The organism is Xanthomonas bonasiae, from assembly GCF_014836395.1.
Taxonomy (GTDB): Bacteria; Pseudomonadota; Gammaproteobacteria; order Xanthomonadales; family Xanthomonadaceae; genus Xanthomonas_A; species Xanthomonas_A bonasiae.
On sequence record NZ_JACSQX010000007.1, the window covers coordinates 189,499 to 247,169 of the forward strand.

Consider the following 57,671-nt stretch of genomic DNA (forward strand, 5'->3'; position numbering starts at 1 on the left):
GGCTTAAGCCGCTCCTACAACACCTGCCGATCGAGCGTAACCTAGCGCCTACGGATCCAACCAGCCGCGTTCCACCGCGGCCTGCACGTCCTGCGGCGTGTCCAGGTCCAGCGCCAACGCCGGGGCGACGATGCAGCCGAGGCTGTCCGGCGCCATCGCGTCGAACAACCCGCGCAGGCCCTGGTCGCCGCCCAACGGCAGCGCGTGCCAGCATGCCTGCGCCACCACCGCCGGCATGCCGCGCACGCCGGCGTAGGCGCTGACCGCGCAACCGGAGGCGGCGCGCCGCGACGCGGCCAGCAGATCCTGCAAATGCGCCGCCTCCAGCGCCGGCTGATCGCAGCCGAGCACGAGGCTGTGGGTGATCGACGCATCCCCGTGCAGCGCCGCGCGCAGGCAGGCCAGGCTGCCGCCCATGCCGGTCGACCAATCGCGATTGACCACGATCTCCACCGGCAAGTCGGCCAGCGCCGGGCGCAGCGCCTCGGCCTGCGCACCCAGCACCACCACGCAGCGGGCCGGCGACGAGGCCAGCGCCAGCCGCGCCGCGCGCCGCAGCAGGGGTTCGCCGTCGCGGGTCAAGGCCTGCTTGGCGTGGCCGAGGCGGCGGCTGGCGCCGGCGGCGAGAATCAGCGCGGCATGCGCGTTGCTCATCGCGCCGCGCCCCGCGCGCCGCTGTCGGCACGCAACGGCGCGAGCGCGGCCGCCGCGACATCGCCGCCGTGCAAGCGGGTCACGCTGCAACGGTTCGGCTCCGGGATGGCGCTCGCCTGCTGCACGTCGCGGATGCCTTGCAATTGCGCGGCGATGCTCAACGCGATCGCCTCCGCGCCGCTGCCGCCGAGCCGCAACCCGATCGGCGAATGCAGCCGCGGCAGCAGTTGCGCGTGCTGCTGCGGGCGCAACAGCCGGAACAGGTCCTCGCGCCGGCGCGCGGGTCCCAGCAGGCCCAGGAACGGGATCGCGCTCGCCGCCAGCGCCGCCAGCGCCTCGCGGTCGAGTTCGAAATGATGGTGCATCACCAAGGCCGCGTCGCTGTCGGCGCAAGCGTCCAGCGCGCGGGTCGGCGTGCACGCCAGGGTCTGGTCGGCCAGCATCGCCTGCGCCGCCCAGCGCGGACGCTGTTCCACCAGCGTGGTCATCCAGCCCAGTTGCCGCAGCAGCGGCAACAGCACCGCGGTTTCCGGGCCGGCACCGAACACGCTGACCCGCGGCGGCGGCGGCACCTGCACCTGGCCGCCGCAAGCGGCCGCGCCAGCCCAGGACTGGCACCGCAAACGCCACTGCAAGGTCTCGCCGGCCACCGCCGCGACGATGCCGCCGTCGGCGTCCAGCGCCAGGCGCAACGCACCGCGCCGCTGCAGCCATGCCTGCGCCAGGCGTTCGAACCCAGGCAGGGCGCGCAACGGCAGCAAAGCCAGATGCAGGCGGCCGCGGCAGCCCACCGCCGAACCGGACAGCAGGTCCTCGTCGTCGCGCGTGTCGATGTCCATCCAGGCCAGTTCGCCCGTCACCGCCACGGCCGCCGCGCAACGCGCGATCTCCGGCTCCAGGCAACCGCCGCTGAGCCAGCCCTGCTGCGCGCCGTCGGCGCCGAACAGCGCCACCGCGCCGGCATGCGCGTAGGTGGAGCCTTCGGTCGCCATCGCCACCGCCAGCACCGCGGGCGCGCGCTGGCGGCAGGCGACGATGGCAGCGTGGAAACAGTGTCTGGCAGCGGACATGCGGCGGCACAGGCTGGGGGGAACCACAGCCTAAGCAGCGGCCTGTGGTGACGAGGTGACCTGGCGGCGACGAAAGCGCGATGGCTCGACCGCGCATGCGCGCGGCGTGGCGCGGCAAACCAGCAGGATTATGCAATCGGCAGCGCGCCGCGCCGCGCATCATCTGCATCGCTGCCTTCGACGCGGGACCTGCAATGGACGCTCACACGACGCACACCGACATCGCCGATCCTGTCAGGCGGCGCCTGCTGCTCGGCGCCGCCGCATTGACCGCCCTGCCCCTGGCAGGCATCGCCGCACCGGGCCGCACCGGCCTTTCCCCCACGCCTGCGGCCAGCCCGCACGCCCATCAGGACACCACCATGCCCAGCATCACCACGCAAGACGGAACCGACATCTTCTACAAGGACTGGGGCACCGGCCAACCCATCGTGTTCCATCACGGCTGGCCGCTCAGCGCCGACGACTGGGACGCGCAGATGCTGTTCTTCGTCGCCCAGGGCTACCGCGTCATCGCCCACGACCGCCGCGGCCATGGCCGTTCCACGCAGACCGCGACCGGCAACGACATGGACACCTATGCCGCCGACGTGGCCGCGCTGGCCAAGCATCTGGACCTGAAGAACGCCATCCACGTCGGCCATTCCACCGGCGGCGGCGAAGTGGCGCGCTATGTCGCCAGGCACGGCGCCGGCCGCGTGGCCAAGGCGGTGCTGATCGGCGCGGTGCCGCCGATCATGCTCAAGACCGAGCACAACCCGGGCGGCCTGCCGATGGACGTGTTCGACGGCTTCCGCACCCAGCTCGCGGCCAACCGCGCGCAGTTCTACCAGGAGGTGCCGGTTCCGTTCTACGGCTACAACCGCGATGGCGCCAAGGTGTCGCAAGGGATCAAGGACAACTGGTGGCGGCAGGGCATGATGGGCGGCGCCAAGGCCCACTACGACTGCATCAAGGCGTTCTCGGAAACCGACTTCACCGAGGACCTGAAGCAGATCGAGGTGCCGGTGCTGATCCTGCACGGCGACGACGACCAGATCGTGCCGATCGCCGACTCGGCGCTGCTGTCGGCCAAGCTGGTCAAGCACGCCACGCTGAAGGTCTACAAGGGCTACCCGCACGGCATGTGCACCACCCACCCGGACGAGATCAACAAGGATCTGCTGGCCTTCTTCAAGGCCTGATCCGCTGCGTCGACCGCCGCCGCGCGCAAGCGCGGGCCGGCCCGGCACGGCATGGCGGCAGGTCCAGACGCATGCCGCGCCGGGCGCCTGGCCCTGGGCGTGTCATCGATTCCCAAGTAGGTCGCGTTGGGTCGGTCAGGCCGCCAGCCGGTGCTGCGTGGCGCAGCGCCTGACTGGCGGTCAGGTCAAGCCGCGCGGCGCCGGCTGGCGGCCTGACAGGCCCAACCCGCAGGGCGGCTCGTGTGCGCTCTCGGCGCTACCTCATCGCCCGGGTACAAGCATCTTCCACACCTTCCAGTGCTTGTCCCGTGCACGCACAGGAGCGGCGCGATCTGCTTGGGGATCGATGACGCGCCCTAATGCTGCGCCGTGCTGGAAAACACGTTGATGACGATCACTCCGGCAACGATGAGCGCCATGCCGGCCAGCGCGGGGGCGTCCAGTTTCTGGCCGAACTGCAGCCAGGCCACCAGCGAGACCAGCACGATGCCGATGCCGGACCACAGCGCGTAGGCGACGCCCACCGGAATGCTGCGCAAGGTCAGCGACAGGAAGTAGAACGCGACGCCGTAGCCGAGCACCGCCAGCAGCGAAGGCCACGGTCGGACGAAGCCTTCGCTCGCCTTCAGCGCCGAGGTCGCGACCACTTCGGCGACGATCGCAATCAGCAGGAACATCCAGTTCTTCACCGCGGCACTCTCTCCGGAACGGCAACCGCACCCTAGCGCCTGCGCTCGTCTTGCAGGGGATTTTTGTTTGTGCGCCGACACTGCGCGGCAGCGCCCCGATACGCCCGTGGCAACGACGCACTGCGATCTCGCGCGCCTGCGCCTAGCCCGGCGACACGCTCCCGCTACTGCAGATGAAACCGCTCGAAGCGCTGCAGCGCCGCGTCGATCGCCCGCTTCAGCGCCGGCCGCTGCGGCACCAACCAGGTCCATTTCTGGATCAGCAGCCTGCCCGCCTGGCGATCCATCTTCAGATCGAGTGCGGCGACGATACGGTCGCCGACCAGCACCGGCAGCGCGAAGTAGCCGAGCACCCGCTGCGGCGCCGGCACGTAGGCCTCGAAGCGATGTTCGTAGCCGAAGAACTGCTGCAGCCGCTTGCGCTGGATCAGCAACGGATCGAACGGCGACAGCAGCTGCGCGAGGGACTCGTCCGGCAGCGGCGGCGCATGCTCCAGCAGCGCCGGTTCGGCCCATAGCGCGGCCTGCTCCTGGCCCTGCAGATGCACCGGCAACAGACGCCTGGCGGCGACCGCGGCGGCGATCAGCGCGCGCACCGCAGGCTTGGCGCCGGCATCGCCGTAGCAGATCGAGTCCACGCCGACCAGGCCCTGCGCGCGCAGCGCGCGCTCCAGCAGATAGCGCGCGTACTGCGTGTCGCTGGCCGGGCGCGGGCGCCGGCTCCAGCCGAAATGGCGCGCGGCCAGCTCGTAGGTCTTGAGCATGCCGCTGCGCTGGCTGACCACCAGATCGCCGCTGAAGAAGCCATAGCGCAACGCCGCGCGCGACGGCTTGCGGCTGCCCCACGGATGGGTCTTCTCGACCAGCACGTCGTCGTCGATATCGCGGATCGACAACGGCCCATCGTTGCGGATGCGCCGCAGCAGCCTGGCGTAGTCGGCCGGATCGATCTTGCCGGCCGCGTCCGCCTGGGCGCGGTAGCGCGCCATCTGCGCCACGTACATGCGGTAGTCGGCGATCGGCACATAGGCCAGCGCATGCGTCCAGTATTCGAACACCGACTTGTCCTGCGCCTGCGCCTGTTCCAGATCCTGCTTGCGATAGGCGGGAATGCGGCTGTACAGCACGTGGTGGTGGCTGCGTTCGATCACGTGGATGGTGTCGATCTGCACGTACCCCAGGTGCGCGGCGGCCTGCCGCACCGCCTCGGCCCCGGCGCCGAACGGCGCCGGAGTGGTCAGCCGCTGCGCATCCAGCCACAGCGCGCGCGCCCGCGCGGCGGCGATCGGCACAGAGACGGTGCGTGTGTTCGGCATCGGGACGGCACTCCGGCAAGCGCAAGGCGCCGCAGAGCATAGCAATGCCGGCGATCCGCGAGCGTGCGCGCAAGCGTCCACGTGCGTCGCTACGCCTGGCGAAGCGTTGCATCGCTGCAGCTGCGCGCGAGCCGCGCCATGCGCCTGCATGGCGTCGACCGGCCAGGACATGTCCTGCCCGCGCCGCCCGCGAACGGCGGCAGCACGCCGCCCTGCCGGTCCGTCCGGCGCTTGCCAATTGCATGCATATGCACGTACTTTGCCGGACATGGACGACACCGCACCCTGCCGCTGCACCTGTTTCCTGCTGCGCCGCGCCGCGCGGCGTACCTCGCAGGTCTACGACCGCGAACTGAGCGCGGTGGGGCTGAGCCTGAACGAGTATTCGATCCTGCGCCGCGCCGGCACCGCGCAGCAGCTGGGCGCGCTGGCCGAGCGGCTGGGCATGGACCGCAGCACGCTGTCGCGCAATCTCAAGCCGATGCAGGCGGCCGGCTGGATCGAGCAACGCCGCGGCGACGATGCACGGCAGAAGCTGGTGGTGGTCAGCGCCGCCGGCCGGCGCCTGCTCAAGCGTGCACTGCCGCATTGGGAACGCGCGCAGGCGCGGATCGATGCACTGGCCGGCAATGCCGCCATCGACGCCCTGCACCGCCAGCTGCGGCAGCTGGAACGCGCGCTGTGCGCGGACCGCGAGGACGCCGCCGCATGAGCGCCGCGGCGCCGCACGCGCAGGCCAGCCGTCACTGGGGCCTGCTGATCATCGCCTCGGCGACGCTGATGCTGACCATGGGCGCGCGCCAGACCACCGGCCTGTTCGTCGAGCCGATCCACCGCAGCAGCGGCGTCGGCATCGCCGCGATCAGCTTCGCGCTGGCGGTCGGCCAGTTCGTATGGGGCGCGGTCCAGCCTGTGTTCGGCGCCATCGCCGACCAGCGCGGCCCGCTGCCGGTGCTGTGGCTGGGCGGGATGCTGCTGGCGCTGGGCCTGGCCCTGGCGCCGTGGCTGCCGACCGAGTGGGGCCTGATCGTCAGCCTGGGCCTGCTCGCCGCGGCGGGCGCCGGCGCCGGCAGCTTCTCGGTGCTGATCGGCGCCACCGCGCATCGCCTCGCGCCGGAACAGCGTTCGTTCGCCGCCGGGCTGATCAACGCCGGCGGCTCGCTCGGCCAGTTCCTGTTCGCGCCGCTGGTGCAATGGATGATCGGCGCCGCCGGCTGGGCGATGGCCATGACCGGCATGGCCGCGTTGTCGCTGTTGACCCTGCCGCTGGCCTGGCCGCTGCGCCGCAAGGGCCAGGCGCAGGTCGCGACCACGACCGCGACGGCGGCCGCGCCCGACGGCGGCTTGCGCGCGCAGCTGCGCATCGCCCTGCGCGACCGCAGCTATTGGTGCCTGCACCTGGGCTTTTTCACCTGCGGCGTGCACATCGCCTTCCTGGTCACCCACCTGCCCGGGGAAATCGCGTTGTGCGGGCTGGCGCCCAGCGTGTCGGCCATCGCCATCGCGCTGATCGGCCTGTGCAACGTCGCCGGCAGCCTGATCGCCGGCAAGCTCGGCGAGCGCGTGCGCATGAAGTGGCTGCTGCTGGCGATGTACGCCAGCCGCGCGGTGCTGATCGCGCTGTACCTGCTGGCGCCGCCGACGCCGCTGACCTTCTACCTGTTCGCGGCCGCGCTCGGCTTCACCTGGCTGGCGACGGTCCCGCCCACCGCCGGGCTGATCGGCAAGCTGTTCGGGCCGCGCTACCTGGGCACGCTGTTCGGCCTGACCCTGCTGTCGCACCAGATCGGCGGCTTCTTCGGCGCCTGGCTCGGCGGCGTGGCGCTGGAGCGCTTCGGCAACTACCAGTGGATGTGGTACGCGGACATGGCCCTGGCCGTGGCCGCAGCGCTGGTCAATCTGCCGATCCGGGAACAGCGCCCTAGACGGGCCGCGCGGCCCGTCTAGGGCCTGGCGGCGATGCGCCGGCGCGTTGCCGGCGCAGGCTTGGCCGCCGCGCGATAGCCGCGCACGAACAGCGCGACCGCGCTTTCCACGCAACGCGCGCCCGGCCGCGGCGGCGCCACCGGCTCGCCGGTCAGCAATCCGCGCAACGCCGACGCGCTGGCGATCAACGCGAAGAACTGCGCGGACGCCTGCGCCACGTCGGCGATCGCCAGCGTGCCCTGCCGGATCTGCGCGCGCAGGAACCGCTGCATGGCGCGATCGTAGCGCGCGAAACACAGGTCCCAGTACGTATCGGCCTGCTGCAGCGACACCTGCGTGGACAGCGCGAGCATGCGATGGATGGCCTGCAGCATCGGCGCGGCCGTCATCGCCATGAGGTCGTGCGCCACCGCCGTCAACCGCAGCTGCAGCGGCCCGCCGCTGGCGAGCAGCGCATCCCAGCGATCCGGCATCTCGCCCACCATCGCGTCCACGACCGCCTGGAACAGCGCGTCCTTGCTGGCGAAATGCGCATAGACGGTGGCCTTGGACACGTCCGCGCAGGCAGCGACGGCGTCCATGGTGGTGGTGTCGAAGCCGTTGCGGGAGAACAGCCGCCGCGCCGCATCCAGGATCGCGGCGTGCTTTTCGCGCGTCGCGCCCCGCTCGCCACGCCGCTGCGCCCGCGCCGGCGTGGGCACCTGGCGCGGCACCGCTAGCGTCCCGTCGAGGCCGTCGCGTCCGCGGACGCGGCCATCTCCACCCAGCCGCCACCCAGCGCCTTGTAGAAGGTCACCAGGTTGGTGAAGCGCGACAGCCGCGTGCTGATCAGGGTCTGCTCGGCGCCGTACAGCGTGCGCTGCGCATCCAGCGCGCCGAGGTAGCTGTCCACGCCGCGCTCGAAACGCGCCTGCGACAGCCGGTAGCTGTCGGCGGACGCGTCCACCAGCGCCTGTTGCGCCTGCAGCTGGCGGCCCAGCGTGTTGCGCTCGGCGAGCGCGTCGGAGACCTCGCGGAACGCGGTCTGGATCGCCTTCTCGTAGTTGGCCACGTCGATGTCGCGCTGCACCTTGGCGACGTCGAGATTGGCGCGGTTGCGGCCGCCGTCGAAGATCGGCAGCGAGATGCTGGGCGCGAAACTCCAACTGCCCGAGCCGCCCTTGAACAGGCCGGACAGGCCGGCGCTGGCGCTGCCGGCCGAGGCGGTCAGGCTGATGCTCGGATAGAACGCGGCGCGCGCCGCGCCGATGTTGGCGTTGGCGGCCTGCAGGGTGCGCTCGGCCTCCAGGATGTCCGGGCGGCGCTGCAGCAGTTCCGACGGCAATCCGGCCGGGATGCTGGCCAACACGTTGGCGTCGGCGCTGGCGCTGTCCGGCAGCGCGGTAGGCAGCAGTTCGCTCGGCACCTCGGTGCCGGCCAGCAGGCGTAGCGCATTGCGATCCTGCGCCACCTGCGCGGTGTAGCGCTCCACGTCCACCCGCGCGCTTTCCACCGTGGTCTGCGCCTGGCGCAGGGTCAGCGCCGAGGCCGCGCCGAGGTCGAAACTGCGCTGCTGCAGCCGGTAGCTCTCGCTCTGGCTGGTCAGCGTGTCCTGCGCCAAGCGCAGCAGATCCTGGTCGGCGGCCAGGGTGAGATAGGCCGTGGCCACCTGCGCGACCAGGCTGATGTGGGTGCTGCGTTGCGCCTCGGTGGTGGACAGGAACTGCTGCAGCGCCTGTTCCTTGAGGCTGCGCACGCGGCCGAACAGGTCCAGTTCGTAGGCGCTGATGCCGAGCGTGGCGCTGTAGCTGTGCGCCACCAGCGGTTGCCCGGTGCCGGACAGATCGCCCGGGGTGCGCGAGCCGTTGCCGCTGCCGCCCAGGTCCACGCCCGGCGCCAGGTCGGCGCGCTGCACGCGGTACTGCGCCCAGGCCTGGTCGATATTGAGCGCGGCCACGCGCAGGTCGCGGTTGTTGTCCAGCGCCAGCTCGATCACCTGCTGCAACTTGGGATCGGTGAACACCGCGCGCCAGCCGATGTCGGCGACGGGGACGGCGCCGGCCTGCGCGCCGGCATCGGCGGCGGCGCCGTCGAATTGCGCCGGCACCGGCGCCGCCGGGCGCTCGTAGGCCGGCATCAGGCTGCAGCCGGCGAGCAACGTGGATACCGCCAGCGCCAGCGGGGTCAGGATCGAACGGGACATGTCAGGCTCCTTCCGCGACGCGCGCGGCGGACGGATCGTCGGGGGTATCGGCGCGGCGCTTGAACAGGCCGCACACCAGCACGAAGAACAGCGGCACGAAGAAGATCGCCAGGACCGTGCCCGACAGCATGCCGCCGATCACCGCGGTGCCCAGCGCATGCTGCGCGCCGGCACCGGCGCCGCTGCCCAAGACCAGCGGCACCACGCCGAGGATGAACGCCAGCGAGGTCATCAGGATCGGCCGCAGGCGCATGCGCGCCGCCTCCAGCGCCGCCTCCAGCAGGCTCTTGCCGCCCTCGTGCAGCTCGCGGGCGAATTCCACGATCAGGATCGCGTTCTTGCAGGCCAGGCCGATCGTGGTCAGCAGACCGACCTGGAAGTAGACATCGTTCATCTTCCAGGTCAGCACCGCGCCGAGCAGCGCGCCGAACACACCCAGCGGCACCACCAGGATCACCGCGAACGGAATCGCCCAGCTTTCGTACAGCGCGGCAAGACACAGGAACACGATCAGGATCGACAGCCCATACAGCATGCCGGTCTGGCCGCTGGACGCCTTCTCCTGACGCGACAGCCCGGTCCACTCGAAGCCAATGCCCGGCGGCAGCTTGGCCGCCGCCGCCTCGACGATGGCCAGGGCTTCGCCGCTGGACGCCGCGCCGGGCAGCGCCATGCCCAGGATCTCCACCGACGGCACGCTGTTGTAGCGTTCCAGCCGCGGCGAACCGGTGGTCCAGCTGGCCTTGGCGAAGGAATTGAACGCGACCATGGTGCCGGCGCTGTTGCGCACGTACCAGCGGTCGATGTCCTCCGGCAGCATGCGATACGGCGCATCGGCCTGCAGCATCACCTTCTTGACCCGGCCCTTGTCGATGAAGTCGTTGACGTAGGTGCTGCCCCAGGCGCTGGAGAACGTGCCGTTGATGTCGGAGATCGACAGGCCCAGCGTCTCCGCCTTGTGCGGATCGATCTCCAGCTTGAACTCGGGCGTGTCCTCCTGCCCGTTCGGGCGCACCGCGACCAGCCGCTTGTCCTGCGACAGCTCGGCCAGCAACTGGTTGCGCGCCTGCATCAGCGCGTCGTGGCCGAGGTTGGCGCGGTCCTGCAGCATCAGGTCGAAGCCAGTCGCATTGCCCAGTTCCGACACCGCCGGCGGCGCGAACGCGAACACCTTGGCGTCGCGGATGCCGGCGAAGTACTTGCCGGCCTTGGCCGCCACCTCGGTCACGCTCTGGCCCTTGCCGGTGCGCTCGTCCCAGGGCCGCAGCTTGACGAAGGCCAGGCCCAGGTTCTGCCCGCTACCGGCGAAGCTGAAGCCCGACACCGTGAACAGGCCGGCGACCGAGTCCTTCTGATCGACCAGGAAATGCTGCTCGACCTGGCGCAGCACCGTGTCGGTGCGCGCCGCGGTGGCGCCTGGCGGCAACTGCACCAGCACGAACAGCGTGCCCTGGTCCTCGTCCGGCAGGAACCCGACCGGCAGCTTCATGAAGCCGACCACCACCAGCGCCAGCACCACCGCGTAGGCGATCATGTAGCGCCAGCCCTTGCCCAGCATGTGCCGCACCGCGCCCTGATAGCGGCCGTTGCCGCGATCGAACACGCGGTTGAACCAGCCGAAGAAACCGGTGGTGGCCATGCCGTGCTGCTTGGCCGGCTTGAGCAGGGTCGCGCACAGCGCCGGGGTCAGCACCATCGCCACCAGCACCGACAGCGTCATCGCCGCGACGATGGTGATCGAGAACTGCCGGTAGATCACGCCGGTGGAGCCGCCGAAGAACGCCATCGGCACGAACACCGCGGCCAGCACCAGGGCCACGCCGACCAGCGCGCCGGTGATCTGCCCCATCGACTTGCGCGTGGCTTCCTTCGGCGGCAAGTGCTCCTCGCTCATCACCCGCTCGACGTTCTCCACCACCACGATGGCGTCGTCCACCAGCAGGCCGATCGCCAGCACCATCGCGAACATGGTCAGCGTGTTGATGGTGTAGCCGAACACGGCCAGTACGCCGAAGGTGCCCAGCAGCACCACCGGCACGGCGATGGTCGGGATCAGCGTGGCGCGGAAGTTCTGCAGGAACAGGTACATCACCAGGAACACCAGTACCACCGCCTCGATCAGCGTGCGCACCACCTCTTCGATCGAGATGCGCACGAACGGCGTGGTGTCGTAGGGCTTCTGCACCTTCATGCCGGGCGGGAAGAACTTCTCCTGCTCGGCCATGCTGGCGTCGATCGCCTTGACCGTGTCCAGCGCGTTGGCGCCGGTGGCGAGCTTGATCGCCAGGCCGGCGGCCGGCTTGCCGTTGTAACGACCGACGCTGTTGTAGCTCTCGCTGCCCAGTTCGATCCGGGCCACGTCGCGCAACCGCACCTGCGAACCGTCGGACTGGGTGCGCAGCAGGATGTCCTCGAACTCGGCGGCGGTCTTCAGCCGCGTCTGCGCGGTGATGGTGGCGTTGAGCTGCTGGTTGGGCGCCGCCGGCAGCGCGCCGAGCTGACCGGCCGAGACCTGCGCGTTCTGCGCCTGCACCGCGGTCTTCACGTCCAGCGGGGTCAGGCTGAAGTTGCTCAGCTTGTTGGGGTCCAGCCAGATCCGCATCGAATACTGCGAACCGAACAGGGTGGTGTCGCCGACGCCTTCGACGCGGCTGATCGCTTCCTGCACGTTGGCGGCCACGTAATCGGACAGGTCCGAATCGCTCATGCTGCCGTCTTCGGAAGTGAAGGCCAGCACGTTGAGGAAGTTGGTCGCCGACTTGGTCACGGTCACGCCCTGCTGCTGCACTTCCTGCGGCAGCAACGGCGTGGCCAGCGACAGCTTGTTCTGCACCTGCACCTGCGCGGTGTCCGGGTCGGTGCCGTTGTCGAAGGTCAGGGTGATGGTAACCTGGCCGCTGGACTCGCTGGTGGAGGCCATGTAGCTCAGGTGGTCCAGGCCCTTCATCTTCTGCTCGATGACCTGGGTGACGGTGTCCTCGAGGGTCTTGGCCGAAGCGCCGGGATAGTTGGCGGTGATCGCCACGGCGGGCGGCGCGATGCTGGGGTATTGCGCGATGGGCAGGGTGACGACGGAGAGGATGCCGGCCAGCATCACGATGATGGCCAGCACCCAGGCGAAGATCGGACGGTCGATGAAGAAGCGTGCCATGACGGTCTAGCGCCTCAGTTCGCCGCGCGCGGCGCGGCCGCGGCGGATGCGGCTGCAGGGGCCGCGCCGGAGGCGGCCGTGGCGGCCTTCGGCTGCCACGGCACGGTCTTGACCGTCACCCCCGGGCGCGCCCGCGACTGGCCATCGACCACCAGCTGCTCGCCGGGCTTGAGCCCGCTGCGCACCAGCCATTGGTCGCCGACCGCACGATCGGTCTCCAGCACGCGCAGCTGCAGCTTGTGGTCGCTGCCGACCACGTACGCGGTCGGCTTGCCCGCGCCGTTGCGCGAGACCGCCTGCTGCGGCACCAGCACTGCATCGTCCTTCACGCCTTCCTGCAGCACCGCGCGCACGTACATGCCGGGCAACAGATCCGCGTTCGGATTGGGGAACACCGCGCGCACGGTGATCGAGCCGGTGTTCTGGTCGACGGTGACGTCGGAGAACTCCAGCCGCCCCTGCAGCGGATACGGGCTGCCGTCTTCCAGCAGCAGGTTCACCTTGGCCGCCGTGGCGTCGGCCTTCTCCAGTTCGCCGCTGGCCAGCGCCCGCTTGAGCCGCAGCAGCGAGGCGCTGGGCTGGGTGACGTCGACGTAGATCGGATCCAGCTGCTGGATGGTGGCCAGCGCGGTCGACTGGCTGGCGGTGACCAGCGCGCCGGCGGTCACGCTGGACTTGCCGATGCGCCCGGAAATCGGCGCATCCACCCGCGCATAGGCCAGGTTGATGCGTGCGCTCTCCACGTTGGCCTTGGCCGCCGCGACGTCCGCCTCGGCCTGGCCCAGCGCGGCGCCGGCGTCGTCGTTGTCCTGCTTGCTGATCGCCGACACCTTGACCAGTTCGCTGTAGCGCTCGGCCTTGAGGCGCGCGCTGCGCAGCGTGGCCTGGGCCTTGCCCAGCGCGGCCACGTAGCTGTCGTAGGTGGCGCGATAGGTGGCCGGATCGATCTGGTACAGCGTCTCGCCGGCTTTGACCTCGCCGCCTTCGCGGAACTTGCGCACCTGGATGATGCCGTTCACCTGCGGCCGCACATCGGCGATCAGGTACGGCAGCGTGCGCCCCGGCAACTCGGTGGTCAGCGCGACCGGCCGCGTGGCGACGGTGACCACGCCCATCTCCGGCGTGCCCTCCTGCGGCGGCGGACCGCCCGGGGGCGAACCGCACGCGCTCAGCAGCGAGGTGGCCGCCACGGCCAGGGCCAGCGATAGACGAGAGGACAGGACAGGACGCACGAGGAATCTCCGGGTGGGGACGCAGGGAGGCGGAAAGAATCTAAACGGTACGGTTCGGTATACTATTCAAGCGATCCGGCGCCGTCAACCATTTCTGCCCTCCGGGTATACTTAAGCGCCCTCCCCCATGGCAGAGCGATGCGCGTCAGGACCGAAGCCAAGCGCGAAGCGATCGTCGAAGCGGCGGCCGGGGTGTTCCTGGAGGCCGGCTTCGAGGGCGCCTCGATGACCCAGATCGCCACCCGCGCCGGCAGCTCCAAACGCACCCTGTACGGCTATTTCCCGTCCAAGGAAGAACTGTTCGTGGCGGTGGCGCACAGCGTCGCCGAGCGCTTCATGGACCCGATCCTGGCCGCGCTGATGCAGACCCAGGACGATCTGCCGACCGCGTTGCAGCGCCTGGGCGAAGACGCCCTGGCGTTCCTGTGCTCGGAACAGTCGGTGCAGGTCTGGCAGACCATCATCGGCGTCTCCGGCCGCTCGGACATCGGCCTGCTGTTCTTCGAAAGCGGCCCCGACGAAGGCATGAGCCGCCTCGGCACGTTCCTGCAGGAACAGATGGAGCAGGGCCGCCTGCGCCGCGCCGACCCGACCACCGCCGCCCGCCACCTGGCCGGGCTGCTGGAAGCGGAAACGCTGATGCCCTGCCTGTTCGGCGCGCTGAAGAATCCGTCGCCGGAGTACCTGCGCGACGCGACGCGGCGCGCGCTGCAGGTGTTCTTCGGGGGCTATGGGGCGTAGCGAGAGCGCCGATCGGCGCCTCTGTAGGAGCGGCTTCAGCCGCGACAGGCTCTATCGGTAATGCCCGTCGAGGCTGAAGCCGCTCCTACAGGTCAATCGGAATCGCGCACCCCGCTACTGCACCACTCACGCCCCGCGATACTGGCTCTCCGACACCGGCTCCAGCCAGGTCACCGGCGAACCGTCCACCGCTTCGGCGATGGCGATGTGGGTCATCGCCACCTGCGCGCTGGCGCCGTGCCAGTGCTTGACCCCCGGCGGAATCCACACGATGTCGCCGGGGCGGATCTCCTGCGCCGGCTTGCCCCACTCCTGCACATGGCCGACGCCGGCGGTGACGATCAGGGTCTGCCCCAAGGGATGGGTGTGCCAGGCCGTGCGCGCGCCCGGTTCGAAACTGACCGTGGCGCCGCCGACGCGCGCCGGCGCCTCGCCCTGGAACGGCGCATCGATGCGCACCGTGCCGGTGAAATACGCCGCCGGGCCGACCGCCGAGGCGGTGCTGCCGGCACGAGTGACCTTGATCGGCTTGGCTTCCCCATCGGGAACCGCAGCGGCCATCATCGACAGCGACATGGCGGTGGCGAACAGGCTCATCGGAATCTCCTTGCATGGACGTCCGTACCGACTGTAGGCGCGCTGCGCCGGCGGCACTAGCCCGCGCCGGGTACATGCCGCGATAAGCGCCGCTCATCAATCGTCCGACGTCGTTGCGGCACAGCCGCGCGATCGCCCCTGATGCCCACGCATGAATGGGATGCCCTGCTTCGGCATCCGCGACCATGGCCGACGGGTGCAGCGGTTCGCCGGCACTGTGCTCGTCGCTCGGGAGCGGAGCATTCTTCGCGCGGGTCACAGCGACAATGCGCGCGCCGCTGTGCTCCTGTTCTACGCGAACGCGCAACCGCGACCGCGCTGCGCATAGGCTGGCTGCGAGATGGAACGCGACGACCTGTTGCCGAAACAGCGGCTGCCGATGGCCGCCGAAGGTATTGCCACAGCGCAGCCAGAACGACGCGCCGCTGCAGTGCAGCATTGCAATAACCGTATAACCGCCGCGATTTAAATCATTGGTCGCGCGCGAAGCGCGGCGCCTATCCTCGCCCCTGCGCTGGCGCCGCGACATCGTTTGCGGCACTGCGCGACACCGCCGCAACCCGCGCGACAGCTGCGGTGCTGCGGTGCAGGCAGACGCTCCGCGCATGCCCGACGACAGACCCCGCAACAGCGCAGAGGACACACCCACGATGGCAGGACCGATGGGGCCGGCGGCTCCGCTCTCGCACTCCGCACCGCTCGCCGGCCATGCGCCGTCCTACCGCGCCGCACTGTCGCTGCTGGCCTCGCTGTTCTTCATGTGGGGCTTCATCACCGTCATCAACAACACGCTGCTGCCGCACCTGCGCAGCGTGTTCGAACTGAGCTATACCCAGGCCACGCTGATCGAGTCGGTGTGGTTCATCGCCTACTTCTTCGCCTCGCTGCCGTCGGCCAAGCTGATCGAACGGATCGGCTACCAGCGCGCGCTGGTGATCGGCCTGGGCATCATGGCGCTGGGCGCGCTGGGCATGATCGCGGCCGCGCGCCTGGTCTCGTACGGCATCACCCTCGGCTCGCTGTTCGTGATCGCCAGCGGCATCACCTTGCTGCAGGTCGCGGCCAATCCGTACGTCGCGGTCATCGGCAGCCCGGACACCGCCTCGGCGCGGCTCAATCTGGTGCAGGCGTTCAACTCGGTCGGCACCACGCTGGCACCGCTGTTCGGCGGTTACCTGATCCTCGGCCGCTCGGCCTCGGGCACCGCCAAGGGCGATGCGGTGCTGACCCAGGCCGAACGCCTGGCCGATGCGCAGTCGGTACAACTGCCCTATCTCATCGTCGCCGTGGTGCTGGTGCTGCTGGCCGTGGTCATCGCCCGCTTCAAGCTGCCCGCGCTCGGCCAGGCCACCCAGCGCGCCACCGGCGCGCAGCGCGCCAGCCATTCGCTGTGGCGGCATCGCAACCTGGTGCTCGGCATCCCGGCCATCTTCATCTACCTGATCGCCGAGATCGGCGTGTCCAACCTGTTCATCAACTTCGTGTCGCAGCCGCACATCGGCAACCTCACCCACGAACAGGCATCGCACTACCTGTTCCTGCTGTGGGGCGGGATGATGGTGGGGCGCTTCGCCGGCAGCGCGCTGATGCGCCGTATCGCGCCGGAAACCGTGCTGGCGCTGTTCTCGATCGGCGCGTTCGCGGTGATGCTGCTGACCGTGTTCACCACCGGCCACGTCGCGATGTGGTCGCTGATCGCGGTAGGCCTGTTCCACTCGATCATGTTCCCGACCATCTTCACCCTCGGCATCAAGGGCCTGGGTCCGCTCACCGAGGAAGGCTCCGGCCTGCTGATCATGGCCATCGCCGGCGGCGCGCTGGTGGTGGTGCAAGGCTGGCTGGCCGATCACGTCGGGCTGCAGCAGGCCTTCCTGCTCACCGCCGCGTGCGAGTTGTACGTGCTGTTCTATGCGCTGTGGGGCGCGAAGACCGCGCCTGCCGCCACGGCCTAGCCGGACGCAGGCGATCGTGCGGCGACTTGCCGTTTGGCAGTGGCGGCATCGGCGCGGCTGCACCGCCCGGCAGGTGCAGATCGCGCCGACAGCACGCCAATTGCTCACATATTCAAAGCAAAAACAATAGCTTGCAGCAACAAAAAGCGCTTGTCGCAGCCCCCTGGAATGGGTACGCTGCGGCGGTCGAAAGAGAGCAGGCCGGATGGTAGCCCGGCCGTCGCCGCATCCAGCGGCGACATCTCAGCCAATCGGGCACCCGCGACACCAGCCACCGGCAGCGCCGGTCGATGCAGGTGTGTCCGATGGGGTCTCTTGCAGGTCTCCCGGCACGCCTTCTTTGTCACAGAGGGAGCTAGCATGCACAAGACGACCTATCCGATTCCCAGCACGCACGAGGCGCACGTCTTCGCCGCGCCGCTGCAGCGCGCGCGTCCTGCTCCGATGCGCGACGCGGACGACACAGCGCGGCCGCGCTGGCAGCGCGATACGCTGGCGGACCTGCTGATCTGGCGTTGCGACGTGACCACCGGGAAGCGGGAACTGCCTGAGCTGCTGCTCGCGGTGTGGCTGCCCGAGCGGACGCTGACCTGGGAGTGGGAAGTCATCGATCCGCGTGGCGATAGCACCCTGGCCGAGGGCAGCGGCGCTTCGTTTGCGCTCGCGCAGGCGGCGGCAGAAGCGTGGACACGGCTTCGCTTCGGCGATGTGCTGGAGCATGGCTGAGGCGGACGGCGGGCGCTCGGCACGCCGGTGCGACGGCTCGTATATGCACGGATCGCAAGCTTCGACGCTACGCCAAGTCGACGTTTCCTGGTTCCCTAGCGGTTTGCTTGCGTCAGCCGACGCCATCTGCGGCCCACTGCAGCGGGCGGCGGCGGGGCCTCAGGCCATCGACCGGCAGCGCTTGGCGGCCGTACGCCCGCGAGCGGCGGCCCGACGCCCAGCGTCGCGGCTAGCTGCGACCGTCCCACCTTTCCGAAAACGCAGCGCCCTACCCCGCGCAGCGCGCGCACAGCCCGTGCACTTCCAGGGTCTGCGCCTGCGGCTGGAAGCCCAGCGCCTTGGCGCGCTGTTCCAGTTGCGCGACCACGTCGCGGTCCTCCAGTTCGACCGCGCTGTGGCAGCGGTCGCAGATCAGGAACGGCACCGAGTGCTGCGCGCTGCTGGGATGGTGGCAGGCGACGAAGGCGTTGACCGACTCGAGCTTGTGCACGAAGCCGTTGGCCATCAGGAAATCCAGCGCGCGGTACACGGTGGGCGGCGCATCGGCGCCCACGCTCTTGCCCTCGCGCACCCATTCCAGCAGGTCGTAGGCCTTCACCGGCCGCCCCGCCTCGGCGATCAGGCGCAGCACGTTGGCGCGGATCGGGGTCAGCCGCAGCCCGCGTTCGCGGCTCACCCGCTCCACCACCTTGACGAAGTCGTCGGCGTCGTGGACGTGGTGGTGCGGCTCGGTGCAGGCGGTCTTCTTGCTGGACATGGCGGTTCTCCGGGGAATCAGCTTCCCGCTGGGATCTTGATGAGCGCGGCGTCGATGCGTTTCAAGGCCTGGTCGCGCCCGGCCAGGTACACCGTGTGCGAGATATCCGGGCTGACCTGGGTGCCGGTGATGGCCACGCGCAGCGGCTGCGCCACCTTGCCCATGCCGATCTCCAGCGCCGCGGCGGCGTCGTGCAGCGCGGCGGACACGCCGTCCACGCTCCACTGCCCCAGCGCGGCCAGCAGCTCGCGCGCCTTGCCCAGCGCCAGTTCGGCGCCCGGTTTCAGGTGCTTGGCCACCGCGGCCTCGTCGTAGGTCTCCAGCGGCCGGTACCAGACCACCGCCTTCTCGGCCATTTCCTTCAGCGTCTGCACGCGCTCGCGCAGCGCCACCACCACGTCGGCGGCGGCCGGGCCGGCGGCCGGGTCGATGCCGAGCTTGGCCAGTTGGTCCTCCAGCTGCGGCGCGATCGTGGCCGGGTCGTCGCTCTTCAGGTAGTGCTGGTTGACCCAGCCGAGCTTGGCCATGTCCAGCCGCGCGGCCTTGGAGTTGACGTCCTTGACGTCGAACAGCTCGATCAGCTCCTGGCGGCCGAACAGTTCCTGGTCGCCGTGCGACCAGCCCAGCCGCGCCAGGTAGTTGATCAGCGCGTGCGGCAGGTAGCCGGCATCCTTGTACTGCATCACGTCGGCCGCGCCGGTGCGTTTGGACAGCTTGGCGCCCTGCTCGTCCAGGATCATCGGCATGTGCGCGAACTTCGGCACCGGCGCGCCCAGCGCTTCGTAGATGTTGATCTGGCGCGGGGTGTTGTTGATGTGGTCGTCGCCGCGGATGACCTCGGTGATGCCCATGTCCCAGTCGTCCACCACCACCGCGAAGTTGTAGGTGGGGTAGCCGTCGGGGCGGAAGATCACCATGTCGTCGAGCTCGCTGTTGGCGATCTCGATGCGGCCCTTGATCAGGTCGTCGAACACCACGCTGCCGCCGACCGGGTTCTTGAAGCGGATCACCCGGTTCGGATCGTCGCGGTATGGCAGGCCCTGCTCGCGCGCGGCGCCGTTGTAGCGCGGCTTTTCCTGCTTGGCCATGGCCGCCTCGCGCATCGCGTCGAGTTCCTCGCGGGTTTCGTAGGCGTAGTAGGCCTTGCCGGCGGCGAGCAGCTGTTCGGCCACCTCCTGGTAGCGGGCGATGCGCTGGGTCTGGTAGACCGGGCCCTCGTCGTAGTCCAGGCCGAGCCAGTCCATCGCTTCCAGGATGGCGTCGATCGCCGCCTGGGTGCTGCGCTCGCGGTCGGTGTCCTCGATGCGCAGCACGAACTCGCCGCCGCGGTGGCGCGCCTCCAGCCAGCAGTACAGCGCGGTGCGCGCGCCGCCGATGTGCAGGTAACCGGTGGGACTGGGGGCGAAACGGGTGCGGCAGGCCATGGAACGCTCGGAGCAAACGGGAATCGGGCGATTTTACCCCGCCGTGCCCTGCATTGCCCGGAGCGGCGGTGCGGCGCCGTGCCTGGGCGTTTCCATTGTAGGAGCGGCTTCAGCCGCGACATGACCTTACCGGAGAGTACCTGTCGCGGCTGAAGCCGCTCCTACAAAAGACCCTGGCAGGGCCTGCCACCACGATTGGGACAGGCGCTAACGCAGCAGATCGCCATGCACGACGCACTCGCCGTCGCTGCGCGCCGGCCCCGGCGCGTCGTACAGCACCAGCCAGCTCGGCACGCCGCCGGACAGCGCCGGCGGCAGGTTGCACAGGGCTTCGGCGCGGTCGCTGTCCTCGCCGTGCGGCAGCACCAACGACTTGACCAGCTCGCGCTGGAACCGCACCGGTTCGCGGTTGGCGGCCAGCGCCGCGCGCGCGCCGGGCCAGCGGAACAGACGGATCTCGCCGTTCAGCACCATGGTCGGGCCGGCCAGCAGGTACAGGTCCTCGCCGTGGAAGTGCAGGTCGCGCACGCCCAGCCCGCCCAGTTGCAGGAAATGCTTGCGCAGCAAGGTGCCCTGCGCGTCCAGCGGCACCAGCCGCAGATGGTCGTGGTGCGCCTCCACCGCGATCTCCAGCAATCCGGCCCAACCGCGCAGCACCGGGCCGCGCAGGCCCAGCAGCAGGCGCTGGCCGTCCACCGCCATGCCTTCGATATCGAAGCCGTTGTCCTTGCCGGGAATCTTCAGGTAGGCGCCGAAATGCGGATCGTCTTGCAGCAGTTCGGTGAGCTGGTTGTGTTTGGCATCGCCCTTCAGCCGCAGCGCGCGGCGGCCATCGGCGGTGTCGCGCACCAGCTGCGGCGCGCCGTCGGCATCGCGCTCGATCGGCAGGCAGGCGAGCAGGCGCCGGTTGGCGTCGAGCTTGAGCTTGGCCAGGCGCTTGCCGTTGTCGGCGTCGTCGCGGTCGGGCTTGGCGTTCTTGCGCTTCATGCCATGCGAGCCGACCACCCACAGATAGCCGGGCGACAGCGCCATGCCTTCCAGGTCGGCCTCCTCGTCGTGGTCGCCGGGCAGGTCGAGCAGCTCGCCGAGGGCGAAGCTGCGGCCTTCGCCGAAACGCAGCGCCTCGCCGCCCACCGGTGCCAGCGCACGCAGGCGATCGACCGCGCAGGCTTCGTCACCGGCCACCCACAGCCAGTCGTCGGTGAAGGCGGCGCCGGACAGGTTGGCGTGGACCAGCGCGCCGGGCGCGAATTCCAGGCGTACGGCGTGCGGCAGCAGGGTCTTGGGCATCGGAGCGGTAGGCCGGTAGCGGAGCGGAAGCGACAGCAGAGCGCATCGTGCGTTCGGATGGCGTGTGTTGCGCAACGCATGCGGCGGCGGCTGGCGAATGCAGTTCGCGCGCCGCAGCCTTGGTCATGGCCTCGGCGCGCGGCTGCTGGCCCAGCACTGTTCGGCATGTGAGTGAACGCCTTGGGCGCAAAACCACGCTGGCAGTGGCGCGACCGATCCGCGCTGCACCAAGCATGGCGCGCTAGCGCGGCACCGGTGATGGCCAGCCGAGTCCAGCGCCTGCGCGTGGATCGACCAGCCGGCTACTCGAAGCCGCCCAGCTCCGCGCGCACGATGGCCGGCGCCAGCTGACCGCGCCAGTCGCGGTCGTTGGCGACCTGGGCGCGGGCGCGGCTGGCCTCGAACGCGGCGAAGTCCAGCTCGGCGAGCGCCCAGACCTGCTCGCCCCGGGTCTGCGCGACGATGCCGTCGGCCGGGAAGCCGGCGTCCATCGGCGCATAGATCGCCGCCTCGCCGGTGTTCACGTCCAGCGCCGGGCTCCATTCGGCCAGGCCGGCGGTGACCGACTGGGCGACGAAGATGCGGTTCTCCAGCGCACGCGCCAGGCAGCCGATGCGCACGCGGGTGGCGCCGGCCTCGGTATCGGTGCAGCTGGGCACCACCAGCAGCCGCGCGCCGGCCTCGTACTGGGCGCGCACCGGCAGCGGGAACTCGCTGTCGTAGCAGACCGCCACGCCGGCGCGCACGCCGTCGCCCGCCGCGAACACCTTCAGCGCGTCGCCGCCGTCGATCAGGCCGGTGGCCTTCTCGAAGCCGGTCAGCTGCAGCTTGTCCTGCCAGCCGTGGCTGCCGTCGGGCGCGAACCAGTAGGCGCGGTTGCGGTAGCGGCCCTCGCCGCTGGCCAGCAGGAAGCTGCCCGCGACCAGATGCAGGCGATGCCGCTGCGCCAGCTGCGCGAACAGCGCCAGGTACTGCGGATGCAGTGCCTGGATCGCCGCCAGCGAGGCCGGCAGGTCCTCGGACACGGCGCTGGCGAAGGTCGCGGCCAGTTCCAGCGACAGGTATTCCGGCAGCACCGCCAGCTGCGCGCCGGCCTGCGCGGCCTGGCCGATCAGGGCCGCCTGCTTGTCGGCGAAGGCGGCGAAATCGACTGGCGCGCCGATCGGGTACTTGGCGACGGCGATCTTCATGCGGCGGGCTCCAGCGGGCGGGTCCAGAAACTCAGGGTATGCAGGATCTCGCCGCGCTCCAGCTCGTCCCACGCCAACTGCATGCGCAGCGACGGCTGCCGCACGTAGCCGCGCTTGTGCCAGAACGCGTCGTTGCCGCGGTAGCCGGGCGGGCGGCGCGGATCGTCGGGATCGCGGTCCACCGCGCAGAACGCGGTCAGCGCGAAACGGCCGAGCGCGCGCGCATGCGCCTCGCGATGATCGAAGAAGGCATGGCCGACGCCGCGGCCGCGATACGCGGGCAACAGCACCGATTCGCCGAAATAGAACACCTCCGATACCGCGATGTCGCTGCCGGCGAAGGCCGCGCCGAACGCCTCGGCATCGTCGCCGAGCGGCAGCCCGGTGGAGGCGCCGATCACGCGGTCGCCGTCGCGCGCCAGCACGAACACGCTGTCGGGCGAGGCGGCGTAGGCGGACAGATACTCGCGCTCGTAGTCCAGGTCGCCTGCGTACAGGTACGGCCAGTCGCGGAACACGGCGATGCGCAGCCGCGCGACATCGTCCAGGAACGGGGCGATCTGCGCGCCGCGCAGGCGCTGGATGGGAAGCGGAGAGTCCATCCGTGAACTCTACCGCAGGCGTTTCCGTGGCGCTGCCGGCTTGGCGATGCCCTGGTCGATTCACTCCTGTCGCCATCCCTGGCGCTGGGCGTCCTGCCCGGTCCTGCGTCCTGCCGCGGCCTCCATGGCCGCGATGGCGTCGCGCGATCGCGATTGCCCGTGCCATCCATGGCGCCTTCCCTGGCGCCGGGCCTCCTGCCCGCTGCTGCGTCCTGCGGCGGCGTCCTTGGCCGCGATTGCCGCGCACGATCGCGCCTTCCTGCTCGATCCATCCATGCCGCCGTCCCTGGCGTCGTGCTTCCTGTCCGTTGCTGCGTCCCGTCGCGGCGTCCGTGGCCGCTACGCCGTCGCGATCGCGCTTGCCTGTGCCTCCGCTCGCCAGCCCGACCACGACCGACGCTCGCGATGCCGGGAACGAGGGCGGCACGCGAAGCCGCGCTTGGCCCGCATCGGTGATCGCTTCACCGCCACCAGCGGCACAGCAGCGCCGCCTGCGCCGGCAGTACCAGCAGCCGCGCGCGTCCCTGCGCTTCCCAGGTCACGAAGCCGGGGCCATGGCTGGCCTGCGCGGCCTGCCCGGCGGCCTGCGCCCAGGCCGAATCGCGGCGCAGCGCGCGCCAGGCGCAGTAGCGCCAGGGTTCGGCCTCGCCGGGCAAGGCGGCGCGGGCCTGCTGCGCCGCCGCCAGGAACGCCAGGCCCTGCGCGACCAGCGCATCGCGGCTGCGCTCGCTCAGCCGCAGCCACAGCGCGCCGCCGCGGTCGGCGGCGGTGACCAGCGCCGCCTGCGCGCTGCGCGCCAGGCTCGCGCCGGCGTTGCCGTGATGCAGCCCGCGGGTGTCCAGCGCGTCCGGCAACAGGGCCTGGACGCGACGATGCAGATGGGTGTGTGCCGACATGGCGGGGTCCCGGTCGCGTGCCGGCTCAGCGCAACGCCGCGCCGAGTTCGTACCAGTCGATCTTGCGGGTGATCCACATGATCGCGGCGAGGATGCCGAACAGCAGCAGCGAGCCCATCAGCAAGGCGTTGTCTTCCGACGCCAGCAGTCCGTACAGCGCGCCGTACAGCACGGTGAGCATGCTGGCGAAGCCGGCCGCGCGGCCGCGGCTGCGCAACACCCCGGACAGGTAGAAGAACTGCAGGCCGATGCAGGCCACCGCCGAGACCAGGTAGGCCTGCCAGAACGGGATGTGCTCGGACAGGCTGAGCAGCAGCAGGAAGAAGATCGCCAGCGCCAGGCCGACCAGCAGGTATTGCAGCGGATGGATCGGCAGGCGCTTGATCAGTTCGAACAGGGCGAAGGCGACGAAGGTCAGCACCACGAACAGGATGCCGTACTTGCTGGCGCGATCGGCCTGGGTGTAGACGTCGACCGGATCGACCAGGTCCACGCGCAGCGCATCGATGTCGCCGCCGGAGAACAGCTGCGCCTGCGCGCCGGTGGCCAGCGACGACAGCGCCCAGCTGGCCTGGAAGCCCTGCTCGGTGATGCGGCGCTCGTTGGGCAGGAAGCGACCGCCGAACAGCGGATGCGGCCACGGCGAGGTCAGCGCGATCTGGTTGTCGTCGCCGACCGGCACGATCGACAGGCCCTGGGTGCCGTCGAGCACGAATTCCATTTCCACGCTGTGCAGGTCGGTGAGCGTGCCCTGACGCGTATCCGCCAGCGCCGGCAGCAGCGCATGCACGCCCTTGGACTGGCCGGCGAGCGCCAGCGAACCCGGCTGCAGCGCCAGCGCCTTGCCGTCGGTGCGCAGGTTGGGCGTGCCGACCAGGCCGCGCACGTCCTGGAGGCCGACCACCAGATACGGCTGGCCATAGCTGCGGCCTTCGACCGCCTCGTAGTCGAGATCGTCGAACTGCGCCTTGAGCCGCGCATGCCAGCTGTACACCTGCACCTTGAACAGGCCGATGCTGCGCTGCGACGGCTTCAGCTCGCCGCTGATCGCCAGGTGCCTCGGCGTCTGCAGGTCATAGCCGCTTTCGGTTTCGCGCTTGACGCTGCGCTTGCCGTCGGCATCGACCACCGCGACATCGCGCACCTGGGTCCACGGCACCACGCGCAGCGGACCGAGCAGGCGCTGTTCGCCGGCCTTGCTTTGCGACACGCGTTCCACCGCCTGGTCGCGGTAGCGCTGGCGGTCTTGCACGGTGCCGCGGATCATCAACAACGGGATCAGCAGCAACAGGATCAATCCGCCGATGGTGGCGAATCGCAGAACGAGCTTGAGGGATTTCATCGGCGGTCCTCGGTGATGGAGGGCGCCAGGGTGCCGCGCCTGCGTGTGCGGGGTTTGAGGCGAATTTGAAGCGAGTGTGAAGTGGGTGGCGCGCGTGCTTGAGGCGGGCCGCAAACGCGATCGCGCAAGGCGTTCGCTTGCGAGCGATGTCGGGACCAGCATCGGCGGCGAACAGCGTCGGGGCTGAAGCCCTCTCCCACAGCGCACCCGGCAAGCTGGCCGCAAGCCCCTGTAGGAGCGGCTTTAGCCGCGACGAGCGGAGTCAGGCATCCCAATGCTGCCGGCTGTCTGTCGGGGCTGAAGCCCCTCCTACAGTGCACCCGGGAAGCTGGCCGCAAGCCCCCTGTAGGAGCGGCTTCAGCCGCGACGAGCGAAGCCAGGCATCCCAATGCTGCCGGCTGTCTGTCGGGGCTGAAGCCCCTCCTACAGTGCACCCGGGAAGCTGGCCGCAAGCCCCCTGTAGGAGCGGCTTCAGCCGCGACGAGCGAAGCCAGGCATGCCAATGCTGCCGGCTGTCTGTCGGGGCTGAAGCCCCTCCTACAGTGCACCCAGGAAGCTGGCCGCAAGTCCCCTGTAGGAGCGGCTTCAGCCGCGACCAGGAAGCCAGGCATCCCAATGCTGCCGGCTATCTGTCGGGGCTGAAGCCCCTCCTACAGTGCACCCATCCAGTTGGCCGCGAGTCCCTTGTAGGAGCGGCTTCAGCCGCGACGAGCGAAGCCTTGCGCCGCAGCGGTCACGCACACCGTCGGAACCGATGGCTTGGGACCACGCCGGAGCCGATCCTGCGCTGGATCCAGGCCCCGCTCAGGCGGCCGGCAGCGACAGCCGCGCCACCGCGCCGCCAGCCGCGCGGTTGCGCAGGCTGGCTTCGCCGCCATGCAGCCGCGCCACTTCGCGCACGAATGGCAGGCCCAGGCCGGAACTGCGCCGCCCGGTGGCCGGCCGCGCCAGCGAATAGAAGCGTTCGAACACCCGCTCCAGCGCGTAGTCGGGAACCCCGGGGCCGGCATCCTCCACCAGCAGCGCGATGCGCGCGTCCGCGTCGCGCTCGGCACGCAGCACCACGATCCCGCCGTCCGGCGAGAACGCGATCGCGTTGTCGAGCAGGTTGTGCAGGGCCTGGCGCAGCAGATAGGGATCCCCGACCAGCGCCAGCTGCTCCTCCGGCGCGTGCACCTGCAGTTGCACGCCACTGGCACGCAGCTGCGGCGCCAGGGCCTCCTGCAGCTGCGCGAACAGCGGCGCCAGCGCGATGCGCTCGCGCCGCTGCAGCCAGCCGTGCTGTTCCACCTCGGCCAGCGCCAGCAGCTTGTCGATGGTTTCGGTGAGGCGCTGCTGCTGCTCGGCGATGTTGCGCACGAAGCGTTGCCGCTCCGCGTCCGGCAGCGGTTCCTGCAGCAGTTCGGCGGCGCCGCGGATCGCCGCCAGCGGACTCTTCATCTCGTGGGTCAGCGACTGCACGTACTGCTCGACATAGGCCTTGCCCTCGAGCTTGCGCCGCATCGTCTCCAGCGCGCGGCCCAGATCGCCGATCTCGTCGCGGCGCGGCGGCGGCGGCGGTACCGGCTCGCCGGCGCTGACCGCCTGCGCGTAGCGGTTGAGGCGGCCGATGCCGCGCAACAGGCCCCAGGTCATCAGCAGCCCGATCAGCGCGGAGATGCCGATCAGCCAGGCGCCGCGCAACAGGATGCTGCGCTGGCTGGCGACGATGAACGGCTCGATGCTGCGGTTGGGCTGCGACAGGGTCAGCACGCCGATCAGGCGCCGGGCGTCGTCCGGGTCGTAGACCGGCGCGGCCACGTGCATCACCGTGTGGTTGGGGTCGCCGTCGCCCTCGGCGCTGGAGCGCGCGCCGTATTCGCCGCGCAGGGTGCGGTAGACGTCGTTCCAGCGCGAGTTGTCGCGACCCAGGTCCTGGCCGCGCGAATCGAACACCACCACGCCGGCCGCATCGGTGATGGTGACCCGGTAGTCGACGCTGCGCTTGGGGAAGCGCCACACCATCGCGCGCGGATTGCGCCGCTGCGCCGCGCCGAGGTCGCGGGCGAACGCGCCGCTGTCGATGCGCCCGGCCTTCAGGTCGGTAGCGGCCATCTGCGCCAGCACGTTGGCCGCGTCCACCAGGGTCGATTCCATCGCCTGGCGCACGCCCGGCTTGACCTCGTTGACGAACACCCGCATCACGAAGAACGCGGCGACGCCGACGATCAGGAAGAAGCCCAGGAACAGCTTCAGCCCCAGCCGCATCTCACTGCTCCAGCGCGTAGCCGAGGCCGCGATGGGTGCGGATCGGGTCGTGCGCGGCGCCGGCCGCACGCAGCTTGGCGCGCAGCGTCTTGATGTGGGTATCCACGGTGCGGTCGGCGCTGTCGGCGCTGCTGTCCCAGCCACGGTCCATCAGTTGCGCGCGGCTGAGGATGGCACCCGGCCGCTGTAGCAGCGCGGCCAGCAACGCGTATTCGTAGCGGGTCAGGTCCAGGGCGGCGTCGCCGTAGTGGATGCGGCGGCCGTCGCGGTCGATCGCGAACGCGCCGTGCCGTTGCCAGCCCGGCTCCGCTTCCGCGCTCGCCGCGGCCGCCGGCCGCCGCAGCCGCGCACGCACCCGCGCCACCAGTTCGCGTGGCGAAAACGGTTTGGCCATGTAGTCGTCGGCGCCCAGTTCCAGGCCGAGCACGCGGTCGATCTCGTCGTTGCGCGCGGTCAGGAAGATCACCGGCACCTGGCTGAAGCTGCGCAATTCGCGGCACACCTCGAAGCCGCCCAGGTCCGGCAGGCCGACGTCGAGCACCACCACGTCGATGCCGCCGGCGCGCGCCTGCGCCAAGGCCTCGCGCCCGAGCAGGCAGTGCCGCACCTGGTAGCCCTCGCTGCGCAAGGCGTACAGCACGGTATCGGCGATGGCGGATTCGTCCTCGACGACGAGGACACACGGGGCGGCGGACGCGGACATGGCGCGCAGCATAGCCGCAGCGGGGCGCGGCGTGCAGCGGCCGCCGCGCGAAAGCGCGGCGTCGCGTGCGCTCCGGGTCAGGCGCATGCCGCAGGCGCCCGCGCGCGCGCAGCCATGGCCGGCCTCAGCGCGCCGCAGCGGCCGACGCCGCGTCGCGGCGCTGCGCCGCTTCAGCGCAGGAAGCGCACCTCGTCCACTTCCACTTCGGCGGAACGGAAGTCCTTGTCGAATTCGCCCAGCAGCTCGACCTGGGCCTTGTCGTCGAACGCACGCCCGGCCGGCAACCGGTGCGCATCGATCTCCACCTTCACGCTGCCGGTCGCATCGCGGAAGGTGTAGCGGTCGCCGCCATCGTGGGACACGATGTTCCCGCGCAGCACCACCTGCTGCTCGTCCTTGCCCTGCTCCAGCAACTGCTTGACCGTGGTCACCGGCACGCTGCTGGGGCCGGTGTATTGCGCCGCGGCCTGGCCGCTGGCGAGAACGGCGATGGCGGCGGCAAACGTGGAAAGAAGGGTCTTGCGCATGGAGTGCTCCTCGGGTTCGATGTCATGGCCGATCGCCATGGACGCCATTGGAACGCGCGAACCTGAAGTGGATCTGATGCCTCGGGCCGCGATTCAGGCATGCCGCCTGGATCGAAGCGGCGGCGATCGGCATGCTCGTGGCGCAGCGTCGACGGCACGCATGGCCTCTGGCGTTCCTGGAACACGTCCGCCCGCGGCGGCGTGTGTCGCGCCCGGACTTGGCATGGCGCAAAACGCGACGCGCCGCCTGGGCCGGCGGGTTCGCGTTGCGCATCGCACATGCCGCCGTTCGCGATCGCCCGCCTGACGAGACCACGCCCGCGACGCGCGCGCGATCAGCGCTGCGTCTTGCGACACGCCGCGTCCTAGCCGGCCGCCGGCGACGCGCGCTGCGGCAGCTCGATGCGCACCGCCAGGCCCATGCCCTCGCCGCCGGAGTCCAGGCGCAGTTGCCCGCCGTGCAGGGCGACGATGCGCTCCACCAGCGACAGGCCCAGCCCGCTGCCCTGCCCGGCATTGCCGAGCACGCGGAAGAACCGCTGGGTGAGCCGGGGAAGATCGCCCGACGCGACGCCGGGGCCGTCGTCGCGCACGACGATGCGCACCGCCGATGGCGCTCCCGTGGCGCCGCGCACCGCGGTGGCGTCGATGCGGACCTGGCCTTCCGCCCTGCCGTAGCGCACCGCGTTGTCGAGCAGGTTGCGCAGCGCGCTGCGCAGCAATTCGCCATGCGCCCAGACCGTGTCCACGCCGATGTCCACATGCAGGCCGATGCGCTTGGCCGACGCCGCGGGCGCGATGTCGGCCAGTACCGCATCGACCAGCGCCGGCAACGCCACGGCCGCGCAGGCCAGGCTGCCGGGTTGCTGCGGATCCAGCCGCGCCAGCATCAGCAGGTTGTCCACCAACGCGGTGGCGCGGTCCACGTCGGCGCGCAGCGTCGCCAGGTCCTGGCGTTGCGCCAGGTCCAGGGTCGCCGCGTGGCTGCGCTGCATCAGCTGGATCTTCATGCGCAGACCGGCCAGCGGCGTGCGCAGTTCGTGCGCCGCATCGGCGGTGAAGCGGCGCTCGGACTGCAGCGCCTCGCCCAGCCGCGCCAGCACGCCGTTGAGCGCCTGCACGATCGGGCGCAGCTCGTCGGCCTGGCCGGCCGCGGACACCGCGTTCAACGCCTGCGGCGATTGCCGGCCGATGTCCTCGGCCAGGCGCTCCAGCGGGCGCAGCTGGCGGCGGATCACCCACCAGTTGAGCGCGGCCAGCAACACCAGCAGCGCCAACGCGGGCCACACCAGGTTCTCGGCCATGTCCTCGAGCAGTTCGGTGCGCTCCTCCAGCGGCTGCGCGACTTGCACATACAGATCCTGCGCGCGGGCGTGCAGCACGTGCACGCGCCACAGCCGCTGCGCGTGGCGCACGCTGGTGGTGATGTCGTCGTCGTGCACCTGGCCCGGCGGCACGAACGGCTGCCGCGGCACGTCCGCCGAGCGGCGCAGCACCGTGCCGTGGCGATCGACGATCTGGTAGTACAGGCGCACGCCGCCGTCGGCATCCGCCGCCGCATCGCCGTCCTCCGCTGGCGCGGCGCCGTGCAACAGGCCGGGGCCGAAGGTCGCGACCAGGCGCGCGCTTTCTTCCAGCGCATCGTCGAACACGTCGCTGGTTTCGGTCCAGGCCACGCCGACGATGACCGCCAGGCTGACCAGCCAGCAGGCGATGCTCGAGCCCAGCGTGGTGGCGATCAGCCGCCGGCGCAGCGAATAGCGCGCATCCGCCGGCTGCGGCGCGGCCGCCGCGGCGCGCCGCCAGCGCGGCCACCTCATCGCGGCGCTCCCAGGCAGTAGCCCTGGCGCCGGATGGTGGTGATCAACGCGCTGCCCAGCTTCTTGCGCAGGTGCGAGATGTGCACCTCGATCGCGTTGCTCTCCACTTCCTCGCCCCAGCCGTACAGCGCGTCCTCGAGCTGGTCGCGGCCGACGATATGGCCCTTGCGCGCCAGCAGCGCATGCAGCACCGTGTACTCGCGCGCGGTCAGCGCCACCGGCTCGCCGTTGCGGGTGACGCGCTTGGCCACCGGGTCCAGCGTCACCTCGCCGTGCGACAGCAACACCGCGGGATCGCCGCCGCCCCGGCGCAACGCGGCGCGGATGCGCGCCGACAGCTCTTCCAGGTCGAACGGCTTGACCAGATAGTCATCGGCGCCCAGGTCCAGGCCCTGCACCCGGTCTTCCAGCGCATCGCGCGCGGTGATCATCAGCACCGGCGTGGTCACCCGCGCCGCGCGCAGCGTGCGCAGCAGGGCGTCGCCGTCGAGCCCGGGCAGGCCGCGGTCGAGCAGCACGCACTGGTAGGGCTGCGCCTGCAGCGCGGTGCGCGCCTCGTCGCCGCGGGTCAGCCAGTCCACGGTGTAGCCGTCCAGCTTCAGCCACGCGCGCAGGGTGTCGCCGAGCGAGAGATCGTCTTCTACCAGGAGGATGCGCATCGGGGAAAAATAGCGGACCGGGCTTAAGGGAATCTGATGGCCGCGACCATACGCGATGCGCGGCGGTGCTGCCGCGAGGACCCGCGCAGGCGAGCCGCGGCGCGTTCCTGGCGGACCGACACCCGCCATGCCAGCTCGACCGCCGCAGCGCCCGGCGCGTGCCGGCATGGCTCCGCGCCGATGCGCCCCGTACACTGCGCCGATGAACTATCGCCACGCCTACCATGCCGGCAACCATGCCGACGCGCTCAAGCACACCGTGCTGCTTGCGCTGATCGATGCGCTCAAGCGCAAGGACAGCCCGTTCTTCGTGCTCGACACCCATGCCGGGCGCGGCCGCTACCTGTTCGCCGGCAGCGAGGCGCGCAAGACCGGCGAGGCCGCGGCCGGGGTGCTGAAGCTGATGGGCCAACCCACCTTGCCCGAAGTGCTGGAGCGCTACCTGCGCGCGGTGCAGGCCGACAACCCGGTGGGCGCCCTGCTCGCCTACCCCGGCTCGCCGCTGCTGGTCGCCCAGGCCATGCGCGAACAGGACCGGCTCGCCGCCTGCGAACTGCAGCCGGAGGAAGCGGCCGAACTGAAGGCGCTGTTCGCCAGCGACCGCCGCGTGCAGGTGCATGCCGGCGACGGCTATGCGGCGATCAAGGCGTTCGTGCCGCCCAAGGCCGGCGCGGCCAAGATCGGCCGCGGCCTGGTGCTGATCGATCCGCCCTACGAATCGCAGGACGCCGAGTACCCGCTGATCGCAGCGGCGCTGCGCGAGACCCTGACCCGCTGGCCGCAGGCGATGTGCGCGGTGTGGTATCCGATCAAGCAGCGCCGCAGCCTGCAGCCGTTCTTCCGCAAGGCCGCGGCGATGCCGGCCAAGTCGGTGCTGCTGGCCGAACTGCAGGTGCGCCCCGACGATTCGCCGCTGCGGCTCAACGGCAGCGGCATGCTGCTGCTCAATCCGCCATGGCAGTTCGAGCAGGCCTTGGCGAGCGCGTTGCCGGCGCTGAAGACGCATCTGGGCGAAGCGGGCGCATCGACGCGCCTGGAGTGGCTCAAGCGCGAGGAGTGAGCCGGCGCGCGGAGCTCCCGCCGCCTCGCAACCGCGCACCGCGCTGGGTCAGTAGCAATCCCAGTTGTAGGCGACCCGGCTGAAATCGCCGCGCTGCAGGTCGGCCGGATCGATGAAGAAGTTGGCGATGCCGCTGTCGCCCCACATCATGTCGTCGTCGCTGTCCAGCTGCAGCAGCAGCACCTGCCGATCCTGCGGCTTGCGCGGATCCTCCTGGGTGAACTCCGGATAGCCGCCGAGCTTGTGCCCGCTGCGATTCAATGCGTCGTACAGCGCCTCGTCCACGTCGTCCTGCGGCAGCGCATGGCGGCCGGCGTAGGCGGCGGCAACCTCGTCCAACGGCCGGCCCAGCGCCTGTTCGAAGTGCACGTCGCTGCTGCCGATGGTTTCTTCGCCGACAGCGAAATGCATCGCCCGCGGATGCGCCGGATCGAACGGCAGCGTGTCGGCGGCCGGCAACGGCACCTCGGCCTGCCGCGCCGACGCGTCGGGCCGCGGCCAATACACCACGCGGAAATTGCGTTGCGCGCTCAATGCGGCCAGGTCGGTGGCGCCGTCGAGGTTGGCGCCATAGAAATCGTCGCTGCCGATGAAGAACTGCAGCATGCCGTGCGTGGGATAGCCCTGCAGCGGCGGCATCTTGGCCAGGTCGACCTGCGCCAGCAGCGCCAGCGGCTGGTCATGGGCGTCTTGCGGGTAGGCCTTGTCCGCGGTCCAGTACGGGCGGCCGCCGACCTTGCTGGCCAGACGATCGTCCTGCGCCATCGGCTGCAGGCGCACTTGCGCCACCGGCTTGCGCGTGGCGTCCAGGCGTTGCCGGTACGGCGCCAGTACCGCGTCGGCCTTCACCTCCGCCTTCGCGGCGGGCGCTGCGTGGGGCGATGGCGCGACCGGCGGCAGCGACACCTGCGCATTGCGCTCTAGCCACCAGCCGCCGCCCAGCACCAGCCCGCCCAGCACCGCGACCAGCGCCAGGGTGATCACGGTGGACAGCAGCACAGCGTTCGAGGTCTTCATTCCGTTGTCGCCCGCGATGGACCGGGCGCCACTGTAGCAATGCCGCTCAGTTGCCGGAAGCGACCGCGGCGGCGCCCGCCTCCGGCTCGAAGAAGCTCCAGCGCACCGCCGGGAATTGCTGCTTCAGGCCACGCTCGATGCGGGTGATATCGGCGAGCAACGCCGCCGCGTCGTGCTTCTGGCGCAGCGTCGCCTGCACCGACACCATCACGTCCTCGCCGAGCTGCACCGCGATCAGGTGGATCACCCGCTCGATCTCCGGCTGCCCCTGGAAGAACGCATGCAACTGCCGCTGCAGCGCCGGGTCCACGCTCTGCCCGATCAGCATCGCCTTGATCTCGATCGCCACCAGCACCGCGACCACGATCAGCAGCGCGCCGATGGCGATGGTGCCCAGCGCGTCCCACAGCGGGTTGCCGGTCAGCACCGTCAGCAGCACCGCGGCCAGCGCCAGCGCCAGGCCGAGCAACGCCGCCAGATCCTCCCCGAAGATCACGATCAGCTCGGCCTGGCGGCTTTCGCGGAACCAGGTCCACAGCGAACGCCCGCCGCGCACCTTTGCGATCTCCTGCAGGCAGGTGCGCAGCGACACGCCCTCGGCGACCAGCGCGAACCCCAGCACGCCCACCGCCCAGCCCCAGCTGCTCAGCGGCTCGGGCTGCAGCAGCTTGTGCACGCCTTCGTACACCGAGAACATGCCGCCGATGCAGAACAGCATCACCGCCACCAGGAACGACCAGAAGTAGATCGCACGCCCATAGCCCAGCGGATATTCGGCACTGGCCGGGCGCTTGGCCTGGCGCATGCCCAGCAGCAGAAGCAACTGGTTGCCGCAGTCGGCCAGCGAGTGCACGGTCTCGGCGAGCATCGCGCCCGAGCCGGTGGCCAGCGCGGCCGCGCCCTTGGCCAGGGCGATGGCCAGGTTGGCGCCCAGCGCGAAGAAAATGGCGCGTCGCGAATCGCCGCTGCCGGACATGGCCTCTCCTGATCGAAAACCGTCGCCTAGCGTAGGCAAACGCGGTGAGCGCAGCGTTCACGGCAGCGGCCCCGGGTAATGCGAGAATCGAGGCTTCGTCGAGGATCATCCGGCCATGGCTACCCGCAACCGCATGCCTCCGTGGCATGAAAACTTCACCTTGCCCAGCGGCCGCGAGCTGCTGATCCGGCCGATCCGGCCGGAAGACAGTGCGCCGCTGCAAGGCGCCTTCAGCCTGCTAGGGCCGACCGAGATCCGCGAGCGGTTCCTGCATTCGGTGCAGGAACTGACCGAGGACATGGCGCAGCGCCTGACCCATCCCAATCCAAAGACCGAACTGACCCTGGTCGCAGCCGAACCGTTGCCGCCGGGCGAAGCGGTGGTCGGCGCGGTGGCGCGCGCGGCGATCACGCCCGGCACCCGCGAGGCCGAGTACGCGATCCTGGTCAGCAGCTTCGTCGCCGGCCAGGGCCTGGGCCGGCAGCTGATGCGCAAGCTGGTGAAGTGGGCGCGGCGCAAGTATCTGGACCGGTTGTACGGCGACGTGCTCGAAAGCAATCTGCCGATGCTGCAGCTGGCCGAATCGCTCGGCTTCCAGCCGATGCCGCATCCGGACACCCCGGGGCTGGTGCGCGTGGTGCTGGAACTGGGCAACTGAGCGAAGCCGGCCGCGCGCGGACTGCGGCGCGGCGCGAGCCCGAGCGGCGCACCGCGAACCGCCGCTGGTGCGCAATGCCCGGCGGCTTGCTCAGCGCAGCGGGGACATCAACAGCCTGCCCCGCCGGCCTTCCCCGCCAGGCCATGCGACGCGCCACACCGCGCGCAGGCTTGCAGCCACTCCCCAATCCCAACTCCCCAATCCCGGCTTGCTAGACTAAGCGGTCAATGGCGCCTCTTTCCTTCCCCGTTCCGCCGCTGCCCAAATCCGGCCAGCTCCGCGCCTTCTGGCGCGCCCCTGCGTCCCCGACCGCACTGGCCTGGCACATCGCCTGCGCCGCCGCGGCGCATCGCGGGCCGCTGCTGGTGGTCGCGCGCGACAACCAGAGCGCGCACCAGATCGAGGCCGACCTGCACACGCTGCTGGCCGGCGACGACAGCCTGCCGGTGGTGCCGTTCCCGGATTGGGAAACCCTGCCCTACGACCAGTTCAGCCCGCACCCGGACATCGTCAGCCAGCGCCTGTCGGCGCTGCACCGTCTGCCGACGCTGCAACAAGGCATCGTGGTGGTACCGGTGCAGACGCTGATGCAGCGGGTGGCGCCGTTGCGCTACATCGTCGGCGGCAGTTTCGACCTGCACGTGGGCCAGCGCCTGGACCTGGAGGCGGAAAAGCGCCGCCTGGAAAGCGCCGGCTACCGCAACGTGCCGCAGGTGATGGACCCGGGCGATTTCGCGGTGCGCGGCGGCCTGCTCGACGTGTACCCGATGGGCTCGGACACGCCGTTGCGGATCGAACTGCTGGACGAGGACATCGACTCGATCCGCGCCTTCGACCCGGAATCGCAGCGCTCGCTGGACCACGTGCAGGCGGTGAAGATGCTGCCCGGCCGCGAAGTGCCGATGGACGATGCCAGCGTGGAGCGGGTGCTGGCCACGCTGCGCGAACGCTTCGACGTGGACACCCGGCGCAGCGCGCTGTACCAGGACCTGAAGGCGCGGCTGGCGCCGTCGGGCATCGAATACTACCTGCCGCTGTTCTTCCAGGAAGCGCGCGGCGCCGGCGCCGCGGCGCGCGATGCCACCGCCACCCTGTTCGACTATCTGGGCGAGTCGGTGCTGCCGCTGCTCGCGCCGGGCGTGGGCGCCGCCGCCGATGCGTTCTGGGCGCAGACCCAAAACCGCTACGAGCAGCGCCGCCACGACGTGGAGCGCCCGCTGCTGGCGCCCGAAGAGCTGTACCAGGCGCCGGACACGCTGCGCGAAAAGCTCAACGGCCTGCCGCGCATCGAGGTGTGGGCCGCCGACCATGCGCGCATCGACGAGGCGCAGGCGCTGGGCGACCAGCCGCTGCCGCCGCTGCCGGTAGCGGCCAAGGACGCCGCCCCGGCCGAGGCGCTGAAGAGCTTCCTCGGCAGCTACCCGGGCCGGGTACTGATCGCCGCCGATTCGCCGGGACGCCGCGAAGCGCTGCTGGAAGTGCTGGCCGCGGCGGGGCTGAAGCCCGAGGTGATCCCAAACTTCGCGACATTCCTCCCTTCTCCCACCGGGAGAAGGTGGCGCGAAGCGCCGGATGAGGGGACGGCGCGCGCGCCATCTCCATCGAAGAAGGCTGCTGCTTCGTCCGAGTCCTCAACAGCCGCGCGGAAGCAGACCGCGAGCGGCCGTACCCTCACCCCAACCCCTCTCTCCCACGGGGACTCCCTTCGGTCGCCGGGGGGAGAGGGGCTCGGCGGCTTCGGTGGACTCGATGTTGCGCCGGCAGCATTCGCCATCGCCGTGGCGCCACTGGACGACGGCTTCGCCCTCGACGAGCCGCACATCGCGGTGCTCACCGAGCGCCAGCTGTTCCCCGAACGCGCCGGCCAGCCGCGGCGCACGCGTCGCGCCGGGCGCGAGCCGGAAGCGATCATCCGCGACCTCGGCGAACTGACCGAAGGCGCGCCGATCGTGCACGAGGATCACGGCGTCGGCCGCTACCGCGGGCTGATCGTGCTCGATGCCGGCGGCATGCCCGGCGAGTTCCTGGAGATCGAATACGCCAAGGGCGACCGCCTGTACGTGCCGGTCGCGCAGCTGCACCTGATCAGCCGCTACTCCGGCGCCTCGGCCGAAACCGCGCCGCTGCATTCGCTGGGCGGCGAGCAATGGACCAAGGCCAAGCGCCGCGCCGCAGAGAAAGTGCGCGACGTGGCGGCCGAACTGCTGGAGATCCAGGCGCGGCGCCGCGCCCGCGCCGGCCTGGCCCTGCAGGTGGACCGGGCCATGTACGAACCGTTCGCCGCCGGCTTCCCGTTCGAGGAAACCACCGACCAGCTGGCCGCGATCGAGGCCACCCTGCGCGACCTGGGCAGCAGCCAGCCGATGGACCGCGTGGTCTGCGGCGACGTCGGCTTCGGCAAGACCGAGGTCGCGGTGCGCGCCGCGTTCGCCGCGGCCAGCGCCGGCAAGCAGGTGGCGGTGCTGGTGCCGACCACGCTGCTGGCCGAACAGCACTACCGCAACTTCCGCGACCGCTTCGCCGACTGGCCGCTGCGGGTGGAAGTGCTGTCGCGCTTCAAGAGCGCCAAGGAGATCAAGGCCGAGCTGGAGAAGGTCGCCGACGGCGGCATCGACGTGATCATCGGCACCCACCGCCTGCTGCAGCCGGACGTGAAGTTCAAGGACCTGGGCCTGGTCGTGGTCGACGAGGAACAGCGCTTCGGCGTGCGCCAGAAGGAAGCGCTGAAGGCGCTGCGCGCCAACGTGCACCTGCTCACGCTCACCGCCACGCCGATCCCGCGCACGCTGAACATGGCCATGGCCGGGTTGCGCGACCTGTCGATCATCGCCACCCCGCCGCCGAACCGGCTGGCGGTGCAGACCTTCGTCACCGCCTGGGACAACGCGCTGCTGCGCGAGGCGTTCCAGCGCGAGCTGGCGCGCGGCGGCCAGCTGTACTTCCTGCACAACGACGTGGAAAGCATCGGCCGCATGCAGCGCGAGCTGAGCGAACTGGTGCCCGAGGCGCGCATCGGCATCGCCCACGGGCAGATGCCCGAGCGCGAGCTGGAACGGGTGATGCTGGATTTCCAGAAGCAGCGCTTCAACGTGCTGCTGTCGACCACGATCATCGAATCGGGCATCGACATCCCCAACGCCAACACCATCGTCATCAACCGCGCCGACCGCTTCGGCCTGGCCCAGCTGCACCAGTTGCGCGGCCGCGTCGGCCGCTCGCACCACCGCGCCTACGCCTACCTGCTGGTGCCGGACCGGCGCAGCATCACCGGCGATGCGCAGAAGCGGCTGGACGCGATCGCCTCGATGGACGAACTCGGCGCCGGCTTCACCCTGGCCACCCACGACCTGGAAATCCGCGGCGCCGGCGAACTGCTCGGCGAGGACCAGAGCGGGCAGATGGCCGAGGTCGGTTTCAGCCTGTACACCGAGCTGCTGGAACGCGCGGTGCGCAGCATCCGCCAGGGCAAGCTGCCGGACCTGGACGCCGGCGAGGAAGCGCGCGGCGCCGAGGTGGAACTGCACGTGCCGGCGCTGATCCCGGACGACTACCTGCCCGACGTGCACACCCGCCTGACCCTGTACAAGCGCATCTCCAGCGCGCGCGACAGCGAGCAGCTGCGCGAACTGCAGGTGGAGATGATCGACCGCTTCGGCCTGCTGCCGGATGCGGTGAAGCACCTGTTCGCGATCGCCGAGCTCAAGCTGCAGGCCAACACGCTGGGCATCCGCAAGCTGGAACTGGGCGAGAACGGCGGCCGCATCGTGTTCGAGGCCAAGCCCGACGTCGATCCGATGACCATCATCCAGATGATCCAGAAGCAGCCCAAGCTGTACGCGATGGACGGCCCGGACAAGCTGAAGGTGAAGCTGCCGCTGCCGGAAGCGGCGGACCGCTTCAACGCCGCGCGCGGCCTGCTGGCGGCGCTGTCGCCGCGCTGACCGCCAGGCACTGAGCTGCGCGCAGGACGCCTGCGCCAAGGGCGGCACGCCCTCCAGCCGGTCGCGCACCGAGGCTGCGCACAATGCGAACGTTCCCAAAACGGCCGGTTTTCCCGGCCGTTTTCTGTTGTGGTAGCGCTACCGCAACGTTGGCACGGCGCATGCATCCGTTACGTGGCGGCGGACGGCGCTCGCCCACAACTGGAATGGGTTACCGCTCACCAGCCTGAACGGCTCATCCGTGTCAAGGATTTGCGAGACAAATGCGTCTTTCGGCCTAAATATTCCGAAAAGGCGCCGATATCTGCTTACAGCAAGCCCGACCGGCTTGTTCGCACCCGCGCCGCGGCCCGGGATTGCGACGTTCCCCCTGCTCGAATCGGAGACATGCCATGCGCTCGAAACTCCCGGACTCCCCGCCCCCGCCGCTGCAACTGAGCCTGGACGGCGACATGACCATCCGCCGCGCCGGCGAACTGAAGCCGCTGCTGTTGCCGGCGCTGGAACACCCCGGCGGCCTGCAGCTGCAGTTGCAGGCGGTCACCGAAATCGACGCCACCGGCATCCAGCTGCTGCTCGCCACCCAGGCCGCGTTGCGCGCACTGGACCGGCCGTTCCAGCTCGACGGCTGCAGCGCGCCGGTCAACGACGCGCTCGACCTGCTCGGCCTGCGCGACACGCTCGCGCCCGGCGCCAGCGACACCTTCCACTGATCGGCGCCAGCTCATGAATTTCGCTCAACTGCTGCAGACCTTCATCGCCGAGAGCCGCGACCTGCTCGAGGACATGGAACGCAACCTGCTGGAAGCCGAACGCGGCGAAGCCGGCCCGGACGCGGTCAACGCCATCTTCCGCGCCGCGCACACCATCAAGGGCTCCGGCGGTCTGTTCGACCTGGCGCAACTGGTGGGCTTCACCCACGTCGTTGAGAGCGTGCTGGACCTGGTGCGCGAGAACGCGGTGGCGCTGGATTCGGAGCTGATCCAGTTGATGCTGGCCTGCTGCGACCACATCCGCGCATTGGTGGAAGCGGCGGCCGGTGCCGAGGCCGACGAAGCGGTGCTCGCCGCCGAGGGCGAGCCGCTGCTGGCGCGGCTGCAGACCTATCTGCAGCCGGCCGCCGCGCCGGCCGCCGCCGCCGCAGCCGTGGCCACCACCGCGGCGCAGACCGGCTACTGGCGGATCTCGCTGCAGCTGTTCAGCGATGCGCTGCGCTTCGGCAACTCGCCGCTGCACCTGATCCGCTGCCTGCGCAGCCTGGGCACGCTGGAGGCGGTCCGCACCCGCCACGAGCGCGTGCCGGCGCTGCCGGAACTGGATCCGGAAGCCTGCTACCTGGGCTTCGACATCCTGCTGCGCTCCGACGCGCAGCAATCGGCGATCGAGGACATCTTCGAATTCGTCCGCGACGACTGCGACCTGCAGGTGCTGGCGGTGGATCCGCACGGCGATGCCGCCAATCTGGAGCTGCCGCTGCTGGTCGCCGAGGCCGGCGGCCACGGCCACGCCGACGACTTCGCCAACTTCGGCAGCCCGGAGCCGGCGGCGGTGCCGGCCGCGCCCGCACCCGCGGCTGCTCCCGCGCCGGCGCCGCCGGCCAAGGCCGCCGCGGCCGCGGCGGCACCCGCCGCCGCACGCAGCGAGGGCGGCTCGATCCGCGTGGATGCCGACAAGCTCGACCGCATGATCGACCTGGTCGGCGAGCTGATCATCGCCGTCGCCAGCACCGGCGCCAACGCGCAGCGCACCGGCGACGCGCAACTGCTCGAATCCACCTCGATCCTGGCCGGGCTGGTCGAGGAAGTGCGCGAGAGCGCGCTGCAGCTGCGCATGGTCAAGATCGGCGGCACCTTCAGCCGCTTCCACCGCGTGGTCCACGACGTGGCGCGCGAACTGGGCAAGGACATCGTGCTGGTGGTCAACGGCGAGGACACCGAGCTGGACAAGTCGGTGGTGGAGAAGATCGCCGATCCGTTGACCCACCTGGTGCGCAACGCGATGGACCACGGCATCGAACCGGCCGAACTGCGCCAGGCGCGCGGCAAGCCGGTGCGCGGCACGGTACGGCTCAACGCGTTCCACGATTCGGGCAGCGTGGTGATCCAGATCAGCGACGACGGCGGCGGCCTGAACCGCGACAGGATCCTGGCCAAGGCGCTGGAGCGCGGGTTGATCGAGCCCGGCCGCAGCCTGTCCGACCGCGAGGTGTTCGCGCTGATCTTCGAGCCGGGCTTCTCCACCGCCGAGAAGGTCACCAACCTGTCCGGCCGCGGCGTCGGCATGGACGTGGTCAAGCGCAACATCACCGCGCTGCGCGGCAGCGTGGACATCAGCAGCCAACAGGACGTGGGCACCACCATCTCGGTGCGGCTGCCGCTGACCCTGGCGATCATCAACGGCTTCCAGGTCGGCGTCGGCAAGTCGGTGTTCGTGGTGCCGCTGGACGTGGTCGAGGAATGCGTGGAGTTCGCGCCGAACTACCAGAGCGACTACATCGACCTGCGCGGCGGGGTGCTGCCGTACGTGCGCCTGCGCTCGCTGTTCGGCATCGCCGGCGCACCGCCGGCGCGCGAGAGCATCGTGGTGATCCGCCAGGGCGCGCAACGCTTCGGCCTGGTCGTGGACACGCTGCTGGGCGAATGGCAGACCGTGATCAAGCCGCTGGCCAAGGTCTTCGCCGGGGTCAAGGGCATCAGCGGGTCGAGCATCCTCGGCAGCGGCGGTGTTGCGCTGATCCTGGACGTGCCCTCGCTGCTGACCCAAGTGGAACCCGCTTCCGATTCGCTGGCGGCCTGACGCCGCCCCGCGGGTGCCGTTGCGCACCCACACCCCTCATAGACGCTAGCCAGGAACCGCTGCCATGTCTCATCGCTCACGGATCGCGACCACGTTATTGACCGCGACGGCCATCGCCGTCGCACTGCCCGCTGCTGCCGCCGCCACGGCGCTGCTGCTGCCGCTCGCGCAGGGCGCCGCGCTGGCCCTGGTCGCGGCCGCGACACTGGCCTGCGCCGGCTTGCTCGGCTGGGCCGCGCTCGCCGCGGCGCGCTCGCTGAACCTGGCCACCGCCGGGCTGGACGCGCTGGTGCGCGGCGACCTGGAGCGGATCGTGCCCGCAGCCGGCGCAACCGACAACGAAGTGACGCAGCTGCTTCGCACCGCACAGACGGACCTGCGCCAGTTCCATGCCGACGTCGGCCACATGGCCAGCGCACATGCCGCCGGCGAGTGCGAGGTGGCGCTGGATCCGGCGCGCTGGCCCGGCACCCACCGCGACCTGGCCGTCAGCATCAACACGATGGTCGCCGGGCACATCGGCGTGAACAAGCAGGCGATCGACTGCGTGGCCGAATTCGGCCGCGGCAACTTCGCCGCGCCGCTGGCCGCGTTCCCGGGCAAGAAGGCCTTCATCAACGACACCATCGAGCAGGTGCGTCGCAACCTGACCGGGCTGAACGCGGAAATGCGGCGCATGTCCGATCAGCACGAGGCCGGCGAGATCGACGCGGTCATCGACAGCGCGCAGTTCCAGGGCGATTTCCGCGGCATGGCCGACGGCATCAACCGCATGGTCGGCGAGCACATCGCGGTCAAGAAGCTGGCGCTGGGCGTGGTCGCCGAGTTCGGCCGCGGCAACTTCGACGCGCCGCTGGCGCAGCTGCCTGGCAAGAAGGCCTTCATCAACGACACCGTCGAACGCGTGCGCGGCAACTTCAAGCAGCTGATCGCCGAGATCAACCGCATGTCCGCCGAGCACGACAAGGGCGACATCGACGTGGTCATCGACACCGCCAGGTTCGAAGGCGACTTCCGCGCCATGGGCGACGGCATCAACCGCATGGTCGGCGCGCATATCGCGGTCAAGAAACTGGCGATGGGCGTGGTCGGCGAGTTCGGCCGCGGCAATTTCGACGCGCCGCTGGCGCAGTTGCCCGGCAAGAAGGCCTTCATCAACGACACCGTCGAGCACGTGCGCGGCAACTTCAAGCACCTGATCGCCGAGATCAACCGCATGTCTGCCGAGCACGACAAGGGCGACATCGACGTGGTCATCGACACCGCCAAGTTCGAGGGCGACTTCGGCGCGATGGGCAGCGGCATCAACCAGATGGTCGCCGCGCACATCGCGGTCAAGAAGCTGGCGATGGGCGTGGTCGCCGAGTTCGGCCGCGGCAATTTCGACGCACCGATGGCGCAGCTGCCCGGCAAGAAGGCCTTCATCAACGACACCATCGAGCAGGCGCGCGGCAACCTGCGCAGCGTCGCCGACGTGATCAAGGTGATGGGCGCGGTGGCCGACGGCGACCTCAGCTGCAAGGTGCAGGGCCGCTACGAGGGCGCGTTCGCCGACATGCAGCGCTACGTCAACGCCACCATCGACAAGCTCACCGGCATCGTCAACGAGGTCAACGGCAACGCCGCCACCCTGGCCAGCGCCTCCGAGCAGTTGTCGGCCACCGCGCAGTCGCTGAGCCAGGCGGCCAGCGAGCAGGCCGCCGGGGTGGAGGAGACCAGCGCCTCGCTGGAGCAGATGACCGCCTCGATCTCGCAGAATTCCGAGAACGCCAAGGTCACCGACGGCATGGCCGCCAAGGCCTCGCGCGAAGCCGCCGAGAGCGGCGAAGCGGTGCGTGCCACAGTCGCGGCGATGAAGGAGATCGCCAGGAAGATCAGCATCATCGACGACATCGCCTACCAGACCAACCTGCTGGCGCTGAACGCGGCAATCGAAGCGGCGCGTGCCGGCGAACACGGCAAGGGCTTCGCCGTCGTGGCCGCGGAAGTGCGCAAGCTGGCCGAGCGCAGCCAGGTCGCGGCGCACGAGATCGGCGACGTGGCCGGGTCCAGCGTGGACCTGGCGGAAAGCGCCGGGCGCCTGCTCGACGGGATGGTGCCGTCGATCCGCCGCACCTCCGACCTGGTGCAGGAGATCAGCGCCGCCTCCGAGGAACAGACCTCCGGAGTGGGCCAGATCAACTGCGCGGTGGTCCAGCTCAACCAGACCACGCAGCAGTCGGCAGCCAACGCTGAAGAATTGGCGGCCACGGCCGAAGAAGTAAGCAGCCAGGCCGAACAACTGCAGGTGCTCATGAGCTTTTTCAGGACCGGCCCCGCCAACGCGGCGCCCGCCCCCACCGTGCTGCCGCGGCGCGTTCCGGCACAGCCGGCACGGGCGCCGCGCCTGCGCACCTTCGCCGGCGCCGCCCCTGCGGCGGCACGGCTCGACGAAACCGCGTTCGAAACCTTCTGATCCCCGCACCAGCCCACCCGGAACCGGTCGCCACATGCCCGGTACCCGCCATCCCAGCACCGATAGGTACATAGCCATGTCCAACGCCATCTCACTCTCTTCCAAGCTATGGACTGGCTGCTGCATCGCCGTGCTGCTGCCGCTGGCAGCCAACGCGGCCGGTTTCGCGCTGGCGCTGCCGCCAGGCCAGGTGCTGGCGCTGGCCGTCGCCGCGGCGGTCCTGGGCGGCGCGGTGCTCGCTTACGTGGCGTACGCGATCTCGCGCTCGCTGCGCATCGCCACCACCACCCTGGCCCGCTTCGCCCGCGGCAATTTCGAGGTGGTGATGCCGACGGTGCGCAACGACCAGGCCTGCGAAATCCTGCTGTCGCTGCGCGAGGTGCAGTCCGGCGTGCGCCAGATCAGCGACGAGATCGGGCGCATGTCGCGCGAGCACGATGCCGGCGACATCGACGTGGTCATCGATGGCCAGCGCTTCGAAGGCGATTTCCGCAGCATCGCCGAGGGCATCAACCGCATGGTCGCCAGCCACATCGCGGGCAAGAGGAAGGCCATGGCCTGCGTCGCCGAGTTCGGTCGCGGCAACTTCCAGGCCCCGCTGGAGACCTTCCCGGGCAAGAAGGCGTTCATCAACGACACCATCGAACAGGTGCGCAGCAACCTGCTGGGGCTGATCGCGCAGATGAACCACATGTCGGCCGAACACGATGCCGGCGACATCGACGTGACCATCGACAGCCAGCGCTTCGAAGGCGATTTCCGCAGCATGGCCGACGGCATCAACCGTATGGTGGTGGGCCACATCGCGGTCAAGAAGCTGGCGATGGGCGTGGTCGCCGAATTCGGCCGCGGCAACTTCGACGCGCCACTGGCGCAGCTGCCGGGCAAGAAGGCGTTCATCAACGACACCATCGAGCAGGTGCGCAGCAACCTGCGCGCGCTGATCCGCGACACCAACCTGCTGGTCGAGGCCGCCGGCGCCGGTCGCCTCGACGTGCGTGCCGACGCCGGCCTGCACCACGGCGATTTCCGCCGCATCGTCGACGGTGTCAACCAGACCCTGGACGCGGTGATCGGCCCGCTGAACGAGGTGCGCCAGGTGCTCAAGGCGATCGAGGAAGGCGACCTGACCCGCACCGCCAACGTTGCGTGCCAGGGCCAGCTGAAGGAACTGTGCGACAGCATCAATGGCACCGTCGCGCGCCTGGCGCAGGTGGTCGGCGAGGTCAACATCAACGCCGAGGCGCTGGCCAGCGCCTCGGAAGAAGTCAGCGCCACCGCGCAGTCGCTGAGTCAGGCGGCCAGCGAGCAGGCCGCGGGCGTGGAGGAGACCAGCGCCTCGCTGGAGCAGATGACCGCCTCGATCGCGCAGAACACCGAGAACGCCAAGGTCACCGACGGCATGGCGGCCAAGGCCGCGCGCGAAGCCATCGAAGGCGGCGACGCGGTGCGCTCCACGGTGGCGGCGATGAAGCAGATCGCGCACAAGATCGGCATCATCGACGACATCGCCTACCAGACCAACCTGCTGGCGCTGAACGCGGCGATCGAGGCCGCGCGCGCCGGCGAGCACGGCAAGGGCTTCGCCGTCGTGGCCGCGGAAGTGCGCAAGCTGGCCGAGCGCAGCCAGATCGCCGCGCAGGAGATCGGCGACGTCGCCACCTCCAGCGTCGAGCTGGCCGAGAACGCCGGCAAGCTGCTCGACCAGATGGTGCCGTCGATCAAGCGCACCTCCGACCTGGTGCAGGAGATCACCGCCGCGTCCGAGGAACAGACCTCCGGCGTCGGCCAGATCAACGCGGCGGTCGGCCAGCTCAACCAGACCACCCAGCAGGCTGCCTCCAATTCCGAGGAGTTGGCCGCCACCGCCGAGGAGATGAGCAGCCAGGCCGAGCAGCTGCAGCAGCTGATGAGCTTCTTCCGCACCAACCAGGTGACGGCGCCGCGGCGGCCGGTCGCGGTACCGCGCGCCAGCAAGAAAACGGCGCCTGCGCGGACACGCACCTTCAGCTACGGCGAGGGCGGACTGGCGCTGGTGACGTCGCCGGACGAAGTGCACTTCGACAGCTTCTGATCCGACGCCACGTCCAGTCCCGCAGTTGCCGACAATCGCCGTCCGCTGCCCGGACAACGCCACGCTCTCCAGTCAATCAACAGAGATCACACCCGTGTTCGCAAATATGAAGATCGGTACAAGAATCGGACTCGGCTTCGCCGCAGTGCTGCTGCTAATGCTCGGCATGGGCCTGTTCGCCACCGACAAGCTGGCCCAGGTCAACCAGTCCTCGACCGACATGGCCGAGAACTGGATGCCCAGCATCCGCTACATCCAGCAGATGAACACCAACACCTCCGACCTGCGCGTGGCCGAGCTGCAGCATGTGATCAGCGAGCGCCCCGAAGAAATGGCCCGGCTCGATCACGTGATGGAGCAGATCCTGGCCGACTACGCGAGCAACCGCGACCATTACGTCAAACTGATCTCCTCACCCGAGGAAAAGGCCGACTACGACGACTTCGCGCAAAAGTTCGACGAATACCTGGCGCTGCACAAGCAGGTGCTGCAGCTGTCGCGCGACCTCAAGACCAGCGAGGCGATGGCCCTGCTCAACGGCCGCCAGCAGACGCTGTTCGACGATTCCTCGGCGATCCTGGACAAGCTGGTCGACATCAACGTCAAGGGCGGCGAAGCCGCCAGCGCGCAGGGCGATGCGCTGTACGCCAGCGCGCGCAGCTGGATCATCGCGGTGATCGCGGTGTGCGTGCTGCTCGGCGCGGGCATCTCGGTGTTCATCGTACGCGGGCTGATGCGCCTGCTCGGCGGCGAGCCGGCCTACGTGGCCGAGATCGCCAACAAGGTGGCGCAGGGCGACCTGGCGCTGGACGTCAAGGTCCGCGCCAACGACAGCGGCAGCGCGCTGTATGCGATGCGCAGCATGGTCGAGCGGCTGAAGCTGGTCATCGACGGCCAGCGCCGCGTGGTCCAGGCCGCCAATCGCGGCGATTTCTCCGAGCGGATCGCTCTCGACGGCCTGGCCGGCTTCCAGCGCGAGATGGGCCAGGGCCTGAACGATCTGGTGCAGACCACCGGCGACAGCATCCAGGACGTGGTGCGGGTGATGGGCGCGATGGCCGACGGCGACCTGACCAGGAGCATCGACAAGAATTACGATGGCGCCTATGCGGAGATGAAGAACTACGTCAACGACACCATCGCCCGCCTGTCGCAGGTGGTCGGCGAGGTCAACGGCAATGCCGAGGCGCTGGCCAGCGCCTCGGAGGAAGTCAGCGCCACCGCGCAGTCGCTGAGCCAGGCGGCCAGCGAACAGGCCGCGGGCGTGGAAGAGACCAGCGCCGCGATCGAGCAGATGACCGCCTCGATCGGGCAGAACACCGAGAACGCCAAGGTCACCGACGGCATGGCCAGCAAGGCCTCCAGCCAGGCCATGGACGGCGGCGAGTCGGTCCGCGCCACGGTGCAGGCGATGAAGCAGATCGCGCAGAAGATCGGCATCATCGACGACATCGCCTACCAGACCAACCTGCTTGCGCTCAACGCCGCGATCGAAGCGGCGCGCGCCGGCGAACACGGCAAGGGCTTCGCGGTGGTCGCCGCGGAAGTGCGCAAGCTGGCCGAGCGCGCCCAAATCGCCGCGCAGGAGATCGGCGACGTCGCCAGCTCCAGCGTCGAACTGGCCGAGAACGCCGGCAAGCTGCTCGACCAGATGGTGCCGTCGATCAAGCGCACCTCCGACCTGGTGCAGGAAATCACCGCCGCCTCCGAAGAACAGGCCTCGGGCGTCAACCAGATCAACACCGCGATCGGCCAGCTCAACCAGACCACCCAGCAGGCGGCGTCCAATTCCGAAGAACTGGCCGCCACCGCCGAGGAAATGAGCGGCCAGGCCGAGCAACTGCAGCAGCTGATGAGTTTCTTCAAGCTCGCCGGCGTGGCGCAGGCACGCCGCGCCGCGGCCGCGCCCGCGACCGCGCGCAAGCCGCAGCAGCCGCCCGCGCGTGCCGCGGCCCGCAAGCCGTTCGTGCGTTTCGCCGACAGCCAGCTCGCGCTGGCCGGCGATACGCCGGACGAAGCCCAATTCGATACTTTCTGAGGACCGGCCATGACCGCTCACCCATCGCCCGTACCGTTCGGCGGCACCGATCTCGCTCCCGACCAGTTCCTGACCTTCCTGCTCGGCAAGGAGATGTTCGGCGTCGGCATCCTCGGCATCAAGGAAATCATCGAATACCGCACGCCGACCGACGTGCCGATGATGCCGCCGGCGTTGCGCGGGGTGATCAACCTGCGCGGCGCGGTGGTGCCGGTGGTGGATCTGCAGCAACGCTTCGGCCGCGCCGCCAGCGAGGTCACCAAGCGCACCTGCATCGTCATCGTCGAAGTCGCCAACGGCAACGAGCGCCAGGTACTGGGGCTGCTGGTGGACGCGGTCAGCGAAGTGCTGGAGATCGCCGCCGCCGACATCGCCCCGGCCCCTGCGTTCGGCGCCGGCATCCGCCGCGATTTCATCCACGGCATGGGCAAGGTCGGCGAGCGCTTCGTGATCCTGCTCGATGCCGATGCGGCGCTGTCCACCCAGGAGTTCGTCGCCATGGCCGGCGTCGAGTCGGGTGTCGAGGAAGGCATGGCCGCCTGAGTTGCCCTCGCGGCGTGGCGCCTGGCGCCGCGCCCAGCCCTCGCCCATCGACGGAATCCGCATGTCGCTCGTCCCCGAAATCGCCACGCTCAGCCAATTCGGTACGGTCCTGGTCGTCGACGACAGCCATGTGCAGCGCGAGCATGCGCTGGCGCTGTGCCTGCGGCTGGGCGCGGTGGCGGTGGAGGGCGTGCCGGACGGCCATGCGGCGCTGGCGCGGGTCAGCCAGGGACCGGCGCCGGGGCTGCTGATCGTGGACCTGGAAATGCCCGGCATGGACGGCGTGCAGCTGCTCGATGCGCTGGCCCGCTGCAGCGTGCGCGTGCCGATCGTGGTCGCCTCGCAACGCGGCGCGGCGCTGATCGACTCGGTGCTGCAGGTCGGCCGCGCCAACGGCCTGCAGGTACTGGCCGGCCTGGAAAAACCGCTGCGCGCGGCCGAGCTCGATGCGGCGTTGCAGGCGCACCCGCAGCCGCTGCCGGCCGCGCGCCACGACGCCGGCGCCGGCGACCCCACCGACGCGGCGATGCTGCAAGAAGCGCTGCGCCGCGGCGACATCGAAGTGGCGTACCAGCCCAAGGTGGACATGCGCAGCGGCCAGGTCAGCGGCGTGGAAGCGCTGGCGCGCTGGCGGCATCCGCAGAACGGGCAGATCGCGCCGGACCGCTTCATCGCCCTGGCCGAACGCGAAGGCCTGATCCACGCGCTGACCGCCAGCGTCGCCGACCAGGCGATGGCGCGGCTGGCGACCTGGAAGCAGTCCGGCTTCCGCCTGAGCCTGGCGATCAACCTGTCGCCGTGCCTGCTGCAGGACCCGGGACTGCTCGACGAACTGCATAGCCAACTGCGCCGCCACGGGCTGGTGCCGGCCGACGTGATCCTGGAGATCACCGAAAGCTCGCTGGTCGAGGCCAGCGCGCTGGGCATGCTGGCGCGGCTGCGGCTGCAGGGCTTCGGCCTGTCGCTGGACGACTACGGCACCGGTTTCTCCTCGCTGCAACAGCTGACCCGCATTCCCTTCACCGAACTGAAGATCGACCGCATCTTCGTGCACGACGCGCACCGCAGCCGCAATCTGCGCACCGTGCTGGAATCGGCGCTGGGCATGGCGCAACGGCTGGGCCTGAGCACCGTCGCCGAAGGCATCGAAACGGTCGAGGACTGGCAACTGCTGCAGGAACTGGGCTGCGACCTGGGCCAGGGCTATCTGCTGGCGCGGCCGATGGGCGGCGGCGCGCTGACCACCTGGCTGCTCGAGCACCAGACCCGACTGCAGGAACACGGCCCCACCGCGGCGCAAGCGCCGCATCACTGACTCCCGGACCATCATGACCAGCACCGACACCATCACCGAGCAGGAATTCGGCAAGTTCCAGCGCTTCATCTTCGACGCCGCCGGCATCACCATTTCCCCGGCCAAGAAGGCGATGCTGTGCGGGCGCCTGGGCAAGCGCCTGAAGGCGCACTCGCTGCAGACCTACACCCAGTACCTGAAGCTGCTGGAAAGCCGCGAAGGCAGCGGCGAGGTGCAGACCGCGATCGACCTGCTGACCACCAACGAGACCTACTTCTTCCGCGAGCCCAAGCACTTCGAACTGCTGCGCAAGCTGGCGAGCGAGCACAAGGGCAACGCGCCGTTCCGCATCTGGAGCGCGGCCAGTTCCACCGGCGAGGAGGCCTACAGCATGGCGATGGTGCTGGACGACACGCTGCAGGGACGCCCCTACGAAGTGGTCGGCACCGACATCAGCACCCGCGTGCTGGCCAAGGCGCGCACCGGCCACTATCCGCTGCAGCGCATCGAGCACATGCCGCCGGCGCTGCTCAAGCGCTACTGCCTGAAAGGCCGCGGCGAATACGAAGGCAGCCTGCTGATCGACCGCAAGCTGCGCGACAACGTGCGCTTCCTGCACGCCAACCTCAACGCATCGCTGCCCAACCTCGGCCAGTTCGACGTGATCTTCCTGCGCAACGTGATGATCTACTTCAACGGCCAGACCAAGCGCGAAGTGGTCGCGCGGGTGCTTTCCGTGCTCAAGCGCGGCGGCATCTTCTGCATCGGCCACTCGGAAAGCCTCAACGACGTCAACAACGAGGTCGTGCAGGTGGCGCCGTCGGTGTACCGCAAGCCATGAACACCGCTGCCGCTACTCAAAGGAACGACCGATGACGACGACGATCAAGGCCATGGTGGTCGACGATTCGGCGGTAGTGCGCCAGGTGCTGGTGGCGGTGCTCAACGAGGCGCCCGGCATCGAGGTGATCGCCGCGGCCGCCGATCCGCTGCTGGCGATGGACAAGATGCGCCAGCAATGGCCGGACGTGATCGTGCTGGACGTGGAAATGCCGAAGATGGACGGCATCACCTTCCTGCGCAAGATCATGAGCGAGCGCCCCACCCCGGTGGTGATCTGCTCCACCCTCACCGAGAAGGGCGCGCGGGTGACCATGGACGCGCTGGCCGCCGGCGCGGTGGCGGTGGTGACCAAGCCCAAGCTCGGCCTGAAACAGTTCCTCACCGACTCGGCCGACGAACTCGTCGCCACGGTGCGCACCGCCGCGCGCGCCAACGTCAAGCGCCTGGCCGCGCGCAGCGCCGCGCCGCCGGTGGAAGCGGAGGTCAAGCACAACGCCGACGTGATCCTGCCGGCGCAGGGCGGGCGCCCGCTGGCGCAGACCACCGAGCGGGTGATCGCGATCGGCACCTCCACCGGCGGCACCCAGGCGCTGGAGGAAGTACTGACCGCGCTGCCGCGGGTCAGCCCCGGCATCGTCATCGTCCAGCACATGCCGGAGAAGTTCACCGCCGCGTTCGCCGCGCGCCTGGACAGCCTGTGCCAGATCGCGGTGAAGGAAGCGGCCAACAACGACCGCGTGGTGCCGGGCCGTGCGCTGATCGCGCCCGGCGGCAAGCACATGCTGCTGCGCCGCAGCGGCGCGCAGTATTTCGTCGAGGTGGTGGACGGGCCGCCGGTGAACCGGCACCGGCCGTCGGTGGACGTGCTGTTCCGCTCCGCCGCGCGCGCCGCCGGCGGCAATGCGCTGGGCATCATCATGACCGGCATGGGCGACGACGGCGCGGTCGGCCTGCTGGAGATGCGCCAGGCCGGCGCGCGCACCGTGGCCCAGGACGAACAGAGCAGCGTGGTGTTCGGCATGCCCAAGGAAGCGATCAAGCGCGGCGGCGCGGAGAAGATCCTGCCGCTGGGATCGATGGCGCGCGAGATCGTGCAGCAGCTCGGCTAACGCCGCTCCGCGGTCGCTAGCTCCTGTAGGAGCGGCTTCAGCCGCGACGGGCATCACCGATGGACCTGTCGCGGCTGAAGCCGCTCCTGCAATTTCGCGACGGTCGGTGCCGCTACAGCTGCGACTCCACCGGCAACCAGCCGATCACCCGCGCCGCGGCACGCCGCCAGAACCCCGCCTCCGGCTCGCGGTCCCAGGTCTGCGGCGGCCGCGCCGCGGCATCGTGCCAGCGCACGGCCCCATCCTGCAGCGCCAACCGATAGCTGACCGGCGCCGACACTTTCGTCCGGTACAGCCGCTCGAGTTCGGCCGCCGCCGCGCGATCGCGGAACAGCAAGCCCATCTCGGTATTGAGATTCATCGAGCGCGGGTCGAGATTGAACGAGCCGATGAAGCCTTCGCGCCCATCGACCACGAACGCCTTGGTGTGCAGGCTGGCGCCGCTGGAGCCGAACAGGCTGCCGCCCGGATCGCCCTGCGGCTTGAGCTCGAACAACGCCACGCCCTGGCGCAGCAGCGGCAGCCGGTAGCCGGCATAGCCGCCATGCACCGCGACCACGTCGTTGGCCGCCAGCGAGTTGGTCAGCACGCCCACCGCGACGCCGCGCTGGCGCAGCTGGCCGATCCAGCGCATGCCCTCCTCGCCCGGCACGAAGTACGGCGAGATCAGCGCCAGCTCGCGTTGCGCGCGCGCCATCTCGCCGACCAGCCGCGGCGTCATCCAGTCCGCGCGCGGCGGCGCGCCTTCGGCCTTCTCCGGCGGGTCGGACACGATCGACGCCTCGGCGCTCCAGTGGAGCGGGCGCTCGCCCTCGACCAGGTTGCGCACGCTGGGCGCCTGCCGCAGGCGCTGCACGTAGGGGTGCGCACGCGCCGAGCCCAGGCCGGCATCGATGCTGGCGCGCAGCCTGGGCAGCGCCTCCGGCTCGGCCTGCACCAGCGCACCGAGCGGCACCGCGGTGCGGCTGTTCCAGTACGCGTCGAAGATCTGCGCGGCCTGCGCCACCGCCGGCCCGACCACTGCGACATCGGTATCCATGAAATTGGTGTCGCGCGCCGCATCGAAGTATTCGTCGCCGACGTTGCGCCCGCCCACCACCGCCATGCGCCCGTCGGCGATCCAGGCCTTGTTGTGCATGCGCCGGTTGACGCTGAAGAACCGCAGCACCAGCTCCACGCCGCGCATCAGCGTGCCTTCGCGGGCGCGGGTCGGGTTGAACAGCCGCACCTCGATCAGCGGATGGCGGTCCAGCGCGGCCAGCACCGAATTGCTGCCGTGCACGTTCATGTCGTCCAGCAGCAGGCGCACGCGCACGCCGCGGTCGGCGGCGCGCAACAGCTCGTTGTAGAGCAGGTTGCCGGTGAAATCCGCATGCCAGATGTAGTACTGCAGGTCCAGGCTGCGCCCGGCCGCGCGCGCGGCCGCCGCGCGCACCGCGAACGCTTCGACGTTGTCGGGCAGGATCACCATGCCGCTGTGCCCGGGATGCGCGGCGGTCAGCGGCGCCACCACGCGGTCGATCGGGGTCTGCAGTGCGGTCGCCGGCAGGGCGTGGCTGGCCGGCCCCTGTGCGCGGTCGGCGAAGCGGCCGTAGCCGTACAGCGCCGCCAGCGAGGCCAGCACGAACGCGGCCAGGGCGATGCCGCTCCATTTCAGCGCCTTCTTCATCTTGCGGACTCTCCATGACATCGGCGCAGTGTAGGCAATGCCCTGTGTAGGCCGCTGCGCGAACGCGCTCACCCCGAGTTGATGTGCTCCTTGCAGTACAGCCGCCGATACGCGGTCGGGGTCATGCCCAGGCGTTGGCGGAAGATGCGGCGGAAATAGCCGCCGTCGCTGAAGCCGGCGCGCTGCGCGACTTCGTCGACGGTGCAGGTGTTCACCAGCAGCAGCTTCTCGGCAAAGGCGATGCGCTGGCGATGGATCGCCTCGGTCAGCGTGGTGCCGAACGCGCGGCGGTAGATGCGGCCCAGGTAGTCCGGGTTGCAATGCAGCTGCGCGGCCAGCGTGGACGCGGTGAGCGCGGTGTGGAACTGGGTGCCGATCAGTTGCTTGGCGCGGTACGCCAGCGCCACGCCGGCACGGTCGGAGTCGTGCGGGTCGGGCCAGGCGCCGGCCACGCATTGCAGCATCGACAGCACGATCGGCTCCAGCATCGGCAGCGTGCGCCGTTCTTCCTGCTCGCCGAGGAACCAGCGGAACAGGCCGACGAAACGCTCCGGGTCGCGGATCGCGCTGCGTTGCGGCATCGACAGCAGCGTCGCCTCGTCCGCGGCGACGGCGGTCGGCGCCAGTTCGAAATGCACCCAGTAGAAGCGCAGTTCGTCGGAGAAGCGGCCCAGGCCGGCGTGTTCGCGGCCCGGCCACAGGATCAGGGTCTCGCCGGGGCCGATGTGGAAGTCGTCGTCCTGTTCGCGGATCGACAAGGTGCCGCGCTCGACGAAGATCAGCTCGTAGGACTGGATCACCCGGGTCGGGTGCGCGCCGATCCCGCGGGAAATGAACAGGCCGCCGTTCTGGACCCGGATCGGATAGGCGACTGCGAGTTCGAGCATGTCGGAAGCGTCTCCCCGGCGAGAATGGCACGCTGCACTGCAGCAAATAACGCACGGCATCGCCGCGAGCGCCGCTGCGGCCATGCAGGTCGGAATCGTACCGTTTTTATACCGCGCCGGCTCTTGTTCCGATGCCGGCGGCATGCGACTTTGCGGTGGCGCCGCCTCCCGCGCCCGCCAGGAACCGTCCCGTTGAATGCGACAGCCGTTGGCCCCGTTGCCGCAGGCGCCGAACAGGCCGCCACGCACCGACTCTCGCGCCTGGAAAAGTTCGGCTACGGCCTGGGCGACGCCGGCGGCACCATCGTCACCTGCCTGATCGCCAACTTCCTCACGTTCTTCTACACCGACGTGTTCGGCCTGACCCCGGCGCTGGTCGGAACGCTGTTCACCGTGCTGCGCATCGCCGATGCGGTGTCCGATCCGCTGATGGGCCTGCTCGCCGACCGCACCCGCAGTCGCTGGGGCCGCTTCCGCGGCTGGCAGCTGTGGATCGCCTTGCCGATCGGCATCGCCTGCGTGCTGACCTTCAGCACCCCGCAGCTGAGCTACGCGGCCAAGGTCGCCTACGCCTTCGCCAGCTATTTCCTGCTGTCGCTGTGCTACACCGCGATCAACGTGCCGTATTGCGCGCTGATCAACAGCATGACCGGCGACCACCGCGAAGTGGTGTCGGCGCAGTCGTGGCGCTTCGTGCTGTGCGGCATCGCCGGCTTCCTGGTCTCGGTCGGGCTGCCGTGGCTGGTGCGGGTGCTCGGCAATGGCGATGCCGCGCACGGCTACCAGCTCGGCGTGGGCGTGCTCAGCGGGCTGGCGGTGGCGATGTTCCTGTGCTGCTTCTTCGCCGTGCGCGAGCGCGTGCCGGTGAGCCTGCTGGGCGAGGCCGGCATCGGCGAACACCTGCGCGGGCTGCTGCGCAACGACCAGATGCGGCTGGTGCTGCTGATGTCGTTCCTGCTGATCAACGTGTTCAACATCCGCGGCGGCGGCTATCTGTATTTCATCAACTACGTGCTCGGCGGCGGCGCCGGCTACACCTCGCTGTTCTTCGCGATGGTGGCGCTGGCCACGGTGCTCGGCGCGCTCGTGGTCAACGCGCTGTGCCGCCGCTTCGATCCGCTGGCCCTGTACCTGCACACCAACCTGGCGCTGGCCGCGCTGGGCGTGCTGCAGTGGTGCATGCCCACCGGGCCGGCGCAGCAGACGCTGTGGCTGGGGCTGATCTTCGTCAACTGCCTGGTGCTGGGCTTCGCGCTGCCGCTGCACTTCTCGATCATGGCCTTCGCCGACGACTACGGCGCGTGGAAGAACCGCATCCGTTCCTCCGGCATCAACTTCGCCTTCAACCTGTTCTGCATCAAGCTGGCCTGGGCCTCGAGCGCGGTGGTGATCAGCTACCTGTTCGTGCGCGTGGGCTACCGCGCCGGCGCCGAGCACCAGACCGCCGCCTCGCTGCAGGCGATCACCCTGCTGGAAACGCTGATTCCCGCCGCGCTGCACCTGCTGCTGGCCGCGGTGATCTACCGCTGCCGCCTGCGCCGGCCGCTGCTGGCCGAGATCGGTGCCGATCTGGCCGCGCGGCCGGTGCACTGACCGCTTCCCTCCTCCTCCCCACAGGATCGCCGCCTCCATGCCGCACTCGCTCGCCCCGCCGCCCGAACTCCCGCTCGACCGCCTGCGCATCGCCGACCCGTTCTGGCAGCGCTACCAGCGCCTGGTGCAGGACGTGGTGCTGCCGTACCAATGGGACGCGCTCAACGACAACGTCGCCGATGCCGAACCCAGCCACGCGATCGAGAACTTCCGCATCGCCGCCGGGCGCAGCGACGGCGCGTTCTACGGCATGGTGTTCCAGGACAGCGACGTGGCCAAGTGGCTGGAAGCGGTGGCCTACCTGCTCGCGCAGCATCCCGATCCGGCGCTGGAACGCGATGCCGACGCCACCATCGAACTGATCGGCGCCGCGCAACAGGCCGACGGCTACCTCAACACCTATTTCACGGTGAAGGCGCCGGAGCAGCGCTGGACCAACCTGGCCGAATGCCACGAGCTGTACTGCGCCGGGCACATGATCGAGGCCGGCGTCGCCTACCACCAGGCCACCGGCAAGCGCGCGCTGCTGGACATCGTGTGCCGGCTTGCCGACCACATCGACGCCACCTTCGGCCCCGGCCCCGCGCAGCTGCATGGCTATCCCGGGCATCCGGAGATCGAACTGGCGCTGATGCGCCTGTACGAGGCCACCGGCGAGCCGCGCTACCTGGCGCTGACCCGCTACTTCGTCGAGCAGCGCGGCACCGCGCCACACTACTACGACGAAGAATACGAAAAGCGCGGGCGCAGCTTCTTCTGGGGCGGCCATGGGCCGGCGTGGATGATCGAGGACAAGGCCTACAGCCAGGCGCACGTGCCGGTCGCGCTGCAGACCACCGCGGTCGGCCACGCGGTGCGCTTCGTCTACCTGTACGCCGGCGTGGCGCACCTGGCGCGGCACAGCGGCGACGCCGAACTGCGCGCGACCTGCGAGCGCTTGTGGGAGAACACCACGCAGCGCCAGCTGTACCTCACCGGCGCGATCGGCGCGCAGAGCTACGGCGAAGCCTTCAGCGTCGACTACGACCTGCCCAACGACACCGCCTACAACGAGAGCTGCGCCTCGATCGGGCTGATGATGTTCGCCAACCGCATGCTGCAGCTGGCGCCGGACAGCCGCTACGCCGACGTGATGGAGCGGGCGCTGTACAACACCGTACTGGCCGGCATGGCGCTGGACGGGCGCCACTTCTTCTATGTCAATCCGCTGGAAGTGCATCCGCCCACCGTGCACGGCAACCACGGCTTCGACCACGTCAAGCCGGTGCGCCAGCGCTGGTTCGGCTGCGCCTGCTGTCCGCCGAACATCGCCCGCGTGCTAACCTCGCTCGGCCACTACATCTACACTCGCCGCGACGACACGCTCTACGTGAATCTGTACGTCGGCAGCGACGCCGCGTTCGACGTGGACGGGCAGACCTTGACCCTGCGCCAGCGCGGCGAGTACCCGTGGCAGGAACAGGTGGAACTGAGCGTGGATTGCGAGGTGCCGATCGAAGCTGCATTGGCGTTGCGCCTGCCTGACTGGTGCCGTGCGCCGCAACTGCAACTCAACGGCGAAGCGGTGGCGATCGAGGCGCATCTGCAGCACGGCTACTGCGTGCTGCGCCGGCGCTGGCAGCGCGGCGACACCCTGCACCTGCGCCTGCCGATGCCGCCGATGCGGGTCAGCGGCCATCCGCGCGTGCGCCATCTGGCCGGCAAGGTCGCGCTGCAGCGCGGGCCGTTGGTCTACTGCCTGGAGCAGGCCGACAACGGCACGCAGCTGCACCAGCTGCGCCTGCCCGCCGACGCGGCGATCCGCAGCGAACCCGGCAGCGGCACGCTGGCCGGCCAGGTGC

General features: G+C 69.9%; 46 protein-coding genes and 2 pseudogenes (1 of these 48 running past the window's edge). 22 read left to right on the plus strand and 26 right to left on the minus strand.

Features of this window, described 5'->3' with window-relative positions:
• Positions 1–48: 48 nt before the first annotated feature.
• A complete protein-coding gene (locus tag H9658_RS13095; RefSeq protein ID WP_191825653.1) occupies positions 49–654 on the minus strand; it encodes a nucleotidyltransferase family protein in 606 nt (201 codons plus the stop codon).
• Positions 651–1,724: an XdhC family protein gene (locus tag H9658_RS13100; protein ID WP_191825654.1), complete on the minus strand. Its 1,074-nt coding sequence runs from the start codon at positions 1,722–1,724 to the stop codon at positions 651–653. Before H9658_RS13100 ends, H9658_RS13095 begins: the two co-directional genes overlap by 4 nt.
• A 362-nt stretch (positions 1,725–2,086) precedes the next feature.
• Between H9658_RS13100 and H9658_RS13105 the strand changes: the two genes are divergently transcribed.
• Complete coding sequence (locus H9658_RS13105; RefSeq protein WP_191825766.1) at positions 2,087–2,908, plus strand: alpha/beta fold hydrolase; 822 nt, start codon at positions 2,087–2,089, stop codon at positions 2,906–2,908.
• Positions 2,909–3,264: 356 nt separating this feature from the next.
• On the opposite strand, the gene H9658_RS13110 is transcribed toward H9658_RS13105, so the two are convergent.
• A complete protein-coding gene (locus H9658_RS13110; RefSeq protein ID WP_191825655.1) occupies positions 3,265–3,597 on the minus strand; it encodes a DMT family transporter in 333 nt (110 codons plus the stop codon).
• A 164-nt stretch (positions 3,598–3,761) separates the two neighbouring features.
• Positions 3,762–4,913 (minus strand): winged helix-turn-helix domain-containing protein, encoded by a 1,152-nt coding sequence (locus tag H9658_RS13115; protein WP_191825656.1) that lies wholly within the window; start codon positions 4,911–4,913, stop codon positions 3,762–3,764.
• A 268-nt stretch (positions 4,914–5,181) separates the two neighbouring features.
• Between H9658_RS13115 and H9658_RS13120 the strand changes: the two genes are divergently transcribed.
• Positions 5,182–5,625: a MarR family winged helix-turn-helix transcriptional regulator gene (locus tag H9658_RS13120; protein ID WP_179566010.1), complete on the plus strand. Its 444-nt coding sequence runs from the start codon at positions 5,182–5,184 to the stop codon at positions 5,623–5,625.
• Complete coding sequence (locus H9658_RS13125; protein WP_191825657.1) at positions 5,622–6,860, plus strand: MFS transporter; 1,239 nt, start codon at positions 5,622–5,624, stop codon at positions 6,858–6,860. The genes H9658_RS13120 and H9658_RS13125 overlap by 4 nt, the downstream gene beginning before the upstream one ends.
• Here the strand turns inward: H9658_RS13125 and H9658_RS13130 are convergent.
• The 4 genes from H9658_RS13130 to H9658_RS13145 are packed head-to-tail and all read right to left on the minus strand — an operon-like array spanning position 6,857 to position 13,404.
• The gene (locus H9658_RS13130) at positions 6,857–7,552 is read right to left on the minus strand and encodes a TetR/AcrR family transcriptional regulator (protein WP_191825658.1); all 696 of its coding nucleotides are present in this window, start codon (positions 7,550–7,552) and stop codon (positions 6,857–6,859) included. The two genes, H9658_RS13125 and H9658_RS13130, sit on opposite strands and share 4 nt — an antisense overlap.
• A gap of 2 nt (positions 7,553–7,554) precedes the next feature.
• The gene (gene adeC / locus H9658_RS13135; protein ID WP_191825659.1) at positions 7,555–9,021 is read right to left on the minus strand and encodes an AdeC/AdeK/OprM family multidrug efflux complex outer membrane factor; all 1,467 of its coding nucleotides are present in this window, start codon (positions 9,019–9,021) and stop codon (positions 7,555–7,557) included.
• Between the two features lies 1 nt (position 9,022).
• On the minus strand, positions 9,023–12,172 hold the full coding sequence (locus H9658_RS13140) for an efflux RND transporter permease subunit (RefSeq protein WP_191825660.1): 3,150 nt from the start codon (positions 12,170–12,172) through the stop codon (positions 9,023–9,025).
• Positions 12,173–12,186: 14 nt separating this feature from the next.
• Complete coding sequence (locus tag H9658_RS13145; RefSeq protein WP_179566020.1) at positions 12,187–13,404, minus strand: efflux RND transporter periplasmic adaptor subunit; 1,218 nt, start codon at positions 13,402–13,404, stop codon at positions 12,187–12,189.
• A 138-nt stretch (positions 13,405–13,542) separates the two neighbouring features.
• On the opposite strand from H9658_RS13145, the gene H9658_RS13150 reads away from it, so the two are divergent.
• A complete protein-coding gene (locus tag H9658_RS13150; protein WP_191825661.1) occupies positions 13,543–14,145 on the plus strand; it encodes a TetR/AcrR family transcriptional regulator in 603 nt (200 codons plus the stop codon).
• 126 nt (positions 14,146–14,271) lie between these two features.
• Here H9658_RS13150 and H9658_RS13155 read toward each other — a convergent pair whose 3' ends face one another.
• Positions 14,272–14,742, minus strand: coding sequence for a (R)-mandelonitrile lyase (locus tag H9658_RS13155; RefSeq protein ID WP_191825662.1), 471 nt, complete (start codon positions 14,740–14,742; stop codon positions 14,272–14,274).
• 340 nt (positions 14,743–15,082) lie between these two features.
• Between H9658_RS13155 and H9658_RS23135 the strand changes: the two genes are divergently transcribed.
• Both H9658_RS23135 and H9658_RS13160 read left to right on the plus strand, forming a co-directional pair.
• Positions 15,083–15,211 carry a hypothetical protein gene (locus H9658_RS23135; protein WP_263604329.1) on the plus strand — a complete coding sequence of 43 codons (129 nt, stop codon included), beginning with the start codon at positions 15,083–15,085 and terminating at the stop codon, positions 15,209–15,211.
• Positions 15,212–15,392: 181 nt separating this feature from the next.
• Entirely contained in the window at positions 15,393–16,694 is a 1,302-nt protein-coding gene (locus H9658_RS13160) for a sugar MFS transporter (RefSeq protein ID WP_191825663.1), read from the plus strand.
• Positions 16,695–16,798: 104 nt separating this feature from the next.
• Here the strand turns inward: H9658_RS13160 and H9658_RS13165 are convergent, their stop codons facing one another.
• Positions 16,799–16,936: a hypothetical protein gene (locus H9658_RS13165; protein WP_191825664.1), complete on the minus strand. Its 138-nt coding sequence runs from the start codon at positions 16,934–16,936 to the stop codon at positions 16,799–16,801.
• Positions 16,937–17,054: 118 nt separating this feature from the next.
• Between H9658_RS13165 and H9658_RS13170 the strand changes: the two genes are divergently transcribed.
• Positions 17,055–17,420 carry a hypothetical protein gene (locus H9658_RS13170; protein ID WP_191825665.1) on the plus strand — a complete coding sequence of 122 codons (366 nt, stop codon included), beginning with the start codon at positions 17,055–17,057 and terminating at the stop codon, positions 17,418–17,420.
• Positions 17,421–17,688: 268 nt separating this feature from the next.
• Here the strand turns inward: H9658_RS13170 and H9658_RS13175 are convergent, their stop codons facing one another.
• The 12 genes from H9658_RS13175 to H9658_RS13230 form a co-directional block, all read right to left on the minus strand.
• Positions 17,689–18,177, minus strand: a complete 489-nt coding sequence (locus H9658_RS13175) for a transcriptional repressor (RefSeq protein ID WP_003472952.1) — start codon at positions 18,175–18,177, stop codon at positions 17,689–17,691.
• Between the two features lie 17 nt (positions 18,178–18,194).
• Positions 18,195–19,601, minus strand: coding sequence for a glutamate--tRNA ligase (gene gltX, locus H9658_RS13180; RefSeq protein WP_191825666.1), 1,407 nt, complete (start codon positions 19,599–19,601; stop codon positions 18,195–18,197).
• A gap of 207 nt (positions 19,602–19,808) precedes the next feature.
• The gene (locus tag H9658_RS13185; RefSeq protein WP_191825667.1) at positions 19,809–20,891 is read right to left on the minus strand and encodes a DUF3616 domain-containing protein; all 1,083 of its coding nucleotides are present in this window, start codon (positions 20,889–20,891) and stop codon (positions 19,809–19,811) included.
• A gap of 302 nt (positions 20,892–21,193) precedes the next feature.
• Positions 21,194–22,081 (minus strand): carbon-nitrogen hydrolase family protein, encoded by an 888-nt coding sequence (locus H9658_RS13190; RefSeq protein ID WP_179566040.1) that lies wholly within the window; start codon positions 22,079–22,081, stop codon positions 21,194–21,196.
• On the minus strand, positions 22,078–22,683 hold the full coding sequence (locus H9658_RS13195) for a GNAT family N-acetyltransferase (RefSeq protein WP_191825668.1): 606 nt from the start codon (positions 22,681–22,683) through the stop codon (positions 22,078–22,080). Before H9658_RS13195 ends, H9658_RS13190 begins: the two co-directional genes overlap by 4 nt.
• A 461-nt stretch (positions 22,684–23,144) precedes the next feature.
• Positions 23,145–23,579, minus strand: coding sequence for a hypothetical protein (locus H9658_RS13200; RefSeq protein WP_191825669.1), 435 nt, complete (start codon positions 23,577–23,579; stop codon positions 23,145–23,147).
• Between the two features lie 25 nt (positions 23,580–23,604).
• Positions 23,605–24,921: a cell envelope integrity protein CreD gene (gene creD / locus H9658_RS13205; RefSeq protein WP_179566046.1), complete on the minus strand. Its 1,317-nt coding sequence runs from the start codon at positions 24,919–24,921 to the stop codon at positions 23,605–23,607.
• A gap of 804 nt (positions 24,922–25,725) precedes the next feature.
• Positions 25,726–27,168, minus strand: coding sequence for a two-component system sensor histidine kinase CreC (gene creC, locus H9658_RS13210; RefSeq protein ID WP_191825670.1), 1,443 nt, complete (start codon positions 27,166–27,168; stop codon positions 25,726–25,728).
• A gap of 1 nt (position 27,169) precedes the next feature.
• Positions 27,170–27,883 (minus strand): two-component system response regulator CreB, encoded by a 714-nt coding sequence (gene creB, locus H9658_RS13215; RefSeq protein WP_191825767.1) that lies wholly within the window; start codon positions 27,881–27,883, stop codon positions 27,170–27,172.
• Positions 27,884–28,041: 158 nt separating this feature from the next.
• Positions 28,042–28,398, minus strand: coding sequence for a YgiW/YdeI family stress tolerance OB fold protein (locus tag H9658_RS13220; RefSeq protein ID WP_191825671.1), 357 nt, complete (start codon positions 28,396–28,398; stop codon positions 28,042–28,044).
• Between the two features lie 365 nt (positions 28,399–28,763).
• On the minus strand, positions 28,764–30,218 hold the full coding sequence (locus H9658_RS13225; protein WP_191825672.1) for an ATP-binding protein: 1,455 nt from the start codon (positions 30,216–30,218) through the stop codon (positions 28,764–28,766).
• Positions 30,215–30,877 carry a response regulator transcription factor gene (locus tag H9658_RS13230; RefSeq protein ID WP_191825673.1) on the minus strand — a complete coding sequence of 221 codons (663 nt, stop codon included), beginning with the start codon at positions 30,875–30,877 and terminating at the stop codon, positions 30,215–30,217. Before H9658_RS13230 ends, H9658_RS13225 begins: the two co-directional genes overlap by 4 nt.
• Before the next feature lie 202 nt (positions 30,878–31,079).
• On the opposite strand from H9658_RS13230, the gene H9658_RS13235 reads away from it, so the two are divergent.
• Entirely contained in the window at positions 31,080–31,937 is an 858-nt protein-coding gene (locus H9658_RS13235) for a 23S rRNA (adenine(2030)-N(6))-methyltransferase RlmJ (RefSeq protein ID WP_179566057.1), read from the plus strand.
• A gap of 48 nt (positions 31,938–31,985) precedes the next feature.
• Here H9658_RS13235 and H9658_RS13240 read toward each other — a convergent pair whose 3' ends face one another.
• The gene (locus H9658_RS13240) at positions 31,986–32,954 is read right to left on the minus strand and encodes a YwqG family protein (protein ID WP_191825674.1); all 969 of its coding nucleotides are present in this window, start codon (positions 32,952–32,954) and stop codon (positions 31,986–31,988) included.
• 46 nt (positions 32,955–33,000) lie between these two features.
• Positions 33,001–33,930 carry a cation diffusion facilitator family transporter gene (locus H9658_RS13245; protein WP_179566061.1) on the minus strand — a complete coding sequence of 310 codons (930 nt, stop codon included), beginning with the start codon at positions 33,928–33,930 and terminating at the stop codon, positions 33,001–33,003.
• Between the two features lie 115 nt (positions 33,931–34,045).
• On the opposite strand from H9658_RS13245, the gene H9658_RS13250 reads away from it, so the two are divergent.
• The 12 genes and pseudogenes from H9658_RS13250 (at position 34,046) to H9658_RS13300 (ending at position 51,681) form a co-directional block, all read left to right on the plus strand.
• Positions 34,046–34,588 carry a GNAT family N-acetyltransferase gene (locus H9658_RS13250; protein ID WP_145707860.1) on the plus strand — a complete coding sequence of 181 codons (543 nt, stop codon included), beginning with the start codon at positions 34,046–34,048 and terminating at the stop codon, positions 34,586–34,588.
• A 227-nt stretch (positions 34,589–34,815) separates the two neighbouring features.
• A pseudogene (locus H9658_RS23195) lies at positions 34,816–36,177 on the plus strand (transcription-repair coupling factor); the annotation flags it as partial.
• 177 nt (positions 36,178–36,354) lie between these two features.
• Positions 36,355–38,529: pseudogene (gene mfd, locus H9658_RS23200) on the plus strand (transcription-repair coupling factor); the annotation flags it as partial.
• Between the two features lie 392 nt (positions 38,530–38,921).
• Positions 38,922–39,242 (plus strand): STAS domain-containing protein, encoded by a 321-nt coding sequence (locus tag H9658_RS13260; RefSeq protein WP_191825676.1) that lies wholly within the window; start codon positions 38,922–38,924, stop codon positions 39,240–39,242.
• Positions 39,243–39,255: 13 nt separating this feature from the next.
• Positions 39,256–41,325 carry a chemotaxis protein CheA gene (locus H9658_RS13265; RefSeq protein WP_191825677.1) on the plus strand — a complete coding sequence of 690 codons (2,070 nt, stop codon included), beginning with the start codon at positions 39,256–39,258 and terminating at the stop codon, positions 41,323–41,325.
• A 502-nt stretch (positions 41,326–41,827) separates the two neighbouring features.
• Positions 41,828–43,780 (plus strand): methyl-accepting chemotaxis protein, encoded by a 1,953-nt coding sequence (locus H9658_RS13270; RefSeq protein ID WP_455275813.1) that lies wholly within the window; start codon positions 41,828–41,830, stop codon positions 43,778–43,780.
• 76 nt (positions 43,781–43,856) lie between these two features.
• Positions 43,857–45,854 (plus strand): methyl-accepting chemotaxis protein, encoded by a 1,998-nt coding sequence (locus H9658_RS13275; protein WP_191825679.1) that lies wholly within the window; start codon positions 43,857–43,859, stop codon positions 45,852–45,854.
• A 106-nt stretch (positions 45,855–45,960) separates the two neighbouring features.
• A complete protein-coding gene (locus H9658_RS13280; protein WP_225209949.1) occupies positions 45,961–47,892 on the plus strand; it encodes a HAMP domain-containing methyl-accepting chemotaxis protein in 1,932 nt (643 codons plus the stop codon).
• 9 nt (positions 47,893–47,901) lie between these two features.
• The gene (locus H9658_RS13285; protein WP_191825681.1) at positions 47,902–48,435 is read left to right on the plus strand and encodes a chemotaxis protein CheW; all 534 of its coding nucleotides are present in this window, start codon (positions 47,902–47,904) and stop codon (positions 48,433–48,435) included.
• Positions 48,436–48,490: 55 nt separating this feature from the next.
• Positions 48,491–49,750: an EAL domain-containing response regulator gene (locus H9658_RS13290; protein WP_191825768.1), complete on the plus strand. Its 1,260-nt coding sequence runs from the start codon at positions 48,491–48,493 to the stop codon at positions 49,748–49,750.
• Positions 49,751–49,763: 13 nt separating this feature from the next.
• The gene (locus tag H9658_RS13295; protein WP_191825682.1) at positions 49,764–50,570 is read left to right on the plus strand and encodes a CheR family methyltransferase; all 807 of its coding nucleotides are present in this window, start codon (positions 49,764–49,766) and stop codon (positions 50,568–50,570) included.
• A 31-nt stretch (positions 50,571–50,601) separates the two neighbouring features.
• Positions 50,602–51,681, plus strand: a complete 1,080-nt coding sequence (locus tag H9658_RS13300; RefSeq protein WP_191825683.1) for a protein-glutamate methylesterase/protein-glutamine glutaminase — start codon at positions 50,602–50,604, stop codon at positions 51,679–51,681.
• A 112-nt stretch (positions 51,682–51,793) separates the two neighbouring features.
• Here H9658_RS13300 and H9658_RS13305 read toward each other — a convergent pair whose 3' ends face one another.
• Together H9658_RS13305 and H9658_RS13310 are read right to left on the minus strand one after the other, a co-directional pair.
• On the minus strand, positions 51,794–53,350 hold the full coding sequence (locus H9658_RS13305; protein ID WP_191825684.1) for a phospholipase D family protein: 1,557 nt from the start codon (positions 53,348–53,350) through the stop codon (positions 51,794–51,796).
• 68 nt (positions 53,351–53,418) lie between these two features.
• Complete coding sequence (locus H9658_RS13310) at positions 53,419–54,237, minus strand: helix-turn-helix transcriptional regulator (protein WP_191825685.1); 819 nt, start codon at positions 54,235–54,237, stop codon at positions 53,419–53,421.
• Positions 54,238–54,429: 192 nt separating this feature from the next.
• Here H9658_RS13310 and H9658_RS13315 point away from each other — a divergent pair, with 192 nt between their 5' ends.
• Both H9658_RS13315 and H9658_RS13320 read left to right on the plus strand, forming a co-directional pair.
• The gene (locus H9658_RS13315) at positions 54,430–55,830 is read left to right on the plus strand and encodes an MFS transporter (protein WP_191825686.1); all 1,401 of its coding nucleotides are present in this window, start codon (positions 54,430–54,432) and stop codon (positions 55,828–55,830) included.
• Between the two features lie 37 nt (positions 55,831–55,867).
• Positions 55,868–57,671, plus strand: the 5' portion of a protein-coding gene (locus tag H9658_RS13320; protein WP_191825687.1) for a glycoside hydrolase family 127 protein. It continues 191 nt past the right edge of the window; only the first 1,804 of its 1,995 coding nucleotides appear in the window; its start codon is at positions 55,868–55,870; its stop codon lies beyond the right edge, outside the window.

Coding starts and splice junctions, on each gene's coding strand:
- gltX (WP_191825666.1), bottom strand. CDS start 19,601: ATGGCCTGCCGCACCCGTTTCGCCCCCAGTCCCACCGGTTACCTGCAC.
- H9658_RS13250 (WP_145707860.1), top strand. CDS start 34,046: ATGGCTACCCGCAACCGCATGCCTCCGTGGCATGAAAACTTCACCTTG.
- H9658_RS13280 (WP_225209949.1), top strand. CDS start 45,961: ATGAAGATCGGTACAAGAATCGGACTCGGCTTCGCCGCAGTGCTGCTG.
- H9658_RS13125 (WP_191825657.1), top strand. CDS start 5,622: ATGAGCGCCGCGGCGCCGCACGCGCAGGCCAGCCGTCACTGGGGCCTG.
- H9658_RS13105 (WP_191825766.1), top strand. CDS start 2,087: ATGCCCAGCATCACCACGCAAGACGGAACCGACATCTTCTACAAGGAC.
- H9658_RS13260 (WP_191825676.1), top strand. CDS start 38,922: ATGCGCTCGAAACTCCCGGACTCCCCGCCCCCGCCGCTGCAACTGAGC.
- H9658_RS13155 (WP_191825662.1), bottom strand. CDS start 14,742: ATGAGCCTGTTCGCCACCGCCATGTCGCTGTCGATGATGGCCGCTGCG.
- H9658_RS13200 (WP_191825669.1), bottom strand. CDS start 23,579: ATGTCGGCACACACCCATCTGCATCGTCGCGTCCAGGCCCTGTTGCCG.
- H9658_RS13115 (WP_191825656.1), bottom strand. CDS start 4,913: ATGCCGAACACACGCACCGTCTCTGTGCCGATCGCCGCCGCGCGGGCG.
- H9658_RS13285 (WP_191825681.1), top strand. CDS start 47,902: ATGACCGCTCACCCATCGCCCGTACCGTTCGGCGGCACCGATCTCGCT.
- H9658_RS13165 (WP_191825664.1), bottom strand. CDS start 16,936: ATGTCGCCGCTGGATGCGGCGACGGCCGGGCTACCATCCGGCCTGCTC.
- creB (WP_191825767.1), bottom strand. CDS start 27,883: ATGCTGCGCGCCATGTCCGCGTCCGCCGCCCCGTGTGTCCTCGTCGTC.
- H9658_RS13175 (WP_003472952.1), bottom strand. CDS start 18,177: ATGTCCAGCAAGAAGACCGCCTGCACCGAGCCGCACCACCACGTCCAC.
- H9658_RS13150 (WP_191825661.1), top strand. CDS start 13,543: ATGCGCGTCAGGACCGAAGCCAAGCGCGAAGCGATCGTCGAAGCGGCG.
- H9658_RS13300 (WP_191825683.1), top strand. CDS start 50,602: ATGACGACGACGATCAAGGCCATGGTGGTCGACGATTCGGCGGTAGTG.
- H9658_RS13295 (WP_191825682.1), top strand. CDS start 49,764: ATGACCAGCACCGACACCATCACCGAGCAGGAATTCGGCAAGTTCCAG.
- creD (WP_179566046.1), bottom strand. CDS start 24,921: ATGAAATCCCTCAAGCTCGTTCTGCGATTCGCCACCATCGGCGGATTG.
- H9658_RS13170 (WP_191825665.1), top strand. CDS start 17,055: ATGCACAAGACGACCTATCCGATTCCCAGCACGCACGAGGCGCACGTC.
- H9658_RS13225 (WP_191825672.1), bottom strand. CDS start 30,218: ATGAGGTGGCCGCGCTGGCGGCGCGCCGCGGCGGCCGCGCCGCAGCCG.
- H9658_RS13095 (WP_191825653.1), bottom strand. CDS start 654: ATGAGCAACGCGCATGCCGCGCTGATTCTCGCCGCCGGCGCCAGCCGC.
- creC (WP_191825670.1), bottom strand. CDS start 27,168: ATGCGGCTGGGGCTGAAGCTGTTCCTGGGCTTCTTCCTGATCGTCGGC.
- H9658_RS13245 (WP_179566061.1), bottom strand. CDS start 33,930: ATGTCCGGCAGCGGCGATTCGCGACGCGCCATTTTCTTCGCGCTGGGC.
- H9658_RS13185 (WP_191825667.1), bottom strand. CDS start 20,891: ATGCCCAAGACCCTGCTGCCGCACGCCGTACGCCTGGAATTCGCGCCC.
- H9658_RS13120 (WP_179566010.1), top strand. CDS start 5,182: ATGGACGACACCGCACCCTGCCGCTGCACCTGTTTCCTGCTGCGCCGC.
- H9658_RS13220 (WP_191825671.1), bottom strand. CDS start 28,398: ATGCGCAAGACCCTTCTTTCCACGTTTGCCGCCGCCATCGCCGTTCTC.
- H9658_RS23135 (WP_263604329.1), top strand. CDS start 15,083: ATGGAACGCGACGACCTGTTGCCGAAACAGCGGCTGCCGATGGCCGCC.
- H9658_RS13190 (WP_179566040.1), bottom strand. CDS start 22,081: ATGAAGATCGCCGTCGCCAAGTACCCGATCGGCGCGCCAGTCGATTTC.
- H9658_RS13265 (WP_191825677.1), top strand. CDS start 39,256: ATGAATTTCGCTCAACTGCTGCAGACCTTCATCGCCGAGAGCCGCGAC.
- H9658_RS13230 (WP_191825673.1), bottom strand. CDS start 30,877: ATGCGCATCCTCCTGGTAGAAGACGATCTCTCGCTCGGCGACACCCTG.
- H9658_RS13100 (WP_191825654.1), bottom strand. CDS start 1,724: ATGTCCGCTGCCAGACACTGTTTCCACGCTGCCATCGTCGCCTGCCGC.
- H9658_RS13275 (WP_191825679.1), top strand. CDS start 43,857: ATGTCCAACGCCATCTCACTCTCTTCCAAGCTATGGACTGGCTGCTGC.
- H9658_RS13140 (WP_191825660.1), bottom strand. CDS start 12,172: ATGGCACGCTTCTTCATCGACCGTCCGATCTTCGCCTGGGTGCTGGCC.
- adeC (WP_191825659.1), bottom strand. CDS start 9,021: ATGTCCCGTTCGATCCTGACCCCGCTGGCGCTGGCGGTATCCACGTTG.
- H9658_RS13305 (WP_191825684.1), bottom strand. CDS start 53,350: ATGAAGAAGGCGCTGAAATGGAGCGGCATCGCCCTGGCCGCGTTCGTG.
- H9658_RS13235 (WP_179566057.1), top strand. CDS start 31,080: ATGAACTATCGCCACGCCTACCATGCCGGCAACCATGCCGACGCGCTC.
- H9658_RS13195 (WP_191825668.1), bottom strand. CDS start 22,683: ATGGACTCTCCGCTTCCCATCCAGCGCCTGCGCGGCGCGCAGATCGCC.
- H9658_RS13240 (WP_191825674.1), bottom strand. CDS start 32,954: ATGAAGACCTCGAACGCTGTGCTGCTGTCCACCGTGATCACCCTGGCG.
- H9658_RS13160 (WP_191825663.1), top strand. CDS start 15,393: ATGGCAGGACCGATGGGGCCGGCGGCTCCGCTCTCGCACTCCGCACCG.
- H9658_RS13270 (WP_455275813.1), top strand. CDS start 41,828: ATGGTCGCCGGGCACATCGGCGTGAACAAGCAGGCGATCGACTGCGTG.
- H9658_RS13310 (WP_191825685.1), bottom strand. CDS start 54,237: ATGCTCGAACTCGCAGTCGCCTATCCGATCCGGGTCCAGAACGGCGGC.